Annotated in this window: 54 protein-coding genes and 1 pseudogene (2 of these 55 only partly in view); 18 read left to right on the top strand and 37 right to left on the bottom strand. The window is 71.2% G+C overall.

All coding sequences use genetic code 11. The features are described 5' to 3' along the window. Positions 1-351, top strand: the end of a protein-coding gene (locus tag IFU40_RS01410) for an MFS transporter (protein WP_191925138.1). 915 nt of this gene lie to the left of the window's left edge; the window shows 351 of its 1,266 coding nt (coding positions 916-1,266); its start codon lies off the left edge, out of view; it ends in the stop codon at positions 349-351. 76 nt (positions 352-427) lie between these two features. Continuing rightward, complete coding sequence (locus IFU40_RS01405; RefSeq protein WP_191925137.1) at positions 428-1,621, top strand: MFS transporter; 1,194 nt, start codon at positions 428-430, stop codon at positions 1,619-1,621. A gap of 48 nt (positions 1,622-1,669) precedes the next feature. Here the strand turns inward: IFU40_RS01405 and IFU40_RS01400 are convergent, their stop codons facing one another. After that, positions 1,670-2,560: a helix-turn-helix domain-containing protein gene (locus IFU40_RS01400; RefSeq protein WP_191925136.1), complete on the bottom strand. Its 891-nt coding sequence runs from the start codon at positions 2,558-2,560 to the stop codon at positions 1,670-1,672. Positions 2,561-2,673: 113 nt separating this feature from the next. Here IFU40_RS01400 and IFU40_RS01395 point away from each other — a divergent pair, with 113 nt between their 5' ends. Beyond that, positions 2,674-3,183, top strand: coding sequence for a hypothetical protein (locus IFU40_RS01395; protein ID WP_191925135.1), 510 nt, complete (start codon positions 2,674-2,676; stop codon positions 3,181-3,183). Between the two features lie 29 nt (positions 3,184-3,212). Here the strand turns inward: IFU40_RS01395 and IFU40_RS01390 are convergent, their stop codons facing one another. Beyond that, positions 3,213-3,584, bottom strand: a complete 372-nt coding sequence (locus IFU40_RS01390; protein ID WP_191925134.1) for a hypothetical protein — start codon at positions 3,582-3,584, stop codon at positions 3,213-3,215. Between the two features lie 101 nt (positions 3,585-3,685). On the opposite strand from IFU40_RS01390, the gene IFU40_RS01385 reads away from it, so the two are divergent. Genes IFU40_RS01385 through IFU40_RS01375 form a run of 3 tightly spaced genes read left to right on the top strand, consistent with a single transcriptional unit; the run spans position 3,686 to position 5,836 of the window. Further along, positions 3,686-4,447 (top strand): DUF429 domain-containing protein, encoded by a 762-nt coding sequence (locus IFU40_RS01385; RefSeq protein ID WP_191925133.1) that lies wholly within the window; start codon positions 3,686-3,688, stop codon positions 4,445-4,447. Between the two features lie 11 nt (positions 4,448-4,458). Next, positions 4,459-4,839: an ArsR/SmtB family transcription factor gene (locus tag IFU40_RS01380; protein WP_191925132.1), complete on the top strand. Its 381-nt coding sequence runs from the start codon at positions 4,459-4,461 to the stop codon at positions 4,837-4,839. A gap of 19 nt (positions 4,840-4,858) precedes the next feature. Beyond that, positions 4,859-5,836, top strand: coding sequence for an SRPBCC family protein (locus IFU40_RS01375; protein ID WP_191925131.1), 978 nt, complete (start codon positions 4,859-4,861; stop codon positions 5,834-5,836). A 268-nt stretch (positions 5,837-6,104) separates the two neighbouring features. On the opposite strand, the gene fdhA is transcribed toward IFU40_RS01375, so the two are convergent. From fdhA to IFU40_RS01355, 4 genes are all read right to left on the bottom strand, one after another. Further along, positions 6,105-7,322, bottom strand: coding sequence for a formaldehyde dehydrogenase, glutathione-independent (gene fdhA, locus IFU40_RS01370; protein ID WP_191925130.1), 1,218 nt, complete (start codon positions 7,320-7,322; stop codon positions 6,105-6,107). Positions 7,323-7,511: 189 nt separating this feature from the next. After that, positions 7,512-7,910, bottom strand: a complete 399-nt coding sequence (locus IFU40_RS01365; RefSeq protein ID WP_442922812.1) for a hypothetical protein — start codon at positions 7,908-7,910, stop codon at positions 7,512-7,514. A 408-nt stretch (positions 7,911-8,318) separates the two neighbouring features. Then, positions 8,319-8,780 carry a Fe-S cluster assembly sulfur transfer protein SufU gene (gene sufU, locus IFU40_RS01360; RefSeq protein ID WP_191925129.1) on the bottom strand — a complete coding sequence of 154 codons (462 nt, stop codon included), beginning with the start codon at positions 8,778-8,780 and terminating at the stop codon, positions 8,319-8,321. Continuing rightward, positions 8,777-10,039: a SufS family cysteine desulfurase gene (locus IFU40_RS01355; RefSeq protein ID WP_191925128.1), complete on the bottom strand. Its 1,263-nt coding sequence runs from the start codon at positions 10,037-10,039 to the stop codon at positions 8,777-8,779. Before IFU40_RS01355 ends, sufU begins: the two co-directional genes overlap by 4 nt. Before the next feature lie 262 nt (positions 10,040-10,301). Between IFU40_RS01355 and IFU40_RS01350 the strand changes: the two genes are divergently transcribed. Continuing rightward, entirely contained in the window at positions 10,302-10,778 is a 477-nt protein-coding gene (locus tag IFU40_RS01350; protein WP_191925127.1) for a hypothetical protein, read from the top strand. 99 nt (positions 10,779-10,877) lie between these two features. Here IFU40_RS01350 and IFU40_RS01345 read toward each other — a convergent pair whose 3' ends face one another. Genes IFU40_RS01345 through IFU40_RS01330 form a run of 4 tightly spaced genes read right to left on the bottom strand, consistent with a single transcriptional unit; the run spans position 10,878 to position 14,500 of the window. After that, a complete protein-coding gene (locus tag IFU40_RS01345) occupies positions 10,878-11,780 on the bottom strand; it encodes an N-acetylglucosamine-6-phosphate deacetylase (protein ID WP_191925126.1) in 903 nt (300 codons plus the stop codon). 41 nt (positions 11,781-11,821) lie between these two features. Beyond that, positions 11,822-12,232, bottom strand: a complete 411-nt coding sequence (locus tag IFU40_RS01340) for an RbsD/FucU family protein (RefSeq protein WP_191925125.1) — start codon at positions 12,230-12,232, stop codon at positions 11,822-11,824. A 26-nt stretch (positions 12,233-12,258) separates the two neighbouring features. Further along, positions 12,259-13,227 carry an aldo/keto reductase gene (locus IFU40_RS01335; RefSeq protein WP_191925124.1) on the bottom strand — a complete coding sequence of 323 codons (969 nt, stop codon included), beginning with the start codon at positions 13,225-13,227 and terminating at the stop codon, positions 12,259-12,261. Continuing rightward, the gene (locus IFU40_RS01330) at positions 13,214-14,500 is read right to left on the bottom strand and encodes an L-fuconate dehydratase (protein ID WP_191925123.1); all 1,287 of its coding nucleotides are present in this window, start codon (positions 14,498-14,500) and stop codon (positions 13,214-13,216) included. The genes IFU40_RS01335 and IFU40_RS01330 overlap by 14 nt, the downstream gene beginning before the upstream one ends. 103 nt (positions 14,501-14,603) lie before the next feature. Here IFU40_RS01330 and IFU40_RS01325 point away from each other — a divergent pair, with 103 nt between their 5' ends. Both IFU40_RS01325 and IFU40_RS01320 read left to right on the top strand, forming a co-directional pair. Further along, the gene (locus IFU40_RS01325) at positions 14,604-15,461 is read left to right on the top strand and encodes a fumarylacetoacetate hydrolase family protein (RefSeq protein WP_191925122.1); all 858 of its coding nucleotides are present in this window, start codon (positions 14,604-14,606) and stop codon (positions 15,459-15,461) included. Continuing rightward, entirely contained in the window at positions 15,458-16,243 is a 786-nt protein-coding gene (locus IFU40_RS01320; RefSeq protein ID WP_342343455.1) for an SDR family NAD(P)-dependent oxidoreductase, read from the top strand. Before IFU40_RS01325 ends, IFU40_RS01320 begins: the two co-directional genes overlap by 4 nt. Here IFU40_RS01320 and IFU40_RS01315 read toward each other — a convergent pair. Continuing rightward, the gene (locus IFU40_RS01315) at positions 16,144-17,079 is read right to left on the bottom strand and encodes an amidohydrolase family protein (protein ID WP_191925121.1); all 936 of its coding nucleotides are present in this window, start codon (positions 17,077-17,079) and stop codon (positions 16,144-16,146) included. The genes IFU40_RS01320 and IFU40_RS01315 overlap by 100 nt on opposite strands. Before the next feature lie 60 nt (positions 17,080-17,139). On the opposite strand from IFU40_RS01315, the gene IFU40_RS01310 reads away from it, so the two are divergent. After that, positions 17,140-17,835 (top strand): FadR/GntR family transcriptional regulator, encoded by a 696-nt coding sequence (locus IFU40_RS01310; RefSeq protein ID WP_191925120.1) that lies wholly within the window; start codon positions 17,140-17,142, stop codon positions 17,833-17,835. A 22-nt stretch (positions 17,836-17,857) separates the two neighbouring features. On the opposite strand, the gene IFU40_RS01305 is transcribed toward IFU40_RS01310, so the two are convergent. Then, positions 17,858-18,628, bottom strand: coding sequence for a glucosamine-6-phosphate deaminase (locus tag IFU40_RS01305; protein WP_191925119.1), 771 nt, complete (start codon positions 18,626-18,628; stop codon positions 17,858-17,860). Positions 18,629-18,743: 115 nt separating this feature from the next. Here IFU40_RS01305 and IFU40_RS01300 point away from each other — a divergent pair, with 115 nt between their 5' ends. Then, a complete protein-coding gene (locus tag IFU40_RS01300) occupies positions 18,744-20,558 on the top strand; it encodes a glycoside hydrolase family 35 protein (protein WP_342343454.1) in 1,815 nt (604 codons plus the stop codon). 33 nt (positions 20,559-20,591) lie between these two features. Here IFU40_RS01300 and IFU40_RS01295 read toward each other — a convergent pair whose 3' ends face one another. The 10 genes from IFU40_RS01295 to IFU40_RS01250 all read right to left on the bottom strand — a co-directional run bounded on the left by IFU40_RS01295 (position 20,592) and on the right by IFU40_RS01250 (position 32,771). Beyond that, positions 20,592-21,614, bottom strand: a complete 1,023-nt coding sequence (locus IFU40_RS01295; RefSeq protein WP_198424665.1) for a LacI family DNA-binding transcriptional regulator — start codon at positions 21,612-21,614, stop codon at positions 20,592-20,594. A 47-nt stretch (positions 21,615-21,661) separates the two neighbouring features. Further along, positions 21,662-23,107 carry an alpha-L-fucosidase gene (locus IFU40_RS01290; RefSeq protein ID WP_342343453.1) on the bottom strand — a complete coding sequence of 482 codons (1,446 nt, stop codon included), beginning with the start codon at positions 23,105-23,107 and terminating at the stop codon, positions 21,662-21,664. Then, positions 23,104-23,307 carry a DUF6903 family protein gene (locus IFU40_RS01285; protein ID WP_191925118.1) on the bottom strand — a complete coding sequence of 68 codons (204 nt, stop codon included), beginning with the start codon at positions 23,305-23,307 and terminating at the stop codon, positions 23,104-23,106. The genes IFU40_RS01290 and IFU40_RS01285 overlap by 4 nt, the downstream gene beginning before the upstream one ends. Next, complete coding sequence (locus IFU40_RS01280; protein WP_191925117.1) at positions 23,304-24,251, bottom strand: carbohydrate ABC transporter permease; 948 nt, start codon at positions 24,249-24,251, stop codon at positions 23,304-23,306. Before IFU40_RS01280 ends, IFU40_RS01285 begins: the two co-directional genes overlap by 4 nt. Further along, positions 24,251-25,156 (bottom strand): carbohydrate ABC transporter permease, encoded by a 906-nt coding sequence (locus IFU40_RS01275; RefSeq protein ID WP_191925116.1) that lies wholly within the window; start codon positions 25,154-25,156, stop codon positions 24,251-24,253. The genes IFU40_RS01280 and IFU40_RS01275 overlap by 1 nt, the downstream gene beginning before the upstream one ends. A 69-nt stretch (positions 25,157-25,225) precedes the next feature. Next, on the bottom strand, positions 25,226-26,560 hold the full coding sequence (locus tag IFU40_RS01270) for a carbohydrate ABC transporter substrate-binding protein (RefSeq protein ID WP_198424664.1): 1,335 nt from the start codon (positions 26,558-26,560) through the stop codon (positions 25,226-25,228). Between the two features lie 167 nt (positions 26,561-26,727). Beyond that, positions 26,728-27,996, bottom strand: coding sequence for a COG1470 family protein (locus IFU40_RS01265; RefSeq protein ID WP_191925115.1), 1,269 nt, complete (start codon positions 27,994-27,996; stop codon positions 26,728-26,730). 56 nt (positions 27,997-28,052) lie between these two features. Further along, positions 28,053-28,676, bottom strand: a complete 624-nt coding sequence (locus IFU40_RS01260) for a hypothetical protein (protein WP_191925114.1) — start codon at positions 28,674-28,676, stop codon at positions 28,053-28,055. An 89-nt stretch (positions 28,677-28,765) separates the two neighbouring features. Then, positions 28,766-31,861: a discoidin domain-containing protein gene (locus IFU40_RS17130; RefSeq protein WP_191925113.1), complete on the bottom strand. Its 3,096-nt coding sequence runs from the start codon at positions 31,859-31,861 to the stop codon at positions 28,766-28,768. Between the two features lie 43 nt (positions 31,862-31,904). Continuing rightward, positions 31,905-32,771, bottom strand: a complete 867-nt coding sequence (locus tag IFU40_RS01250) for a peptidyl-prolyl cis-trans isomerase (protein ID WP_191925112.1) — start codon at positions 32,769-32,771, stop codon at positions 31,905-31,907. Positions 32,772-32,926: 155 nt separating this feature from the next. On the opposite strand from IFU40_RS01250, the gene IFU40_RS01245 reads away from it, so the two are divergent. Further along, entirely contained in the window at positions 32,927-33,850 is a 924-nt protein-coding gene (locus tag IFU40_RS01245; protein WP_191925111.1) for an ROK family protein, read from the top strand. Positions 33,851-33,892: 42 nt separating this feature from the next. On the opposite strand, the gene IFU40_RS01240 is transcribed toward IFU40_RS01245, so the two are convergent. The 7 genes from IFU40_RS01240 to IFU40_RS01210 all read right to left on the bottom strand — a co-directional run bounded on the left by IFU40_RS01240 (position 33,893) and on the right by IFU40_RS01210 (position 42,039). Beyond that, a complete protein-coding gene (locus IFU40_RS01240) occupies positions 33,893-34,564 on the bottom strand; it encodes a response regulator (RefSeq protein WP_191925110.1) in 672 nt (223 codons plus the stop codon). After that, positions 34,561-37,110 carry a DUF4118 domain-containing protein gene (locus tag IFU40_RS01235; protein ID WP_191925109.1) on the bottom strand — a complete coding sequence of 850 codons (2,550 nt, stop codon included), beginning with the start codon at positions 37,108-37,110 and terminating at the stop codon, positions 34,561-34,563. The genes IFU40_RS01240 and IFU40_RS01235 overlap by 4 nt, the downstream gene beginning before the upstream one ends. Before the next feature lie 239 nt (positions 37,111-37,349). Next, a complete protein-coding gene (gene kdpC / locus IFU40_RS01230; protein WP_191925108.1) occupies positions 37,350-37,934 on the bottom strand; it encodes a potassium-transporting ATPase subunit KdpC in 585 nt (194 codons plus the stop codon). An 11-nt stretch (positions 37,935-37,945) separates the two neighbouring features. After that, positions 37,946-40,102 (bottom strand): potassium-transporting ATPase subunit KdpB, encoded by a 2,157-nt coding sequence (gene kdpB / locus IFU40_RS01225; protein ID WP_191925107.1) that lies wholly within the window; start codon positions 40,100-40,102, stop codon positions 37,946-37,948. Then, entirely contained in the window at positions 40,102-41,775 is a 1,674-nt protein-coding gene (kdpA, locus tag IFU40_RS01220) for a potassium-transporting ATPase subunit KdpA (protein ID WP_191925106.1), read from the bottom strand. The genes kdpB and kdpA overlap by 1 nt, the downstream gene beginning before the upstream one ends. 13 nt (positions 41,776-41,788) lie before the next feature. Further along, entirely contained in the window at positions 41,789-41,875 is an 87-nt protein-coding gene (gene kdpF, locus IFU40_RS01215) for a K(+)-transporting ATPase subunit F (protein ID WP_181016022.1), read from the bottom strand. Beyond that, entirely contained in the window at positions 41,875-42,039 is a 165-nt protein-coding gene (locus IFU40_RS01210; protein WP_156458676.1) for a hypothetical protein, read from the bottom strand. Before IFU40_RS01210 ends, kdpF begins: the two co-directional genes overlap by 1 nt. Positions 42,040-42,305: 266 nt before the next feature. On the opposite strand from IFU40_RS01210, the gene arfB reads away from it, so the two are divergent. Beyond that, positions 42,306-42,743: an alternative ribosome rescue aminoacyl-tRNA hydrolase ArfB gene (arfB, locus tag IFU40_RS01205; RefSeq protein ID WP_055935366.1), complete on the top strand. Its 438-nt coding sequence runs from the start codon at positions 42,306-42,308 to the stop codon at positions 42,741-42,743. A gap of 33 nt (positions 42,744-42,776) precedes the next feature. Here the strand turns inward: arfB and IFU40_RS01200 are convergent, their stop codons facing one another. From IFU40_RS01200 to IFU40_RS01190, 3 genes are all read right to left on the bottom strand, one after another. Next, positions 42,777-43,145, bottom strand: a complete 369-nt coding sequence (locus IFU40_RS01200; RefSeq protein ID WP_070408789.1) for a PLD nuclease N-terminal domain-containing protein — start codon at positions 43,143-43,145, stop codon at positions 42,777-42,779. Positions 43,146-43,343: 198 nt separating this feature from the next. Beyond that, on the bottom strand, positions 43,344-45,386 hold the full coding sequence (locus IFU40_RS01195) for an APC family permease (protein WP_191925534.1): 2,043 nt from the start codon (positions 45,384-45,386) through the stop codon (positions 43,344-43,346). 166 nt (positions 45,387-45,552) lie between these two features. Further along, entirely contained in the window at positions 45,553-46,407 is an 855-nt protein-coding gene (locus IFU40_RS01190) for a serine hydrolase domain-containing protein (RefSeq protein WP_191925105.1), read from the bottom strand. A 79-nt stretch (positions 46,408-46,486) separates the two neighbouring features. Here IFU40_RS01190 and IFU40_RS01185 point away from each other — a divergent pair, with 79 nt between their 5' ends. From IFU40_RS01185 to IFU40_RS17290, 5 genes and pseudogenes are all read left to right on the top strand, one after another. Continuing rightward, positions 46,487-47,575, top strand: a complete 1,089-nt coding sequence (locus tag IFU40_RS01185; protein ID WP_191925104.1) for a VanZ family protein — start codon at positions 46,487-46,489, stop codon at positions 47,573-47,575. A gap of 121 nt (positions 47,576-47,696) precedes the next feature. Then, the gene (locus IFU40_RS01180; protein ID WP_191925103.1) at positions 47,697-48,950 is read left to right on the top strand and encodes a wax ester/triacylglycerol synthase domain-containing protein; all 1,254 of its coding nucleotides are present in this window, start codon (positions 47,697-47,699) and stop codon (positions 48,948-48,950) included. Between the two features lie 108 nt (positions 48,951-49,058). Next, complete coding sequence (locus IFU40_RS01175; protein WP_055935380.1) at positions 49,059-49,661, top strand: hypothetical protein; 603 nt, start codon at positions 49,059-49,061, stop codon at positions 49,659-49,661. Positions 49,662-49,726: 65 nt separating this feature from the next. Further along, positions 49,727-50,476, top strand: a complete 750-nt coding sequence (locus IFU40_RS01170; RefSeq protein WP_191925102.1) for a YcnI family copper-binding membrane protein — start codon at positions 49,727-49,729, stop codon at positions 50,474-50,476. Between the two features lie 2 nt (positions 50,477-50,478). Beyond that, positions 50,479-51,039 (top strand): annotated as a pseudogene (locus IFU40_RS17290) (copper resistance CopC family protein); the annotation flags it as partial. A gap of 129 nt (positions 51,040-51,168) precedes the next feature. Here IFU40_RS17290 and ypfJ read toward each other — a convergent pair. The 5 genes from ypfJ to IFU40_RS01140 all read right to left on the bottom strand — a co-directional run. Then, positions 51,169-52,044 (bottom strand): KPN_02809 family neutral zinc metallopeptidase, encoded by an 876-nt coding sequence (ypfJ, locus tag IFU40_RS01160; RefSeq protein ID WP_191925101.1) that lies wholly within the window; start codon positions 52,042-52,044, stop codon positions 51,169-51,171. Between the two features lie 129 nt (positions 52,045-52,173). Continuing rightward, on the bottom strand, positions 52,174-53,208 hold the full coding sequence (locus tag IFU40_RS01155; protein WP_055935386.1) for a LacI family DNA-binding transcriptional regulator: 1,035 nt from the start codon (positions 53,206-53,208) through the stop codon (positions 52,174-52,176). Positions 53,209-53,237: 29 nt separating this feature from the next. Continuing rightward, positions 53,238-54,101 (bottom strand): carbohydrate ABC transporter permease, encoded by an 864-nt coding sequence (locus IFU40_RS01150; protein WP_191925100.1) that lies wholly within the window; start codon positions 54,099-54,101, stop codon positions 53,238-53,240. Positions 54,102-54,109: 8 nt separating this feature from the next. Beyond that, positions 54,110-55,048, bottom strand: a complete 939-nt coding sequence (locus IFU40_RS01145; protein WP_249404018.1) for a carbohydrate ABC transporter permease — start codon at positions 55,046-55,048, stop codon at positions 54,110-54,112. A gap of 65 nt (positions 55,049-55,113) precedes the next feature. Next, positions 55,114-56,091: the 3' portion of an ABC transporter substrate-binding protein gene (locus IFU40_RS01140; protein ID WP_191925099.1), read on the bottom strand. 342 nt of this gene lie beyond the right edge of the window; 978 of the gene's 1,320 nt are visible here — the last part of the coding sequence; its start codon lies off the right edge, out of view — the gene reads right to left on this strand; it ends in the stop codon at positions 55,114-55,116.

Raw genomic sequence — 56,091 nt, 5'->3', positions numbered from 1 at the left:
GCGGCGGTCCTGGCGTTCCCCGATCGGGCGCCGCTGCCGCTGCTCGTCGTGCTCGCCGCCGCCATGTGCGTCGGGGGACCCGCCTCGATGGTCGCGTTCGACATCGCGCGCGACCACAATCCGCGCGAACGGCTCAGCACCGCCACGGGCGTCGTCAACGGCGCGGGATTCCTCTCCAGCATCCTCGTCATCCTGCTGATCGGCGCCGTCCTCACCCTGCAGGCGGGGGGAGGCGAGTACTCGCCCGGGGCGTTCCGGCTGGCCGAGCTCGTGCAGGTCCCGTTCTGGGTGGCCGGAATCGTCCTCGTGCTGCGGGCCCACCGCACGGTACGGGCGTCGTCGCCCGAGTGAGCCCCCGCGGACGAACGGTCGGATGCCGCGGACGAACGGTCGGGCGCGCGACGCCGCCGCTCGCGAGCATCGATACATGACCACCACCGCCCCGGTTCCCGTCTCCGCGCCGTCCACCATGAGGTACGGCGGACTCATCGTCGTGATGCTGCTGAGCTTCCTGCTGGTCACGGCAGAGTTCCTTCCGAACGGCGTGCTGACCGAGATGGCCGCCTCGCTCGGCATCACGCCCGGGCAGGCGGGCCAGACCGTCACCGTCACGGCCCTGGCCGGGCTGCTCTTCGCCCCCACCGTGGGCCTGCTGCTGCCCCGCCTCGATCGCCGCACCCTGCTCACCGCCGCCGCGGCCGCGGCCACGGTGTCGAGCCTCGTCGTGGCCGCCGCCCCCAGCCTCATCGCCATCCTCGCCGCGCGCTTCCTGCTCGGCGCCGCGATCAGCGCGTTCTGGGCCATGTCGATCACGGTCGCGGCGCGCCTGTCGAGCCCCGACCGCATCGGCCGGGCCGTGATGTTCGGCTCGGCGGGACTGTCGCTCGCGACCGTGGCGGGTGTTCCGATCGGCGTCGCCCTGAGCGAGGTGCTCGACTGGCGGGTCGCCTTCCTGCTCATCGGTGTCATCACGGCCGTCGTCGGTGTCGCGGTGCGCGTCGTGCTCCCGCCCGTCCCGGCGGCCTCGGCGTCGAGTCTGCGCATCCTCGTCGACACGCTGCGGCGCCCGGGCGTGGGCGGCGGGATGATCGGTCACGTGCTCGTCGTGCTGGGTCACTTCCTCGCCTACACCTACGTGCGCCTCGCTCTGGAGCGCGTCCCGGGGGTCGACGGGGGCACCATCGTGCTGCTGCTCGCGTTGTTCGGAGTGGGCGGGTTCGTCGGCAACCTCGTCATCGGCATCGTCGTCGACCGCGCCTTCGTGCGGCTCTCGGTCATCGGACCGCTCGTCATCGCGGTCGCCGTCGCGGTCGTCGTCCTGCTTCCGGCGGCGATCATCGCGGTCGCGGCGGCCGTGCTCGTGTGGGGCTTCTTCTTCTCGTCGTGGCTGATCATCGTGAACACGTGGGTGGGGCACCGCATGCCCGACCGTCTCGAAGCGGGCGGCAGCCTCGTGGTCACGGGTTTCCAGCTCGCCATCACGATCGCGGCGGGCGTGGGCGGAGTGCTCGTCGATTCGGTCGGGGTGGTGACGGTGGATGCCATCGGCATCGCGCTGCTCGTGATCGGCGCCGTGCTGTTCGGGGTCTCGGTGCGCGAGCGCCGCGCCGTCGCGGGCTGAGGGTGGAGCCGGCCGGGCCGACCCGCCGCGGCGGCGCCGGCGAGGGCGTCAGATCGCGACGGTCGCCCGGCGTCCGCCCCGCCACGCCGACGGGGCGACACCCGTGTGCCGGCGGAACGCGCGGCTGAACCCCTCGTCCGACGCGTAGCCGAGCACCCGTGAGGTCTCGGACACCGGCGTTCCGGCCTCGAGCAGGTCTTTCGCCCTCTCCATGCGCACCGCGCTCACGTACGCGGCGGGAGAGAGTCCGATGTGCCGGCGGAACCGCTCGGCGAACACCGACCGCGACATCGCGCCGAGCGATGCCAGTTCGCCGATGCTCCAGTCGTGACCGGGATCGTGAGCGATCGCGGCGACGACCCGCGCGAGGAACGGGTCGTCGGCGCGGGGCGGCCAGGCCGCGTCGCGGTCGGTCGAGGCCCACGCCCGCAGCGCTGAGAGCAGCACGGTGGTCACCATGAGCTTGCAGATGGTCTCGTCGCCCTGGCGCTCGGCGGTCTCCGCGTTCGGGGTCGTGCCCAGGTGCGCCGCCAGCGCCGCCGCCGCGGGTTCCGCGTGCGCGAAGCCGCTGACGAAGACGAACGGCGGCAGGCTGCGCGCGTCGCCCGACGGGGCGACCTCGAGGGGGACGACCGTCACCTCGGCGCCGGACTGCGAGGCCAGGGCGAGCCCGTGGCATCCGAGGCTCACGAACGCGTCTCCGGCCAGCAGTGTCCGCCCGCCGACGGTCGTGGCGACCGACCCGCTCGCGGCGTCGACCGTGCAGGCCGTCCGCGCCGAGGCCGATCCGCTGATCTCACCGACGCGCACGTAGACGAGGGCCGCGCCGCCGCGCGGCAGGGCGAGGCGCTCTCGGGGGGCGAGCGTCAGCTGGTGCGCGCGACCGGGGCGCACGTCGAGCGTCGACAGGGCACGATCCAGCGCAGGCTCCGGCGTCATACCTGCGAAAACCTCCGCGGCCCGCCCGCTATTCCGGGCGACCCGCACGCCCGGGGCCCCGCCGTCCGCGAAACGGATGGCCTCCGTCGCCGATCTCGGTGACAATGGAGGGCATGCGATCCCCCCGCCCGCTGCTGTTCGTCGCGCTCGCCGTCGCCGGCGTCGCCCTCTCATCGTGCACGGGCCACGTGGCATCCGAGCCCTCCACCGCCGTCGCCGAGTCTCCGTCGCCGCATGGGAGTCCCTCTGCCACGGCCACGCCGGTGCCCGATTCCGGGCCGGTCGAGGCCTTCCGCGCGTGGTGGACCGCGGTGCGCTCCTCCGACACCGTCGCGGCCTGCGGGGCGCTCACCGCGGGCCTGCAGGAACGGATGCTGACGGAGTACACGGCGTCGACGGGACTCGAGGTCGAGGACTGCGCCGAGCTCGTGCGCCAGAGTTCGCTGTTGTACGCCGCGGCGGGGATGTCACCCGACGTCGACGTGGCCGTCGTGACGGAGCAGGGCGATGACGCCGTGCTCGACGTCACCTACGCGAGCGGCGACTGCGGGACGGTGCATCTCTCGCACACCACCGGGGTGTGGATGCTCACCGAACTCAGCCAGGAGTGCGCCGAGCGCTGACCGTCGCCGACCTCGGGGTCGACGGTTGGTCAGCCGAAGAACTCCGCGGCCGTCGCCACGCCGACCGAGATCGAGAGCAGGCCGGCGGCGACGCCCGCGATGAAGCCGGCGGCCGCGAGCTCCCGTGCCATCCGCGCGTTCAGGCTCAGCACGCCGCACACCGCCGACACCGCGGCGAGCACCCACATGCCGATCTGGATCCACATCAGCCCCTCGAGCTCGGCGATCGCGCTGACCGTGACGAGGAACAGGTACCAGGCGATCACGACGACGCCCGTGACCAGGGCGATGACCGACACGACCCGCAGATCGCCCTTGGGTCGCGGCGGCGCGGGCGGTTCGGGACGGGGTGGGATGCCGTGGGCAGGCTCGAGCGAGTCGGGAAGGTCGTCGTCTGCCATGAAGCGATCCTCGCACCTCGAACGCGATCACGCGCGGCGGTTGCGCGGGCAACCGGCCCCGTTCGGAGAGCCGCCGCCCTGTCGCGCCTAGGCTGCTGCCGGTGAGAACCATCGGCATCGACCTCGCCGCGAGCACCCCCGGCACCGCCCTGGCCGAGATCGTCTGGTCGGGCGGCGGCGCGCGACTGACGCGGCTCGAGCTGGGGGTCGACGACACCGACATCGTGGCGTCGGTCTCGGCCGGCGATGCGTGGCTCGGCATCGACTGCCCGCTCGGGTGGCCCGACGCGTTCGTCGACTTCGTCCAGGCCCACCATGCCGAGACGGCGCCCGCGCTCGGACCGGTCGACGGGGGAGCGGACTGGCGGCGCCCCCTCGTCTACCGGCACACCGACCACGTCGTCCGCGAGCGCATCGGTCGCTGGCCGCTGAGCGTGTCGACCGACCGGCTGGGCGTCACGGCGCTGCGGTGCGCCGGGGTGCTGCGGCGCCTGGCCGAGGCCGGCTTCGCGGTCGATCGTGCGGGGGAGGGACGCCTGTTCGAGGTGTACCCCGGCGGCTCGCTGCGCGTGTGGGGCTTCGACACGACGGGCTACCGAGTGGATGCCGCCCGCCGCAGCGCCCTGCTCGACACGGTGCGCGCGCGGGTGCCGTGGTTCGACGTCGGGCCGTTCGCCGCGCTCGCGATCGCCAAGGCCGACGCCTTCGACGCGGTCATCGCCGCCCTCGCGACCCGCGCGGGGGCGCTCGGCCTGTTCGAGCCCCCGGCGCCCGAGATGCTCGCCGTGGCGCGGCGGGAGGGGTGGGTCGTGTTGCCGAGTGGGGGGCTGGAGGGTCTTGTGCGGGACTCCCCTCCACGCTAACGTACAACCAAATGGTTGAACAACAACACCTCGACACCGCCGACATCGACCGCGTCTTCCACGCGCTCGCCGACGCGACGCGTCGCGACATCGTGCGGCGCACACTCGTCATCGAGCAGTCGGTGTCGGACCTCGCCGCGGGATACGCCATGTCGTTCGCCGCCGTGTCGAAGCACATCGCGGTGCTGGCCGAGGCCCGGCTCATCACCAAGCGTGCGGAGGGGAGGGTGCGACTCGTGCGTGCCGACCCCGCCGCCCTCGCCCGGGCGCAAGAACTGCTGCGCTCGTACGAGAACCTCTGGCGCGGCCGCATCGACCGGCTCGATGCGCTGCTCCTCGAGGAACCGGATGCCATGGCATCCACCCCTCCGCCCGAACCGACCGAGAACTGACCCGACGAAGGAGTCCGTCATGCCCGTCACATCCGTCGAGAGCGACACCGAAGCGCTCACCATGAGCCTGGTCGCCGACTTCCCCGTCGGTCCCGAGCGACTGTGGGCCGTGTTCACCGACCCGCGCCAGCTCGAGCGGTTCTGGGGTCCTCCCGGCTGGCCGGCGACCTTCGATGCGTTCGACTTCTCGGTGGGCGGGCACGCGAAGTACCACATGACCTCGCCCCAGGGTCAGCACGCCGGTGGGGCGTGGGAGTTCACGCGCATCGACGAACCGAGGGGATTCGAGGTCATCGACTCCTTCGCCGACGACAACGGCGACCCGATCGAGGGGATGCCGTCGATGCGCATGGTCTTCTCGTTCGAGGCCACGCCCGAGGGCTCACGGCTGACGAACGTGAGCCACTTCGCCTCGGCCGAGGCCCTCGAGCAGGTCGTGGCGATGGGTGCCGTCGAGGGCTCGACCCTCGCGATGAACCAGCTCGACGCCGTGCTGCTCGGACTCCGCGAGTTCGCCCAGGGCACGGGCACGCAGCTCGAGGTGCTCAGCGACCAGCACGTGCGCATCACGCGCCTCATCGACGGCCCGCGCGAGCTGGTGTGGCGCGCGCACGTCGACCCCGATCTCATGCGGCAGTGGATGCTCGGCCCTGACGGCTGGCGTATGACCGTCAGCGAGGTCGACGTCTCGGTGGGCGGTCGGTACCGCCTCGCGTGGGAACCCGAGGCCGGTACCGAGGGCGAGGGCTTCGGCTTCGACGGCGAGACCCTGCTCATCGACGAGCCGCGCCGCATCGTGCAGACCGAGCACATGACCGGCACCGAGTACCCCTCGACCACGAACGATCTGTCGTTCTACGAGGAAGACGGAGCCACCCTCGTGACGCTGCTCATCGAGTACCCGGATGCCGCGACCCGCGACGCCGTCCTCTCCACCGGCATGGTTGACGGCATGGAGCAGAGCTTCGAGAGGATGGAGCGCGTGGTCCTGGCGTAGCCGGTGCACAACTCCTGCAGATCGGCTGTCGCTCGGCGGAAGAGGCCGTGGCGCGTCGGATGTGCAGGAGTCGTGCTGATCGGGCGGGGGGACCCGCCCGGCTGACGACGTTCCGCGAACGGATGCCGCGGCCTCGGGGCTGCGGCATCCCGCCCGCAGACGGGCTCTCGCGGACCCGCGCGCCGAAGCTCGCAGAAGTACGCGAACCTCGCATATTCCGCGGGGAAGTCTGCGAGCAAGGCGCCGTTCTGCGAGCTCCGGCCTCGCCTCAGCTCTTGATGTACCCGTTCGGGTTCAGCACGTACTTGCGCGGGGCGCCCTTGTCGAAGTCGGCGTAGCCCTGGGGCGCGTCGTCGAGGCTGATGGGCGTGGCGTTGACGGCCTTCGCGATCTGCACCTTGTCGTGCAGGATCGCCATCATCAGCTGCCGGTTGTACTTCATCACCGGGCACTGGCCGGTCGTGAACGTCAGCGACTTGGCCCAGCCGAGGCCGAGTCGCAGCGAGAGCGAACCGACCTTCGCTGCGTCGTCGACCCCGCCCGGGTCGCCCGTCACGTACAAGCCCGGGATGCCGAGGGCGCCACCGGCTGCGGTGACCTCGAACAGTGAGTTGAGCACCGCCGCCGGGGCCTCGTGCGATGAGTCGGAGCCGTGCCCGCGCGCCTCGAAGCCGACCGCGTCGACCGCGGCATCCACTTCGGGGGTGCCGAGGATGTGGTCGATCTGGTCGCGCGGGTCACCCTTCGACACGTCGACGCTCTCGAATCCCAGCGACCGCACCTGCGCGAGGCGTTCGGCGTTGAGGTCGCCGACGAGCACCGCCGCCGCGCCCAGCAGCTGCGCGCCGACGGCCGCGGCGATGCCGACCGGACCCGCGCCCGCGACGTACACGGTCGATCCCGGGCGGACGCCGGCGGTGTAGGCGCCGTGGAAGCCGGTGGGGAAGATGTCGGACAGCATCGTCAGGTCGAGGATCTTCTCGAGCGCTTGCTCGCGGTCGGGGAAGACCAGCAGGTTCCAGTCGGCGTAGGGGACGAGCACGTACTCGGCCTGCCCGCCGACCCACCCGCCCATGTCGACGTATCCGTAGGCGCTGCCGGGGCGGTCGGGGTTCACGTTCAGACAGATCCCGGTCTTGCCCTCTTTGCAGTTGCGGCAGCGGCCGCACGCGATGTTGAAGGGCACCGAGACGATGTCGCCGACCTTGACGAACTCGACATCGGGACCGACCTCGATCACCTCCCCGGTGATCTCGTGGCCCAGCACGAGACCCGCGGGGGCGGTGGTGCGACCACGGACCATGTGCTGGTCGGAGCCGCAGATGTTGGTGGAGACGGTGCGCAGGATCGCGCCGTGGGGGACCTTCCGGCCGACGTTCGCCGGGTTCACGCCCGGGCCGTCCTTGAGCTCGAACTCGGGGTAGGGGGTGTCGATGACCTCCACCACTCCGGGTTCTTTGTACGCCACTGCCTTGTTACCGGACATCGTCGTCCTCTCCGGCCGGTCGACCCGACCTGGTCGCGTCGTGTGGGCGGACCCGCAGCGACACCCGACGCGACGTGCGACCGGATTCGGCCGTGAGCGATGCGGGGGTGCCCTCAGCCAAGACGCCGATGACCGGAACGTCAAGGGATGGCGCGAGACGCCACTCGATGCGTCATCCGCGCGACCCGTCTACTCCGAGGGTGAGGCCCGGCGGACGGCGTCGCGAACGGCCCTCTCGACCTCGGCCGTCACCTCGACCACCGCGAACGACACCGGCCACATCGGACCGTCGTCGAGGTGCGCGGTGTCGTCGAAGCTGACCGTGCCGTAGCGCGTCTTGAACTTCGACGCCGGTTGATAGAAGACGACGACCTTGCCGTCCTTCGCGTAGGCCGGGAAGCCGTAGAAGGTCTTCGGATTCAGGTGCGGCGCCTCCTCCAGCACGATGACGTGGAGGCGTTCGGCCATCGCCCGGTCGACGCCCTCGAGGTTGTCGATCGCCTCGAGGCAGGCCTCGTTCTCCTTCTCGAGCTTCGCCGCGCCCTTGAGCCCCTTCGTGGCCTTGAGCTCCTCGGCGCGCTGTTTCATCGCCGTACGTTCTTCGTCGCTGAATCCTGCTCCGCCTGCTGCCATGGCATCCACCTCTCGTCTGTCTGCGGGCAGGATAGCGCCGTTGTCGGCGCGGATACAGGGCCGTGCGCGACGGCGCGCGAGGCGCCGCGCGAGGCGCGCTCACTCACGGATCTGCGCAAAGTCAGTGGCGATGGGGTGGATGCCGCTGAGGTTGTGGGGATCGCTGAGGTTGTGTCGGGGTGGGCCGGCGGCGGCCGGGGGTGGTGGCGCGAGGCGCACTCGTTCAGGCACCTGCGCAAAGTCAGTGGCGATGGGATGGACGCCACTGAGGTTGGGCGGATCGCTGAGGTTGCGCCGCGCTGCGCCGGGCTGGGCGGGCCGGCCCCGGCGTGGAGCCGCGGGGGTGCGCGTCCACAACGCGACTCAGGCCAGCCGCAGCCCTTCCTCGAACGCGACCCACGCGAGCATCGCGCACTTCACGCGCGCGGTGTACTTCGACACCCCCGACAGCGCGGCGGCGTCGGCGAACGTCTCCTCGTCGAGGGGGATCTTGCCGCGCGAGCGCATCGCCTCGCGGAACTGCGCGATGAGAGCATCGGCGTCGGCGCGCGGCATCCCGTCGTCGCCGCCGTCTTCCTGCAGCAGCGCGACGAGCATCGACGCCGACGACTGCGAGATCGAGCAGCCCGCGCCCTCCCAGGTGACGGATGCCACGCGCTCACCGTCGTCGGACAGCTCGACGCGGAGCGTGATCTCATCGCCGCAGATGGGATTGCGCTGGTGCACCGTGGCGCTGTGCGCGCCCGGTTCGGCGAGTCCGAAGCCGCGACGGTTCTTCGCGTGGTCGAGGATCAGTTCCTGGTACAGCGACTCGAGCCCGCTCATGCGCGTGCTCCCGCCGTGGTCGCGCCGACGCCGAAGAAGCCGCGAACGCCCGAGACGGCATCGAGGAACGTGTCGATCTCAGCGGCGGTGGTGTGGATCGCCGCGCTCGCGCGCACCGACGCCGTCAGGCCGAATCGGCGGTGCAGCGGCTGCGCGCAGTGGTGACCGACGCGCACGGCCACACCGCGGGAATCGAGGAACTGGCCCACGTCGTGCGCGTGCACCCCGTCGACCGCGAAGGCCTGCAGGGCGATGCGCTCGGCGGCATCCGTGTCTCCGAGCAGGCGGATGCCGTCGATCGAGCGGAGTCCCTCGCGCATGCGTGCTTCGAGCGTCGCCTCGTGGGCGTGAGCGGCGGCGAGATCGTGCTCGCCGAGCCAGCGCACCGCGGCGGCCAGCGCCACCGCCTGCGACACCGGCTGCGTGCCCGCCTCGAAGCGCTGCGGCGGCGGGAGGTATTCGGCCTTGTCGAGTGTGACGGTGGTGATCATCGACCCGCCGGTGGTGAAGGGCGGCAGTGCTTCGAGCACCTCGTCGCGACCCCAGAGCGCACCGATGCCGTAGGGGCCGTAGACCTTGTGCCCCGAGAAGACGGCGAGATCGACTCCGGATGCCGGCAGGTCGAGGGCGAGGTGCGGAGCCGACTGGCACGCGTCGAGCACCGTCAGCGCGCCGACGCCGCGGGCGAGGGTGACGAGCTTCGCGACGGGGTTCACGATGCCTAGCACGTTCGAGACGTGGGGGAACGCGACGACCTTGGTGCGCTCGCCGATGAGGTCGGCCGCGGCATGCATGTCGAGCATGCCGTCGTCGAGGACGGGGATGTGGCGCAGTCGCGCGCCCGTGCGCGCGGCGAGCTCTTGCCACGGGATGAGGTTGGCGTGGTGTTCCGCCTCGGTCACGACGATCTCGTCGCCCTCGCCCAAACGCCCCGCGTAGCCGAGGGAACCGGCGATCAGATTCAGGCCGCCCGTGGCCCCCGAGGTCCACACCAGCTGTTCGGGCTCGGCGCCCACGAATTCGGCGACGGTGATCCGTGCGTCCTCGAACAGCTCGGTCGCGTCGGCCGCGAGCGTGTGCGCACCGCGGTGCACGGCGGAGTTCGCGCGCTCGAGGAAGGCGCGCTCGGCATCCAGCACGGCACGCGGCTTCTGGCTGGTCGCCCCCGAATCGAGGTACACGAGGGGCCGGCCGTCGATCTCGGTCTCGAGGATCGGGAAGTCGGTGCGCACGGCGGCGACGTCGAAGGGGAGTGTCACCCCTCCAGGCTACGCGGGGATGCGTCCGCCCCGGCCTGCCGGAGCTCCCGCAGTCCGGCCTTCCCCCTCGACCACCGATCGGGGCCCGGGCCGAACTCCTGAGAAACAGGACCTCGGGGGGAGTGTGACCGCCGATCGGGCGCTCCGCGCGCGGGATCTCCGGAGTTTCGCACGCTCCGGAGGCGTGAGGTTCGCGCGGCGTCTCGCATGGGAACCGTCAGCGCGACGGATCGCGGCGGGATCGGCGCGTAGACCGGATGCCATGACCCTCACGGCCCTGCTCCCCACCCTCCGATCCAGCATCCCGGCGCCCTTCGACTCCGCGGCGTGGCCCGCGGGTTCCGTGCCCACCCTCGACGACGTCACGGTACGGGCGATGTCGGTCGGCCGTTACGCCGACATCTGCGGCACGCCCTGCGTGTGCACGGGACCCGCCGTCATCCCGGCGTCGGGTGGGGTGGCATCCGCGACGCTGTCGACGACGGTGATCGTGGCGACGGTGGTGCAGGCCGCACCCGACGCGCTGCGCCTCGACGCGTGCGCCGCGGGACTCGACGTGGTGTGGCGCGAAGCGCGTCTGCTCGGCCGCGTGTCGCACGCGTACGACGAGCCCTTCGCGGTGATCGACGCGCACGGCAGCGAGGCGTGCGCCCGGGTCGTGCTCCCCGGTGACGTGCGGGTGGGCGACCGCATCGCCGTTCCCTGCCCCGGATGCCACACCCTCGGGGAAGTGCGTTGATGCTGCTGCACTCGATCGTCTACGCCTGCCGCTGCGCACGGGTGCAGGCGGAGTTCGAGGCCTGCGCCGACGACGAGGACACGCCGACGCGGTGACGGTTCAGTCTCGCGCGAGCAGTCGCGCCGGCACCGTCGAGGCCGCGGCGCGAGCAAGGTCGAGGGGGACGCCCGCCGCCGTCGTCACCTCGATCGCGCGCTCCATCGTCAGGGTGGAGCCGGCGAGGGTGTCGGTGCCCGCGAGGACGGGGCGCCCGTCTTCCACCTCGACCTCGAGACCGCCGAGGCGGTACGGGCCGTCGCCCAGTCCCGTCGCCGACATCGCGTCGGTCACGAGCGCGATGCGACTCGGGGCGGCGGCGAACATCGTGCGGATGACGACGGGGTGCACGTGGATGCCGTCGGCGATCACCTCCAGAACGACATGGTCCCGCTCCAGCGCGGCGCCGACCGGGCCGGGAGCGCGGTGGCCCAGACCCGGCATCGCGTTGAAGGCGTGCGTGAGCAACCGCGCGCCCCGGTCGAACGCCGCGGCGGCGGTGTCATGGTCGGCCTGCGTGTGTCCCACCGCGACGGTGACCCCCGCCGACACGAGGCGGTCGATGGCCTGCATCGCCCCCGGGAGCTCGGGCGCGATGGTGACCTGACGCAGGATGCCATCGGCGGCCGACAGTAGACGATCGACCGCCTCCGCTGTCGGGGCGACGAGGGCGCGCGGATCGTGCGCTCCCCGGCGCGAGTCGGCGAGGAACGGACCCTCCAGGTGCACGCCCGCGACTCCCGGGAGTGCGGGGAGCATCTCGCGGATCTCGCGCAGACGCTCCTCGAGGCGATCGATCGGTGCGCTCACCAGGCTGAGCAGCAGCGTCGACGTGCCGTGCGCGCGATGGAACGCGACCGCGGCCGCGAGGCCGTCGAGGTCTGCGTCGTCGAACGAGTGCCCGAGCGCGCCGTGGCAGTGCAGGTCGACGGCCTCGAACGCGGCGGGATGTGTCGGGGTGTTCATGGGTGTTCCTCCTCGTACGACTATCCCTGCGTGCGCCCGGGTCAGGCCGACACGACGCCCTTGCGCAGCAGCGCGTTGGCGTAGATCCGCGTCTCGCCCGTGCGCACGATGAGGTAGGCGCCGCGGGCGAGGTCGTAATAGTCGAAGCGCTCCACGAAGCGCGTCCCCTTGGCGCCCACCGCGGCCGCCTCGATGAGCTCCCGCTGCACGTCGAGGACGGCGCCATCGGCCGAGCGCATGAGATCGAGAGCCGGCGCGTCGTCGGCGGGGGTCACGCTGCGGATCGCCGCGAGCACCGCGGGCGATGCGGTGCCCGGCAGATCGATGACCCGCGCGCCGACGGCGAAGGCGGGGAAGTGGGCGTCGGCGACGACGACCGCGTCGGAGTGGCCCATCCGGTCGAGATGCAGCAGCATCTCGCCGGTCAGCAGGGGATGGATGCCGGACAGCATGGGTGGCCTTTCTGTTCGTCGAGCGATCAGGGGATCGGTCGTGCGCGGGCGAGGTCGTCCCAGAACTGCTCGGGGACGACCTGGCGCCACGACTCGGCGTTCTGCTGCAGCTGGGTGGGGCGGCTTCCGCCGATCACCACCGTCGTCACGAGCGGTTCGCGGGCGACGAAGGCCAGCGCCGCGACCGGGAGCGACACCTCGTGCGCGCGGCAGACGTCGAGGATCCGCTCGAGCCGCTCCCACACGGCATCCGGCACCCCGCCGTACTCGTACCGGGCGTCGCGCGACGGAGTGTCGCTCGCGAGCAGGCCGGAGTTGAAGACCGAGGCCGCCACGATCGTCGTGCCCCGCTCGCGGCACGCGGGGAGCACCTCGGCCGACGCGGGCTGCTCCAGCAGGGTGTAGCGGCCGGCGACCATGATCTCGTCGAGCGCGGCGCCCCGCACCGCGGCGGCGAGGGCGTCGGCATCCATCGAGCCCACGCCGATGCGGTCGACCCGGCCCTCGGCGCGCAATCCCTCAAGAGCGGGCAGGGCCTCGGTCAGCGCCTGGCCCAGATCGTGCTTCTCGGGGTCGTGCAGGTAGAGGGCGTCGACGCGGTCGAGCCCCAGCCGCTCCAGCGAGTCGTCGAGGCTGGCGACGATCCCGGTGGCCGAGAAGTCCCACACCCGCTGCACGTCGGTGGGGACGTGGAAGGAGTTATCGAGATCGAGCCCGCCGTCGCCGGCGGGGTTCGGCCGGAGCAGGCGCCCCACCTTCGTCGACACGGTGAACTGCTCGCGCGGCTTGTCTCGGAGGAATGCCCCGAGGCGCCGTTCGGACAGGCCGAGACCGTAGTGGGGTGCCGTGTCGAAGGATCGGATGCCGGCATCCCACGCCGCGGCGAGGACGGCCTGCGCCTCGGCGTCGCTGAGGGCGCGGTGCAGGTTGCCGACGTTCGCCGCGCCGTAGGCGAGGGTGGCGCCGTCGCGGAGGGGCAGGTCAGACAGCGACATGACTCCCCGTCCACGTGTAGGCCTCGCGGCTGGCCGACAGCATCTCCATGCCCGCGCCGGGAGCCGTCGGCGCGAGGTACGCGCCGTCGCGGATGACGACCGGAACGGTGAAGTGCTCGTGCAGGTGGTCCACGTACTCGATCATGCGCCCCTCGCGCTCGCCCGAGACGGCGACGTAGTCGAACATCGACAGGTGCTGCACGGCTTCGCACAGGCCCACGCCGCCCGCGTGCGGGCAGACGGGGACACCGAACTTGGCGGCCAGCAGCAGGTTCGCGATGTTCTCGTTGACCCCGCCGACGCGCACCGCGTCGATCTGCATGACCCCGATCGCGCCGGCCTGCAGGAGCTGTTTGAAGATCACGCGGTTCTGGGCGTGCTCGCCGGTGGCCACGCGGATGGGGGCGACCCCCCGGGCGATCTCGGCGTGGCCGAGGACGTCGTCGGGGCTCGTGGGCTCCTCGATCCACGCGGGGTCGAAGGGAGCGAGGGCGTTCACCCACTCGATCGCCTCGGAGACCTCCCATCGCTGGTTGGCGTCGATGGCGATCGGGAAGTGCGGCCCGCACGTCTCGCGGGCGAGGCGCAGGCGCCGGACGTCGTCGTCGAGGTCGGCCCCCACCTTGAGCTTGATCTGGCCGAAGCCGTCGGCGATCGCTTCGCGGCACAGGCGCTGGAGCTTCTCGTCGGAGTACCCCAACCAGCCCGGCGAGGTCGTGTACGCGGGGTAGCCGTCGGCCAGCAACCGCGCCTCGCGCTGCTGTCGCCCGGGCTCGGCACGACGGAGGATGCCGAGGGCCTCCTCGCGGGTGAGCGCATTGGTCAGGTAGCGGAAGTCGACGAGCGAGACGATCTGCTCGGGCGTCATGCGGGCGAGCAGCCGCCACAGCGGCAGGCCGGCCCTCTTCGCCTTGATGTCCCACAGGGCGTTCACGACGGCGCCGATCGCCATGTGCATGACGCCCTTCTCGGGGCCCAGCCACCGCAGCTGCGAGTCGCCGACGAGTTCGCGCCACACGGCACCCATGTCGTCGAGCAGCGGTTCGAGCTCGCGGCCCACGAGGAACGGCGCGAGCGCGTCGATGGCCGCGACCTGGACGTCGTTGCCCCGACCGATCGTGAAGACGAACGCGTGTCCCTCGTCGTCGTCCGACACCACGCGCACGTACGCCGCCGAATAATCGGGGTCGGGGTTCATGGCATCCGAGCCGTCGAGGCTCAGTGACGTGGGGAAGCGGACGTCGGTCGTCTCGAGCGCGACGATACGGCTCATGGGGCTCCTTCGGGCAGGTGGTGCGGCCGGAGCGGCAGCAAACATCCGATGTCTATACTGGCACACGCCGGTGATGTGTCGCCGGCCGAGACGAGGAGGACGCATGAGATTCGCACGCATCGGCGAGCGGGGGCACGAGGTGCCCGTGGTCGTGGTCGACGGTCGGTACCGGGACCTGCGTTCCCTGACGCTCGACATCGACGCCGCCTTCTGGGAGTCCGACCCCGTCGACCTCGTGTCGCGCGCGCTGGCCGAGGGGACTCTTCCCGAGCTCGCCGTCGCCGCCGACGCACGGATCGGCGCCCCCATCGCGCGACCGGGGGCGGTCGTCTGCGTCGGGATGAACTACGCCGCGCACGCCGCGGAGTCCGGCTCGCTGCCGCCCGAGCAGCCGGTCATCTTCCTCAAGCTCCCCAACACCGTCACCGGACCGAACGACGAGGTCGTGCTCCCCCGGGACGGCGTCAAGACCGACTGGGAGGTCGAACTCGGCATCGTGATCGGTGAGGAGACGTCCTACCTCGACTCGCCCGACGAGGCCGCCGCCCACATCGCGGGATTCGTGCTCGTCAACGACCTCTCCGAGCGCGCGTTCCAGTTGGAGGTGTCGGGCGGGCAGTGGTCGAAGGGCAAGTGCGCCCCCGGATTCACCCCGACGGGACCGTGGGTCGTCACCCCCGACGAGCTCGATGCGGGAAGCCTCCGGCTCCGCAGCTTCGTCAACGGCGCACCGCGGCAGGACTCGAACACGGCCGACATGATCTTCTCGGTGGCGCACATCGTGTGGCACCTCTCGCAGTTCATGACGCTGGAGCCGGGTGACCTCGTGCTCACGGGCACCCCCGAGGGCGTCGCCCTGTCGGGACGCTTCCCCTACCTGCAGCCCGGCGACGAGGTCGAGATCTCGATCGACGGCCTCGGCGTCCAGCGTCAGCGCTTCTCGGCGTGGAGCCGGTCGTGAGCGCCGTGGCCCGCGGGCAGCTCGACGGTCTGCGCGCCATCGTCACCGGAGGCGCCTCGGGGATCGGCGCCGCCATCGCCGAACTGCTCGCCGCCTCGGGGGCATCGGTGGCGATCATCGACCGTGACCTGCCCGCCGAGGGTGGAGACGCCGCGGCGGACATCGCCGCCTACCGAGCCGACGTGTCGGACCGCGCCAGCGTCGAGGCCGCCGTCGCCGCGATCGAAGCGCGGTGGGGAGGCATCGACATCGTCGTCAACAACGCCGCCATCGGCGCCCAGGGCGACGTCGCCGCCAACGACGACGAGGAATGGGCGCGGGTGCTGTCGATCAACGTCACGGGCGTCGCCCGGGTCACGGCCGCGGCCCTTCCGGCGCTCCGCCGTTCCCCGGCCGCGGCCGTGTGCAATGTCGCCTCGATCGCGGCGGGAGCCGGTCTTCCGCAGCGCGCGCTCTACAGCGCGTCGAAGGGCGCCGTCGCCGCCCTCACGCGGGCGATGGCGGCCGACCACATCCGCGAGGGGATCCGGGTGAACGCGGTGTCGCCCGGCACCGCCGACACCCCGTGGGTGCGCCGTCTGCTCGAGTCCGCCGCAGACCCGGTGCGCGAGCGCGCGGCCCTCGAGGCGCGGCAGCCGCACGGTCGCCTGGTCTCGGCCGACGAGGTCGCCGGCGCGGTGCTCTACCTGGTCAGTCCGCTGTCCGCCTCGACCACGGGCGTCGTCCTCGACGTCGACGGCGGTGTCTCGGGGCTCCGACTGCGTCCGGTCGACCCGAAGTAGAACCCCTCGCCGTTCGCCGCGAGGACGGCATCCCTCCCCGCGGGTCCGAGGCGGTCGAGCGCCCAGGCGTCGACCGCCTCGAGCCACCGGCGCGGCTGCTGTCGTTCGGACACGGGCCAATCGCCGCCGTAGAGCAGGCGTTCCGGGCCGAAGGCCTCGAGGGCCACGTCGAGGAACGGTTCGATCTGCGCGGAATTCCACGCACCGCGCGCCTCCGCCGGGAGTCCCGAGAGCTTGACGTGCACCGACGGTCTGCGCGCCAGGTCGACGAGGTCGCGGTGCCAGTCGGATCCCCGCGGGTCGACCGGTCGCGACGCGCTGCCCACGGCGGGCTTGCCGAGGTGATCGAGCACGATGGCCAGCCCCGGCACGGAGTCGGCGAGGGCGGCGACGTCGGCAAGCTGCGTGGGCCGGACGCAGGCGTCGAAGCGCAGGCCGCGCTCCGCGAGCAGGCGGGCGCCCGCGACGACGTCGGGACGCCGCGCGAAGCCCGGGGCCTCGTCCTGCAGCGAGCGCCGGACGCCCACGACGAGGGGGGTGGCGGCGAGGCGGTCGAGGTCGTCGGCCACCCGCTCGCCGTGCTCGAGCGTGGCGTACGCGACGATGCCCCGGATCCCGCACTCCTCGGCGAGGGCCGTGACCCACGCGACCTCGTCGAATGCCTGACGCGGATCGCATTCGGCCTGCACGAAGACGGATGCCGTGGGTGCGGGCGTGCCCGCCCAGGCCGCCCGGTACTCCTCGGGCCCGAACCGGCGATCGAGATCCCCGTCGAGCCAGTGGTACGAGAGGTGGGCGGGATCCCACAGGTGCAGGTGCGTGTCGAGGAGGGGCACGCAGCGATCGTACGCTCGCGTCGAGCCGGTCATCGGATGTCTGCGGCCTATCATGGCGACATGTCTTTGACCGACGACGCGATCGACCAGATCAAGGCCATGATCGTCAGCGGTGAGCTCCGACCGGGCGACCGCCTGCCGCCCGAGAAGGACCTGGCCGAGCGGCTCGGGCTGTCCCGCAACTCGCTCCGCGAGGCGGTGAAGGCGCTCGAGGTCATCCGGGTGGTCGATGTGCGGCGTGGCGACGGCACGTACGTCACGAGTCTCGAACCGGCGCTGCTGCTGGAGGCGATCTCGTTCGGACTGGACCTGCACAACGATCGCTCGGTGCTCGAGCTGTTCGCGGTGCGCCGCATCCTCGAGTCACACGCCGCCGGGCTGGCGGCCCAACGGGTGGATGCCGACCAGATCGCGGCCCTCGAGGCCGAGGTCGACGCGGTGGGAACCGCCACCTCGCTCGACGACCTCGTCGACCACGACGTGCGCCTGCACCGCCTCATCGCGGCGTGCTCGGGGAACCGGTACCTGGCAGGGCTCATCGAGTCGCTGTCGGCGCACACCGTCCGCGCGCGGGTCTGGCGCGGTCTGACGCAGGACGGGGCCGCGGAGCGGACGCTCGTGGAGCACCGGGCCCTCGTCGAGGCCCTCGCGGCCCATGACGTCGAGCGGGCGTCCGTGCTCGCGAGCGCCCACGTGTCGGGCGTGGAGGAGTGGCTGCGGCGTGCGGCGGTGGGGGACACCCCGCCCGAGGCCTGAGCCCCCGCGAGCGCTGTCGCCGTCACACCTGCCAATCGGGACGGTGGGCGAAGACGTCGTCGTAGTACGACCGCAGCCGCAGCCCGGCCGCCGCCGCCTCGTCGGCCACGACGGTCACGCGCGGGTGCAGCTGCAGCACCGACGCGGGGCACATCGCGGTGACGGGGCCCTCGACGGTCGCGGCGACCGCCGCGGCCTTGCCCGAGCCGAGCGCGATGAGCACGATCTCGCGGGCCTCGAGGATCGTGCCGAGACCCTGGGTGACGCAGTGGCGGGGCACGTCGTCGGGGGAGTCGAAGAAACGCGCGTTGTCCCACCGGGTCTGCGCCGTGAGGGTCTTGACGCGGGTGCGGGATGCCAGGGACGACGTCGGTTCGTTGAAGCCGATGTGACCCGTGGTGCCGATGCCGAGGATCTGCACGTCGACTCCGCCCGCCTGGGCGATGAGCGCCTCGTATCGCTCGCCCGCGGTGGACAGGGCGTCGGGCGAGCCGTCGGGGACCTCGACGCGCTCGGGGTCGAGCCCGAGGCGCTCGGTCACCTCGCGGGCGATGACCGAGCGATAGCTCTGCGGGTGCCCCGACGGCAGCCCCACGTACTCGTCGAGAGCGAAGGCGCGGGCGGCGCGGATCGCGGCGAGATCGCGACGCTGCAGGGCCTCGTAGACCGGAAGGGGTGACGATCCCGTCGCGACTCCGATCACGCGGAGCGCGCCCTCTTCGGCTCGTCGCTGAAAGATGTCGGCCGCGTACTCGCCCGCGGCTTCCGGGGTGGGGGTGATGACGACCTGCATGGGGTTCCTCCGGTGGGGATCGTCGTGAACAGGGGGCCGATACGTCGCATGGCAATCTATGGCATCGATGCCAACAATATGTCAGACTGAGGTCGCTCCGACAGGATTGGCCACAGTGACCGACACTCTTCCTCGCCCCCGCGCCGATGACGCCGCCCCCCTCGCGCCGACGCCCACGCTGACGTGGACCGGCAACCGCCTGATGCGCGACGGCGCCCCGACGCGACTGCTGTCGGGCTCGGTGCACTACTTCCGCATCCACCCCGACCAATGGCGCGATCGCCTGCAGCGGGTGAAGGATCTGGGCCTCAACACCGTCGACACCTACGTGCCGTGGAACTTCCACCAGCCCCTCCCCGATCAGGCCCCCGACTTCACCGGGTGGCGTGATCTCGAGCGCTTCCTGCGCATCGCCGGCGACCTGGGTCTGGATGCCACGGTGCGGCCGGGACCGTACATCTGCGCCGAGTGGTCCAACGGGGGCCTCCCCGTGTGGCTCACCGCCCGCGGCATCCCCCTGCGTTCCTCCGACGAACGCTTCCTCGGGCCGGTGCGCGAGTGGTTCGCTCACCTGCTGCCCCGGATCGCAGCCCTGCAGGCCAACGTCGGCGGACCCGTGGTGGCGGTGCAGGTCGAGAACGAGTTCGGCAGTTTCGGTGACGATCGCTCCTACCCGGCCACGATCGCGCGGGAGCTGCGCGACCGGGGCATCTCCGAGCTGCTGTTCACCGCCGACGGACCGACCGAGCTCATGCTCGACGCCGGGGCCGTCGACGGGGTCCTTCAGGGACTGACCCTCGGCTCGCGCGTCGGCGCCGCCCGCGACCTCGCGCGCAGCCGTCGTCCCGACGAGCCCCTCCTCGTCGCCGAGTACTGGAACGGCTGGTTCGACCACTGGGGGCACCCCCACCATGTGCGCGGTTCGGACAATGCGGCCGAGACCTTGGCCGCCATCGTCGAGGACGGGGGCAGCGTCGCGCTCTACATGGCCCACGGGGGCACCAACTTCGGACTGTGGGCCGGTGCCAACCGCGTCGACGGCGAACTGCGCGGCACGGTGACCAGCTACGACTCCGACGCCCCGATCGCCGAGGACGGGACGCTGACCGAGAAGTTCCACGCGATGCGCGAGGTGCTGGGGGCGACCGCCCCCATCGTCTCCCGCCCGCCGCGCATGGTCGCACCCCAGCAGGCCGACGTCACCGACGGAGCGGGCCTCGGGGAAGCTCTCGCGAGCCTCGCCGGAACGCCGCGGTCCGTGGCATCCACCGTCGCCTTCGAAGACCTCGGTCAGGACTCCGGGATGCTGATGCTCTCGGCCGAGGTCGTGCTCCCCACCGGTGAGGTCGAGCTCGTCTTCCCCCGTGTCGCCGACCGGGCGATGGTCCGCGTCGACGGTCGCCACGTCGGAACGGTCACCGAGTCGGGAGTCGTCACCGTCACGGGGGCGGGTGCCCCGGCGCGCGTCGACGTCGTGGTCGACAACATGGGTCGCGTGAACTACGGCTGGTCCCTGGGCGAGCGGAAAGGCCTGCTGGACCCGATGCTCGTGCAGCGGCGCATCGTGCAGCGGTGGGAGGCCTCGTCGATCGATGTCGCCGCCGCCGGCGAGGCCCAGCTCGCGCGTCTCGCCGCGCCGGGCACGGCCGACGTGGCCGGGGGAGCGACGGCGACGTTCTCCCTCCCGGAGCCCGCCGACGCCCACCTCGCGCTGCCGGGGTTCGCGCGCGGATTCGTCTGGATCAACGGCTTCCTGCTGGGCCGGTATTGGGAGATCGGACCCCAGCAGACCCTCTACGTGCCCGCGCCCCTGCTGCGCACCGGCGCGAACGTCGTGACCGTCCTCGAGTTGGAGCGCCGCGGTACTCGCATCGAGCTCCGCGATCGCCCCGAGCTCGGCCCCGAAGAGGAGTACATCGAGCACTTCTGAGCGCCCCGACGCCGTCGGGTCACGCGGCTCCGCTCAGCGGCGCGCGGTGCTGGAGCGGACGACGAGCTCGGGGGCGACGGTCACGCGCGTGCGTTCGATGCTGGGGTCGTCGATGGCGGCGAGCACGTGCTCGACGGCGATCCGCCCCATCTGCTCGAACGGCTGTCGGATCGTCGTCAACGGCGGGTGAGCGTACTGGGCGAGGGGGATGTCGTCCATCGACACCACCGAGACGTCTTCGGGGACGCGGCGCCCCTGTTCCGCGAGAGCGCGGAGCAGGCCGAAGGCCATCTCGTCCGACGAGGTGAAGACCGCCGTGGCGTCGGGCATCCGCGCGACGATGAGGCCGTTGCGGTACCCGGACTCGGCGGTCCAGTCGCCGTGCAGCACGGGGGGAACGGACCGACCGGCTTCGCGCAGGGCGGCCTCCCACCCCGTCGTGCGTCCCGAGGCGTCCCGCCACGATGAGGGGCCGGCGAGATGCCAGACGGTCTCGTGCCCGAGCTCGAGCAGGTGCTCGGTGGCCAAGCGCCCCGACTGCTCCTGGTCGAGGGCGACCACATCGTCTTCGGAAGAGCTCGAGCCGTCGATGACCGCCGTGGGCAGGCCGTTGGTGACGCGTCCGAGGGCGAGTTCGTCCCAGATCGGGACGGCGACGATGAGACCGTCGACGCCCTGGTCGCGCAGGTGCTCGACGCCGTCGGTGATGGCGGCGGGCGAGACGGAGGTCGTTCCCGCGGCGCTGACGAAGTAGCCGCGTTCGCGCGCGGCCCGGTTGACGCCCAGCATGATCGCGGCGGGGGCGTACTGGTCGGACTCGTGGGTGAGCACGCCCAGGGTCATGCTGCGTCCCGTGACGAGGGCGCGGGCGAGTCCCGTGCGCCGGTAGCCCGTCCGTTCGACGGCGTCCTCGACCTGCAGTCGCGTGACGTCCGAGACGTTCGGGTGTCCGCGGAGCACGCGCGACACGGTCTGCGGAGAGACCCCTGCCACCGAGGCCACGTCGGCCATCGTGGGCGCGCGCATGCGCCTGCCGACGCCCTGCTCCGTGGCCATGTCCCCGGTGATCCCCTCTCTGGCGCGCCCTGCGGCGACCAGAACTCTCATGCTAGCCGCGCGGCGCCTGCGCCCGCGAGAAGACGGGAGGGGGCGAGGAAGGAGAGACGGCTGAGGTGCATGGGCCCGCGCGCGGTGACGAGGCGGATGTGCGCGGCGCGGACCCGCCGGAGCGGGAGCTCGGCGATGCGTCGATACCCCACGGCGCCGATGGTCAGGACGGTACGGGTCGTGCCGTCCACGTCCTCGAGGTCGACCTGGAGACGGTCGATGAGCTGGCCGCGCGCGATGTCCTCGTCGAGGATCACCCCGTCGATCTCGACGGGCTCGTCCCAGCGCACCGAGACGGTGTCGCCCTCGCGCAGATCCAGCGTCGCGTCCGGCGTGGGCAGATCGACCCGGCGTCCCGCCACGGTCACCGTCGCTCGAGCGGCGCGGTCGCGATCCGCGAGTTCGGCGACGAGAGCGCCCAGCCCCCGGAGCGCCTCGACGTCGGGCGCGGAGATCAGCCCGCTCGCATCGGGCGGGACGTTCAGCAGGAAGCCGCTGTTCCCCCCGACGCTGCGCCGGTAGATGTCGAACAGCTCCGTCGCCGACCGCACCTGCTCATCCTCGGCGGGGTGGTGGAACCACCCGGGGCGGATCGAGGTGTTCACTTCGGCGGGGTACCAGACGAGGTCGTCGTCGGTGGCCTCGAGAGCGGCGCGCGAGCCGAGGTCGTCCTCGTCGGAGCGCACGAGGCGGGCGAACGCCGCATCGTCCTGCTGCTGGGAACGGGATGCCACCCGCTCGGCGTCACGGAGCGAGGCGGGCACCACGCTCCACTCGTCGGCACGGGTGTGCCCGGCCTCGTTGCCGCACCAGCGGACGTCGGGCCCGCAGACGCTGAGGACGGCATCGGGCTGGAGCCGGCGGACGACCTCGTAGTACCGATCCCAGTCGTACGTCTGCACCCGGCCGTCGGGGCCCTCGCCGTTGGCGCCGTCGAGCCAGACGGTCGAGATGGGGCCGTATCCCGTCAGCAGCTCGGTGAGCTGACCGACGAAGAAGTCGTCGTAGGGGGTGCCGCTGCCGTACCGCGCGTCGGTGCGGTCCCAGGGCGACAGGTAGATCCCGAACGCGAGCCCGTGGCGGGCGGCCGCCTCGGCGCTCTCCCGCACGAGATCGCCGCGACCGTCACGCCACGGACTGGTGGCGACGGAGTGGGCGGTGAGCGCGCTCGGCCACAGACAGAAGCCGTCGTGATGCTTGGCCGTGAGGATCACGCCGCGCGCGCCCGAGGCGGCGATGCTCCGCATCCACTGATCCGTGTCGACGCCCGACGGGTCGAACAGAGCGGGGTCCTCGTGGCCGAGGCCCCATTCCCGGTCGGTCACGGTGTTCATCCCGACGTGCAGGAAGGCGGTGAACTCCCGCCGCTGCCACGCCAGTTGGCGCGCGGAGGGGAAGACGCCGGCGGCGGTGCGGACACGGGGCGAGAGGGGTGCGGTCACCGATATCTCCGGTTGTACAGGGCGAGCAGCACGATCAGGCCGAGCAGTGCGGCCATCATCGCGAAGAAGTGGGGCCAGCCGACCGTCTGCTGGTTGACGATGACGATCAGAACGCAGGCGACGGCGACGACGAGGGCGAGGACGCCGGTGACGACCTCGCGGACGTCGATGCTCCGGCGGCGGGGCTCGGGAGCGGTCATTTGATTCCTCCTCCTCCCACCGACTGCAGCAGTCGGCGCTGGATGATCGCGTAGAAGACGATGACCGGCACCATCACGATGACCATTCCGGCGTAGAGCACGCCGTAGTCGGCCGCGGCGCGCTGCGCCTGGAACAGGTTCAGCAGACCCACCTGCAGCGTCTTGGAATCACCGGGCACGAGCGTCAGCGAGATGATGAAGTCGTTCCAGTACGCCAAGAAGTTGAACAGCAGCGCGGTGCTGATCGCCGGCAGCGCCAGGGGCAGCATCACCGACACCATCGTGCGAAAGCGTGAGCTGCCGTCCAGCATCGCGGCCTCTTCGTACTCGACCGGGATGGTGCGGAAGAAGGTCGACAGCAGATAGATCGTGAACGGCAGCGACGTGGCCGCGTAGACCAGCGCCAGCACGGCCAGGTTGTCGATGAAGACACCCTCGGGGAAGAGTCCGCGCAGGGCGCGGTCCCATCCCAACAGCTGCAGGAAGATCGGAACGACGATGTAGTTCACGTTGATGAACAGCCCGGCGAGGATGGCGACCTCGAGCACGGACTTGCCGCGGAACTCGAATCGCGCGAGCACGTAGGCCGCCGGCACCGCCACGACGAGCGAGATGGCCAGGGCCAGCACGGTGACGAAGATCGAGTTGACGAAGTAGTCGCCCATGCGCGCGTTGACGAAGGCGTCGACGAAGTTCTGCACGTGCACGCCCAGGGGGAGGGCCCACGGGTCGCCGTAGAACTCCGGTCGGGTCTTGACGGATGCCATGAACACCCACGCGGTGGGCACGATGATCGCCGCGCACAGGGCGATCATCACCACGTTGACGATCGTCCGGTTCAGGCGACCGCCGGCCCGGGCGGAGCCGGGGCGGACGGGGACGAGTCGTCGTCGCGGTGTCGACGCCGCAGCGTCGGGGCGGACGGGGGTGAGGTTCAGAGCCATCAGAACTGGTAGACCTCTCGCTTGGTGGCGCGGTTGATGATCAGCGCGAGCACGAACGAGAACACGAAGATCACCACGCCGATCGCCATGCCGTAGCCGTAGCTGGAGTTGGTGTACGCCTGCCGGTACATGTAGTTGAGCAGCACGTCGGACGAGCCGTTCGGTCCGCCGTCGGTCAGGGCCCGCACGAGGACGAAGGCCAGGTTGATCGACGAGATGATGAAGAACGTCAGCGTCGTACGCAGCGTGCTCCACACCAACGGCAGGGTGATCGTGAAGAAGGTGCGCACGGGACCGGAACCGTCGATCGCCGCGGCCTCGTAGACCTCGGCCGGGATCGAGCTCATCCCCGCGAGGTAGAGCAGGACGTAGTAGCCGATGGACTGCCACAGCATCGCGATGGCGATGCTGTACATGATGATGCCCTCGTTCCCCAGCCACACCTGCGTGAGGTGGCCGAGACCGATCGCGGACAGGAAGTTGTTCAGCAGGCCGCTCTGCTGGTCGTAGACCGCCGAGAAGATGGCCGCGACCACGACGATCGAGAGCACGCTCGGCAGGTACAGCACGAAGCGGTAGAAGTTGCGCGCCTTCAGACGCGGGTTCATGAGCAGCGCGGCGAGGGTGAGCGCGCCGGCCATGGTGACGATCGTCACGACGACCAGCAGCAGCAGGGTGTTCTGCAGCGACCGGAGGAACTGGGTGTCACCGGCCAGCGCGACGAAGTTGTCGAAGCCGATGAATCGGGCGGTGCCGGTGAAGCCGGTCCATTGGAAGAGCGACATGCGGAAGACGTCGACGGTGGGGATCACCATGAACACGACATAGAGGAGGAACGCCGGGGTCAGGCACAGGAAGACGAAGCGACCTCGACCGCGCGTGAGTGCGGAGGAACGACGGGACATGGGGGCCTCTCGGGGAGCGAACACCGGTCGCCCGCCGGCGGAGTGCGGCGGGCGACCGGTGGGGGGAGACTACTTCGCGGCGGCGCCGAGGCGGTTGCTCGCCTCGTTCACCTGGTCCTGCCACTGGTCGAGAGTGACTGTTCCGTTGATGATGCTGTTCGCGGTGTCGAAGAGCGTGGCCTTCAGGTCGACGCCGGGCACCGGCTCGGTGGCGGCGAAACCGCCGACGAGTGCCGTCACATCCGGTTCGCTGTAGGCCGCGTAGAACTCGGCCGAGTCGCCCGACAGGGTGTCGGCCAGGCCGGTGATCGGCTGGACGGCGCCGGTCTCGGCGAAGATCGCGGCCGCCTTGTCGGAGTACAGGAACGCGATGAAGTCCTTCGCCGCGTCCTTGTTGCTCGCGCCGCTGGGAACCCAGGCGTTCTCGACGAACGTCGTCAGGTAACGGTCGCCGCCGGTCGTCACGGCCGGCACGGGTGCCAGGCCCCAGGCGAAGCCGTCGGCGCGGGGCGCGTCCTTCATCTCGTTCGCGATCCAGGTGCCGTTGGGCATGAACAGCGCGGTGTCGTCGAGGATCGTCTGCTGGTTCTTCGTGAAGTCCTGGCCATTGGCGTAGCCGACGGTCGACGGGGCGGTGTAGTCGGTGAGCAGCTTCGTGGTCAGCTCGAGGGCTTCTCGAGCCTCGGGCTGCTCCCACACGTTCTCTTTGTAGGTGACGACGTCGCGGTAGAAGTCGTCGCCGCCGATCGAGGACAGCAGGGCGAAGAAGTAGGAGTCCAGGTAACCCGCGGTCGGGTACGTGAACAGCGAGATCCCCTCGGCCTTGGCCGTGTCGCCCAGCGCGAACAGGTCGTCCCACGTGGTCGGCACCTCCCAGCCCTTCTGCTCGAACAGGCCCTTGTTGTAGACCAGGCCGGTCGGCGAGGCGTACATCGGCATCAGGTAGACCTGGTCGTCGCCGTAGGGGTTGGTGTTGAGGTTTCCGACGATGCCCTCGGTGAGCTTCGAGCCGACGGTCACGTCTTCGCCCGGGACGGTCTCGTCGAGGACGCTCGTGAGGTCCTCGAGACCGCGGTCGCGGATGAAGCCCTCGGTGAAGCCCTCCTTGGCGCCCTGGCCGAGGATGACCACGTCGGGGAAGTCGCCGGCGGCGACCTGGGGCGTGAGCTCCTGGGCGAGGGTCTTGCTCGTCGTCAGTTCGATGGTCACGTCGGGAGCGACCTCTTTGTAGGCGTCGACGACCTGCTGGTACATCTCGGAGCCGTAGCCGCCCTCGAACGCCGCAACCTTCAGCGTGCCCGCGGAGCCGCTGCCGGACGCGTCGGTCTGTCCGCCGGCGCAGCCGGCGAGGAGGCCGATCGTGGTGAGCATCGCCACCGCTCCGGCGAGTGTGGTCTTCTTCACGAGATTCCTTTCGGGTGGTGCGCCGACCGGTTCGGGTTCGAGCCGGCGCAGATGCTGCGTCGCAGCGATGAACTTCTTCGTTTCATGCCCAGTGGTGCTCGGGTGTGACCATGATGGCAGCAATTGGCATCGATGACAACTGCCATCAATCCGTTGTGTTCCGACCGTTACGAAACGGAAATGACGGCCGAAGTTCTCGTCATGACCCACGTTGCGCGGGCGGGTGCCGGGGTCGGCGGCGGGGTGCCCGGCGACATCGACGGCGCAAGGGAAAGCGGCGTCACGTCGACATCGACGAAGACGGCGCTGCGGCCCGTGGACGCCAGGGGGGGTGAGGCACCGCTCACGACGATGCCACCGGCTACCGCGGCGATGACGAGCACCGCGAGCCCCGCGTTCGTCATCGAGCCCTGACGCCGACCTTCTTCACGCGCCTCGTCGACCATCCGGGCAACGGTCTTCCTCCGTGTGGTGCCTCGCCATCTCAGCAGCACGACCGCCAGAGCGAGCGTCGCGAGCAGCAGCAGATGGCTCCACGGGATCGTTGCGACGGTCGTCTGCGCGCTGCCGGTGGCCTCGCGAAGCGGTTCGGTGCCGCCGACGGCGAGGGATGCCGCCGTCGTGCGCACCTGCGTCGAGAAAGCGGGCCACACCTCGGGCATGACGGTGGTGATCGTGCGCGACTCGCCCGGGGCGAACTCCGCGATCTGCGCGGGCGTCGTGTCGGTGGCGAAAAGTCCGAGGGGGCCGGATGAGGTGACGCGGGGGAGCGCCCCGATCCGGGTGTTGCCGGAGTTCACGATCGTGGCCGTGACGGTGAGCGAGCCCGGAAGGAACGGGTTCCACGACGGGCTGTACACCGCCTGCTGGTCGGCCACCGACAGTGCCGGCGCGAGGTCGCCGCGCACCCGTGTCATCACACGGAAGCCGACCCGCGATTCCACGCCGATCGTGCTGTCACCCGTGAGGATTCCTGCGGCGACGCCGGCGGGGTGGTCGCCGGGAGTCGCGTTCGCCGGCACGTCCACCGTGAAGGGCACGATGACGCTGTCCCCGGCTCCGACCTCGACGGACTCGGCGATCGTGATCCAGGTCCCGGCGTCGACGGACGCCTCGTCGGCGGGGAGCATGGTGAATCGACCCGAGTCGGTGAAGTAGCCGTCCGCGGCGCTCAGGCGGAAGACGACATCGCTCCCGCCTCGGTTGGTGATCATCATGTGCTCGGTGACGGACTGACCGGCATCCAGGGTCAGCTCCGTCCACGCCTCTCCCGTGGCCGAGCTCGCGTCGGCCGGCTCCACCGACCAGGTGACGGTGTCGGAGGCGTCCGCCGGAGCCTGAGCGCGGGCGGGGCCCGCGGCGCCGACCGGCGAGACGGCGAGCAGAGTCGCGCCGAGCACGATCGCGGCCGCGCGGGACAAGAGGGGGGAGATCATGACGGTTCCAGAGCGTCCGACCCGGTCCCTTCGTCGACCGGGCCGGACACGAGAGGTCACTCGAAGAGCGACAGGGTGATGGTGGACGAGTACTGACCGGCGGCGACGGTCGCGGGCACACGAAGGGTCAGATCCGCCGTGGCCGTCGAGCTGACGCCGCCCTCGGGAAGGGCGTCGGCGTCGCTGAGGTAGAGCAGCTCCTGGTCCTTCAGGCCGCGGCTCTGCTCGCTACCGACGTCGCCCTGCAGCGCTCCGTCGACGTCGCCGCCGACCGAGATCGCATCTTCGTCTCCGCTGACCAGGCGCGGGCTCCACCCGAGGTACTTCGCGTCGATGACGCCGCCGTCGGCGGTGGTGAACTCGCTGGCCGACCCGAGCACCGACCACTGCGCGCCGTCTGCCGTCTGCTCCGCGTCGCGGGTGTCGGTCACCGTCACCTGCGGCAGGACGCCGGTGAACTGGCGGACGTCTCCCGTCGACCCCTGTTCGGTGAGCGTCGCGCGACCGGGCGTGACGGTCAGCACGAGGTCGCCGGGGCCTTCCTGCGGCGTGATCTCGACGTCGATGCCGACCTGACCGTCGTCCACCGGATCCGCGGCGACCGCCGCGATCGCGGCGCCACCGGTCGTCATGAGCGTGGCCGCCAGCACGGCGAGTCCCACGCGTGTGGTGTTCTTCATGTTCTCTCCTGGGATGTTCGGGTGCCGGACGCGCACGGGCGAGCCGTCCGGAAGGTCGGGCGGGGGCGTCGCCGCCCCCGCCCGACCCGTCAGTTCTGTGCGCCGTAGGAGGCCTGGACGCTCGTGGTGACCTTCTTGCCGTCCACGGTCGCGGTGGCCGTCACCGTGGCCGCGCCCGCCGGGATCGACGACTTCGCCGAGTTGACCGACACGCTCACCTTCTGGCCCGGCTGCACCGTCGCGAACGACTTCTTGCCGTACGTCGTGACGACGTCGATGCGCACGGGCACCGTCGAACGGTTCACCGCGGCGACCGTGACGTACGCCTTGCCGCCCAGTTTCCGGGTGGATGCCGTCGCCTCGACCGAAAGCGGGTTCACTGCCGCGATGGCCGCCTTCAGGGTGGTCGTCGCGTTCGTGATGGCCGTTTGGGTGACGGTGTCGTTGCCCGAACCGGCGCGCGTGCGGTTCGCGGCGTCGAGGACGCTCTGAGCCGCCTGCTTCTCCTTCTGAAGGGCGACGTGCGCGGCGGAGGTGCCCGGCGCGATGGAGGACGCCGTCGCCAATGCCTTCTCGAGTTCGGTGGTGTCGCCGATCTCGATCGACACTCGCGACGTCTTGTTCGAGGCGAAGTCGAACACGATGCCGGAGCTGCCCAGGGCCTTGTCGGCGAAGAACGCGGGGGTGAGGGTGTAGACCTTCACGCCGGCGTCATCGGTGACGGTGTAGTCCGCGGCATCCAGGCTGCCCACCAAGGCACCGGAGGTCGTGACGTATCCGAGCGATCGCACCGTGTCTCCGCCGAGCTCGACTCGGTACGACACGGTGTTGCGCGCGGACGATGCCTGCGAGGCGTTGCGATCGTAGAAGCCCGCCGCGGGGGTCACCACGGGGTTGGTCTGCACGGTGCCGTTGTCGTAGACCGCGATCTCGCGCAGGGTCGGTGCGTAGATCTGGCCGGTCTTGATGCCCGCGATCGACAGGCGCAGCTTGCTGCTGGTCTGCGGATCGAAGCGCACGACCTTGTCGGAGCCGACACCGTCGCCCGACGCGAACGTGACCCACGAACCGGTCGATGTGTCCCAGCGCTGGAGCGAGAAGGCGGCGATGCGCGCGTCGGTGCCCGAGTCGGTGAACTCCGACAGGTCGACCTCGTCGAAGCGTGTGGCTGCGCCGAAGTCGATGTCGATCGTGAGGGGGTAGGTGGCGTCGTCCGCCGCCGCCCACCGCGTGCTCGGGTCGCCGTCGACGAGGTTCGCGGCCTTGAGCGCGAAGTTGTTGTGCGGGTGGGTGGAGCTGGCGACCGCCGGCTTTCCGAGCGCGAGGTTCGTGCGCGTGTCGACGCCCTCGTTCTCGATCGGGTCGGTGTCGACCGGCGCCGTGACGACGGTGCCGCGCGCAGCTTCGAAGAGGCCGATGTCGGGTGCCGAGCCGCGGTAGTTGGGGCTTCCGAAGAAGTCCGTCGTGCCGATGCGCTCGTTGTAGCGGCCCGTGTCGATGAGGGGCGAGGTGTCTCTCAGCGCGAACAGGCCGGCCGACTGGCGGATGTTCTCCACTCCCGCGTTGCGCGCGTAGTCGGCGACGTTCCCCGTGAACTGCGGGTCGGCGGTGATGGCCGCGTCGTCCTTCGGCTGCTTCGGCGAGGGGGTGCCGCCGGTCTCGAAGTAGGCGTTGTTCGAGAACACGCCGAGGTCGAGCGCACCGTCCTTGCGGTACCAGTTCGTCGGTGTCGTGGAGGTGTTGTAGAAGACGTTGTTGAAGAAGTACACCCGGCTCTTCAAGACCTCGTCGTGGAACGACTGCAGTTTGCTGCCGTCGTAGACGAAGACGTTGTTCGACACGTACGTCGGCGAGTAGTTCGTCGACAGCATGTTCTTCCAGATCACGCCGTTGTCGTTGACCGAAAGGTTGTAGCGCGCGATGGCGTTGCTGCTGTTGCCCATGTAGGCCATCCAGCCGCCCTCGTTGTCGTGCGAGTAGTTGTACTCGTACGTGACGTTGAAGTTGGTGAACTCGAGGTCCCACGGGGTGGCGTCGTACTCGTTCGCCGGGCCGCCGTAGATCTCGTTGAAGCGCATGACCGAGTCGGCACCGGCCCAGAGGTACAGGCCGGCCGACACCTGGTTGTACCGCTCCAGCCAACCGTTGGCCTCGTTGTACTCCGCCAGCAGCCGCTGCGTGTTCGCGAACTGGAAGGGGCCCTGGCCGATGCTCTCGGCGTAGTTGTGCCCGATGTAGACGTCACGGCTGTAGAGGTCCTGGTCGCGGACCCACAGCTGCTCCCACCCCTCGTGGAACTTGCCGGTCGCGTCGGTGGTGCCCTGGGCGTCGCCGAACCAGTTGAAGGCGAACTGCACCGCGTGCAGCTCCACGTCGGTGAAGGTGTTGTTCTCGATCCGAATGTCCTGGAAGTGGTAGCCGCCCTTGCCGTACGCGGTCCACTGCTGTGATCCGAAGACCTGGAAGTTGACGCCGCCGTAGTGGATGCGCTGCCAGCTGCTGGGGCCGTCGATGTTGTGCACGTCGAGGTTCGAGATGCGGATGCCGTCCATCACGGTGTCGGCGCCGGGAGCCAGTTTGTCGGCGTTGATCGACACCGAGACGCCGTCGCGCACGAAACTGCCGCTCGTGATGTCGGTGGCGAAGTCATCGTCATTGGACAACTCGAGGTTGGCGATGTGCACGTACTCCTGGTTGCGCAGGTTCACCGCGCCGGTCAGGCCCACCGTGTCGGGGTTCTTCAGGCCGTTCGATGAGAAGGGGGACGTGACCTTGCCGTTCGTGCGGATGTACGGCAGTCCCGCCGCTTGGTCGCCGTACGCGTCAATGACGATCGGCTTCCCCGCGGTGCCCGACCCCTTGGGCCAGAGCTGCTGGTCGGCCCACGTCTCGCCGCCCTTGAGCAGGATGCGGTCTCCGGGCTGGAAGGTGGTCGAGTTGACCCGGGCGAGGCTCTTCCACGCTCGATCGCGGGCGGTGCCCGAGGCGGTGTCGACGCCGGTGGTGGCGTCGACGAAATAGTCGGTGCCGCCGTAGGGGTTGGCGGCGTTGCCGGCCCATGCGGCGGCGTCGTCTCGCCCGACGGCGCTGGCCGCGGGGACGACAGCCCCCCAGACCAGGGCCGAGGCGGCGGCGGTGGCGACGGCGTAACGGAACCAGTGGCTCCGTCGTCGTGCGTGTGTCACGGGACTTCTCCTTCGGTAGGGGTGGTGCAGATGGGGGAGCGGGTCAGGGGCCGGCGACGACCTGGGCGGACCGGGCGTCGGCGATGAGGGCGTCGAGGTGTTCGCCCACGAGCACCGTGCGGATGCGCGTGGCGTAGTGCGCGTACGCGGCTTCGGTGTCGAACGTCCGCCCGTCGAGCCGGTAGGCGACCCAGGTGCCGCGTTCGGAGAACGGGCCGAGGAGGGCTCCGTCGGGGGCGGCGACGATGGCGGCGGTGGCCTCGGGGCTGAGCGTCGCAGCCGCCAGCTCCTCGGGGGTCACGGTCACTGCCTCGCCCGGGGATGCGCCGAACACCCGCGCCGCGTCGCCGATGCGGATCGCTTCGGAGGCGGCGGCGTCGGGGCCGCCGTCGGCGGCCGGGGGCACCTCGACGCGGGTCAGAGAATAGCTCGTGGCGGCGTCGGCCCACTGCCCGGGGTCGGCGTCGAACCGGGCGCGGACTTCGGCGTCGCTCACGGCGACGGCGGCCGCGCCCGATTCGAGCCGCGAGAGCGTCGCCTGGCGGATGTCGCTGAGGGACTTGCCGTAGAACGATGCGGCCTCGTACGTCACCGGTCCGTACAGCACGCCGCCCGCGGTCGCCGTCGATTCACGCTGTCCGTTGACGTCGTCGAGAAGGCCGAGGATGTCGTCGGGTCGAGTCACGTCGCTCGCGCCGACCGAGCGCGCGACGGTGAAGAGCGCGAAGTCGTCTCGGAGCTCGTCGAGACCTGCGTCGGGGTCGGTGCCGTCGGCGCCGGCGCGCTCGGCGCGCACGGCACCGAGTGCGAGCTCTGCGTCGGACACCTGTACGTCGTCGATCCGAGGCGCAGCGACGGACGCCGCGCTGCCGACGCCGACGCCGACGACGACGGCGACGACGGCTGCCACGACGAGAGCGACTCCCAGACCTGTGCGGGACGGGCGGCGAACGCGGAGAGGGCGCGAGGTGAGGTGGGGCATCTTCGTCCTTCCAACGGTGGCATGATGATGACACAGAATGATATGGATAACAATGACTGAACAAAGAGCGTGAGGGGGAGCTCGTGACAGACCGAGGATCCGGGCGGGGCGTGTACGCCGGCGTCGACGTCGGGGGGACCAAGACCGCCGCGGTCGTCATGAACGAGGAGGGAGAGGTGCTCGGTCGCGCACGGCGCCCCACCCGACCCGGGGACTCGGGGGTCGTGGAGTCGGTGGTCGCGGCGATCGCCGATGCGCGACGGCTCGCCGGCATCACGGCCCCGCTGCGCGCGGCGGGAGTGGGCGTACCGGGGGCGGTGGACCCCGTTCGCGGCTTCGTCGGTCGCGCCGTCAACATCGGCCTCGACGGCTTCGCGCTCGCCGATGCCGCGGCAGCTGCGCTCGGTGTTCCCGTGCGCGTCGACAACGACGTCACCCTGGCCGCACAGGGCCTCGCGCACCGTCTGGGAGAGACGTCGTTGGCACTGATCAACCTCGGAACGGGCTTCGGAGTGGGCGTCGTGCTCGACGGCGCCGCCTTGCGCGGGCATCGGGGTGCAGCCGGGGAGATCGGTCACCTCCCCTTCGACCCGCGGGGGAGCCGGTGCGGGTGCGGCCTCGTCGGGTGCCTGGAGCTCTCGGCGTCCGGAGGTGCGCTCGCCCGCGCCGCGGGAGGTCGCAGCGTCCCCCGGCTCTTCTCCGACGCCGCGGCGGGGGAGGCGTCCAGCGCGACCGCCGTCGAGGCGTTCTGCGCGGCGCTCGCGCTGGGTCTTCGCATCGTCGTGCAGGCGTACGACGTCGACACGGTGGCTCTGGGCGGCGGCGTCTTCGCCTCGCAGGCGATGTTCATGCCGCGGGTGCGCGCCATCATCGACGACCAGGCCGCGTCGTCATCCTTCCTCCGCGACCTTCGCATCACGGAGCGCCTTCGCGTCGTGGACGACACGTCGTCGTCCGCCGCCGAGGGCGCCGCGAACTGGGTGCGAGAGTCGTCGACGATCACCTGAGCGTCGGTCGGCGACCGCGCGCGACGCCACCGGGACGTCGGGTCACACCACCAGCCGGTACCCCATCCCCTGCTCCGTCAGCAGGTGCACGGGCGCCGAGGGATCGGCCTCGAGCTTCTTGCGCAGCTGCGACATGTACAGCCGCAGGTAGCCGCTGTCGGCGACCTGCTCGCTGGCCCAGATCTCTTTCAGCAGCGTCTGCCGGGTGACGAGCGAGCCGGGGTTGCGGGCGAGGAACTCCAGCATGCGCCACTCGGTCGGGGTCAGGTGCACGCGGGTGCCGTTACGCAGCACGGCCTTCGCGGCCAGGTCGACCTCGACCGCGCCGAAGCGCACGATCGCCTCGCCCGAGGCCGGCGTGACCCGCCGGGCGTGCACCCGCAGTCGGGCGAGCAGCTCGTCGATCTGGAACGGTTTGGTCACGTAGTCGTCGGCGCCGGCGTCGAGCGCATCGACCTTGTCGGCCGAACCGGTGCGGCCCGACACGACGATGATCGGCACGCTCGTCCAGCCGCGCAGCGCCTGGATCACCTGCACGCCGTCGAGGTGCGGCATCCCGAGGTCGAGCAGCACGATGTCGGGATGCGATTGAGCGGCGAGCGTGATGGCCGCGGCACCGTCGGCCGCGGCGACGACGTCGTACCCGTGGGCGGCGAGGGTGATGCGCAGGGCGCGCACCAACTGCGGGTCGTCGTCGGCGATGAGCACCTTCACGGCGTCCTCCTTCGGATGGCGGATGCCACCGACACCGCGCTCTGGTCGGCACCGGCCGCGTCGCCGCCCTCGACGGGGAGGGCGATCACCATCGTGAGTCCGCCGCCGGGGGTGTCTTCGGGGGTGAGGGTGCCGCCCATGCCTTCGGCGAAGCCGCGCGAGAGGGCGAGACCGAGGCCCAGCCCCGCGGTGTTGTCGGTGTCACCGAGGCGCTGGAAGGGCGCGAACATGTCGTCGCGCCGTTCGGCCGCGATGCCCGGTCCGTGATCGATCACGCGGATCTCGGCCGTACCGCTGAGGCGGCTGGTGGCGATGCGCACCCGGGTACCCGCGGGCGAGTAGCGATCGGCGTTGGCGAGCACGTTCACGAGCACGCGCTGCAGCAGCACGCCGTCGGCGCGCAGGGCCGGCAGGTCGGGGTCGAGCGCGAGCTCCACCTCGTCGGGACCGAGGCCGAGCTCGTCGAGGGCGGCGATCACGACGTCGGCGGCGTCGACGGGGGCGAGCGACACGGCGAGCACCCCGGCCTGCACGCGGCTGACGTCGAGCAGGTCGGTCACCAGCAGCGACAGCGTCGCCAGGCTCTCGTCGGCGGTCTCGATCAACTCGCGGCGGTCGCTGTCGGAGAGCTGGTCGCCGGCGGCGCGAAGCCCCCCGAGCGCCGCGACGGCCGACGCCAGGGGTCGGCGGAGGTCGTGGCTGACGGCCGACAGCAGGGCCGTGCGCACCTGGTCGGTCTCGGCGAGGGCTCCGGCTTCGGCGGCGGTCTCGGCCAGGTCGGTGCGTTCGAGGGCGGCGGCCAGCTGCGCGACGACCACGTCGAGCAGTCGGCGCTCGCTCGCGTCGAGATCGCGGCCGTGCAGCTCGAGCATCGCCCGGTCGGCACCCACCGGCACGGTGGTCGACCGATCGTCGCGCACCGGCTCGCCGTCGGTGGCGATGACCTGACCGTCGGCGGTGATCAGGCGCACGCCCGCGAGACCGAACGCCTCGCGCGCGCGGCTGATCAGGGCGGGGACCGCGCTCTCGCCCCGCAGCACGCTGCCGGCGACCGTGGCGAGAAGCTCTGCCTCGGCCGAGGCGCGGCGGGCGGCGCGGGCGCGACGGGCGGCCTGGTCGACGACGATGCTCACCAGCATCGCGATGATCACGTAGAGCACGAGGGCGATCGCGTGCACGGGATCGCTGATGGTGACGGTGTAGAGCGGGGCGATGAAGAGGAAGTCGAGGGTCACGCCCGACAGCACCGCGGCGAACACCGCCGGCCAGATGCCGCCGATCAGCGCCACGATCACCACGAGCAGCTGGTACGCCAGCACGTCGGTGGTGATCGAGTCGTCGGAACCGGTCGACAGCAGCAGGAGCGAGATGAGGGGGCCGCCGACGAGCGCGGTGACGAACCCCAGGATGCGACGCTTCGCGCTGAGCGCGGGCCCGGTCAGGCGGGGGAGGGCGAACCGCCCGCCGGCGCGCGCGTGGTTGACGATGTGCACATCGATGTCGCCGGAGGCGCGGATGACGGTGGCGCCGATGCCGGGACCGGTGAGGGCCGCGCCCAGCCGTCCGCGGCGGCTGACGCCGATCACGAGCTGCGAGGCATTGACCGACCGCGCGAAGTCGACGAGGGCGGTGGCGACGTCGTCGCCGACGACCTGGTGGTACGAGCCGCCGAGCTGCTCGACGAGGGCCCGCTGTGCGTCGAGGGCGCCGGGCGTGCTCGCCCGCAGGCCGTCCTGCGTCGACACGTGCACGGCGAGCAGCTCGCCTCCGGCCGAGCGGGCGGCGATCCGCGCGCCGCGCCGCAGCAGGGTCTCGCCCTCGGGGCCGCCGGTGAGGGCCACGACCACGCGCTCGCGCGCCTGCCACGACCCCTCGATGCCCTGCTCGACGCGGTAGCGCTGCAGGGCCGAGTCGACCTCGTCGGCGAGCCACAGCAGGGCCAGTTCGCGGAGCGCCGTGAGATTGCCCAGACGGAAGTAGTTCGACAGGGCGGCGTCGATGCGCTCGGCGGGGTACACCGACCCCGCCGACAGGCGGTCGCGCAGGGACTGCGGCGCCAGGTCGACGACCTCGATCTGGTCGGCGGCGCGCACCACGGCATCCGGGACCGTCTCGCGCTGCACGACCCCGGTGATCTTCTCGACCACGCCGTTGAGCGAAGCGATGTGCTGCACGTTCAGCGTGGTGATGACGTCGATCCCGGCCGACAGCAGCGCGTCGACGTCGAGCCAGCGCTTGTCGTGGCGCGAGCCCGGGGCGTTGGTGTGCGCGAGCTCGTCGACCAAGGCCAGCGCGGGGCGCCGGTCGAGGACGGCATCCAGGTCCATCTCGTCGAGCGCCACCCCGCGGTGCTCGACGGCGCGGCGGGGCAGCATCTCGAGGCCCTCGGCCTGCGCGGCGGTGGCGGCGCGGCCGTGCGTCTCGACGATCGCGATGACGACGTCGCGGCCCTCGGCGGCGAGCCGACGCCCCTCTTCGAGCATCTCGTAGGTCTTGCCGACGCCGGGCGCGGCCCCGAGCAGCACGCGCAGATGCCCGCGCCTCACGAGGCGCTCCCGTGGCGTCGGTCGCTCGAGATGCCCGACCCCGTGGTCGGGACCGCCCGGTCGCGCGGCGCCGATACCCCGTCGAGTGTCCACGGCACGCCGCGTCCGCGCGCGGCCAGCGGCGTGTTCCGGACACTCGACCGGGGTTGCCCCGACGGGCGACGCACGCGAACCCGCCGTCGCGCACGGAGCGCGACGGCGGGGACCACGACGAGAGCCATGTCAGCGATTCTCGTCGCTCATCGGGCGTCGAGCGCGCGATTGAGCTCGACGACGTTGACGCGCGGGTCGCCGAGGTATCCGAGATCGCGGGGCAGGGTGTGCTCCGCGACGAGGGTCGACACCTCCGACGCCGGGATGCCACGGGCTTCGGCGACCCGCGCGACCTGGCGCTCGGCGTTGGCGACCGAGATGTCGGGGTCCAGTCCCGAGCCCGAGGCGGTCACCGCGTCGGCGGGGATCGTGCCGGCACCGTTCAGGTCGTCGAACGCCGCCTGGTGATCCTGGATCGAGGCGATGAGGTCGCTGTTCTCCGGCCCGAGGTTCGACCCCGTCGAGGCCGAGGAGTCGTACCCCGCGGCCGAGGGACGCGACTGGAAGTACTGCGGCAGGGCGGTGCCGTCGGCATCCTGGAACGACTGGCCGACCAGCTGCGAGCCCTGAACGCTCCCGTCGGCCGAGCGGATGAGCGACCCGTTCGCCGCGAACGGCAGGGCGACCTGGCCGATCGCGGTGATGAGCAGCATGTAGCCGACGCCGAGGACGACGGTGAAGACGAGCATCGCGCGGACGGCGACGCCGGTGGTTCGCAGGGTGGTGCGCATGACGGGGCCTTTCAGAAACCGGGGAGCAGGCTCACGACGAGGTCGATGAGCTTGATGCCGACGAAGGGGACGAGGACGCCGCCGAGCCCGTACACGAGCAGGTTGCGGCTGAGGATGCTCGAGGCGCTGGCCGCGCGGTATTTCACTCCGCGCAGCGCCAGGGGGATGAGCACGATGATGACCACGGCGTTGAAGATGATCGCGCTGAGCACGGCCGAGGCCGGCGACGACAGCTGCATGACGTTCAGCACCGCGAGGCCCGGGAACACGCCCATGAACATCGCCGGGATGATCGCGAAGTACTTCGCGATGTCGTTGGCGAGCGAGAACGTCGTCAGCGCGCCGCGCGTGATGAGCAGCTGCTTGCCGATGCGCACGATGTCGATGAGCTTGGTCGGGTCGCTGTCGAGGTCGACCATGTTGCCGGCCTCCTTCGCGGCCGACGTGCCCGTGTTCATCGCGACGCCCACGTCGGCCTGAGCCAGCGCCGGGGCGTCGTTCGTGCCGTCGCCGGTCATCGCGACGAGGTTGCCGCCCTGCTGCTCGCGCTGGATGAGCGCGAGCTTGTCTTCGGGCGTGGCCTCGGCGAGGAAGTCGTCGACCCCGGCCTCGGCGGCGATCGCCTTGGCGGTGAGGGGGTTGTCGCCCGTGATCATCACGGTGCGGATGCCCATGGCCCGCAGCTCGCCGAACCGCTCGCGCAGCCCGTCCTTGACGACGTCCTTGAGGTGGATGACGCCGAGCAGCCGGGCCGAGCCGTGCGAAACTCCTGAGGATTCGGGGGCCAGCGTGGCGACCACCAGCGGAGTTCCGCCGGACTCGGCGATGGCGTTCGCGGATCTCAGGAGTTCGGCACGGGTGGTGTCGGGCACCGCGGCTCCCGAGCCGTCCAGCCAGGCGAGCACGGCGGACGCGGCGCCCTTGCGCACGAGCGTCCCGTCGGCGAGGTCGAGGCCGCTCATGCGGGTCTGCGCCGTGAAGGGCACGGGCTCGGCGCCCCGGGGCACCTCTGCCACGACGCCCTGGGACGCCGCCAACTCGACGACCGACACGCCCTCGGGCGTGGGGTCGGCCTGAGACGACAGCGAGGCGTACTCCGCGAGCTCCGGCCCGCCGACGCCCGTCAGGGCGACGAACGCCGACGCGCGACGGTTGCCGTAGGTGATGGTGCCGGTCTTGTCGAGCAGCAGGGTCGTGACGTCTCCCGCGGCCTCGACGGCGCGGCCCGACATGGCGAGCACGTTGCGCTGCACCAGGCGGTCCATGCCCGCGATGCCGATGGCGCTCAGCAGGGCGCCGATGGTCGTGGGGATGAGGCAGACGAGCAGCGCGACGAGCACGGGGATCGAGACGGGGGATGCCGCGTACGAGGCGATGGGGTTCAGCACCAGCACGACGATCACGAACACGATCGACAGGCTCGCGAGCAGGATGTTCAGCGCGATCTCGTTGGGGGTGCGCTGACGCGAAGCGCCCTCGACGAGCGCGATCATGCGGTCGACGAACGTCTCACCGGGCTTCGAGGTGATCTTCACGACGATGCGGTCGCTGAGCACGCGGGTGCCGCCGGTGACGGCGCTGCGGTCGCCGCCCGACTCGCGCACGACCGGGGCGGATTCGCCGGTGATCGCCGACTCGTCGACCGTGGCGATGCCGTGCACGATGTCGCCGTCGCCGGGGATGAGCTCGCCCGTCTCGACGAGCACGATGTCGCCGAGGCGCAGGTCGCCCGAGGGGACGTCTTCGGTCGCGGCGGCGGATGCCGAGGGGTCTTCGGCGGAGTACGCGACGACGCGGCGGGCCGAGGTGGTCGTGCGGGTCTTGCGCAGCGTCGCCGCCTGCGCCTTGCCGCGGCCCTCGGCGACCGACTCGGCGATGTTCGCGAAGAACACGGTGAGCCAGAGCCAGACGGCGATGCCCCAGGTGAAACCGGCGGGGAGCGTGGTGTCGCCGCCTCCGAGGAACGGCTCGGCGAGAGCGATGAGCGTGGTCAGGGCCGCGCCCACCCAGACGAGGAACATCACGGGGTTGCGCCACTGCGCCGCGGGGTTGAGCTTCTTGGCCGCCCCCGGAAGGGCGGCGACGACCTGGGCGGCGCTGAACGCGCGCCGCGGGGTGGTCTGCGCGGGATCGGCGGCGGGGGCCGGAGCGTGGGTGAGGGTGGACATCAGCGGGCAAGTCCTTCGGCGAGGGGTCCGAGAGTGAGGACCGGGAAGTAGGTGAGCGCCGTGACGATCACGGCGACGCCGGCGAGCAGACCCGCGAACTGCGGGCGATGCGTCGGCAGGGTTCCGGCGGTGGCGGGCACGGCATCCTGTGCCGCGAGGGCACCGGCCAGCGCCAGCACGAACACGATCGGCAGGAAGCGTCCGAGCAGCATCGCCACACCGAGCGCGGTGTTGAACCACGGGGTGTTGGCGGTGAGGCCGGCGAAGGCCGAGCCGTTGTTGTTCGCCGCCGAGGTGAAGGCGTAGAGCACTTCGCTCAGACCGTGCACGCCCGGGTTGAGGATCGAGGTCGACTCCACGTCGTCCCGGATGCCGGGAACCCCGAAGCTCAGCGCGGTCCCGGCCAGCACCAGGGTGGGCGTGACGAGGATGTACAGGCTCGCGAGCTTGATCTCGCGCGGCCCGATCTTCTTGCCCAGGTACTCGGGGGTGCGGCCGATCAGCAGCCCGCCGACGAACACCGCGATCACGGCGAGGATCAGCATTCCGTAGAGCCCCGAGCCGACGCCGCCGGGGGCGACCTCGCCGAGCATCATGTTGATCATCGGCATCATGCCGCCGAGGGCGGTGTTGCTGTCGTGCATCGAGTTGACCGCGCCGGTCGAGGTCAGCGTGCTCGTCGACGAGAAGAGCGTCGAACCGAAGATGCCGAAGCGCACCTCCTTGCCCTCGAGCGAGCCGCCCGCGAGCTGGGGAGCGGTGCCGGCGCCGGCGAGCTCGGCCCACGTCATCAGGGCGGTGGAGGCCACGAAGATCGCCCCCATCACGCCCAGGATCGTGTATCCCTGACGGTTGTCGCCGACGATGCGCCCGAAGGCGCGGGGCAGCGAGAACGGGATCACCAGCATGAGGAAGATCTCGAACAGGTTCGTCCACGGCGTCGGGTTCTCGAACGGGTGGGCGGAGTTGGTGTTGAAGAACCCGCCGCCGTTGGTGCCGAGGAGCTTGATCGCCTCCTGCGAGGCCACCGGCCCACCCGGGATCGACTGGGCGGCTCCCGTGAGGGTCGTGGCATCGGTGAAGCCGTTGAGGTTCTGGATGACGCCGCCCGCGAGCAGCACGACGGCCGCGACGATCGAGAACGGCAGCAGCAGGCGGTACGTGCCGCGCACCAGGTCGACCCAGAAGTTGCCGATCACGCCGCTGCGGCGATACGCGAACCCGCGCACCAGGGCGACGGCGACGGCGATGCCCACGGCGGCGCTCACGAAGTTCTGCACGGTCAACGCCGCGAACTGCACGGTGTAGCCGAGCGTCGTCTCGCCCGAGTAGGACTGCCAGTTGGTGTTCGCGACGAACGACGCCGCGGTGTTGAACGACAGTGCCTCGCCCGGTGCCTCGAGACCCAGCGAGAAGGGCAGCACGGTCTGCAACCGCATGATCGCGTAGACGAGGACGACGCCCACGAACGAGAACAGCAGCACCGAGCGCAGGTAGGCCTGCCAGGTCTGCGCGCTGCGGGGGTCGACGCCGATCAGGCGGTAGGTGCCCCGCTCGACGGCGAGGTCGCGCGCGCCGGTGTAGATGCGGGCGATGTGGTCGCCGAGGGGGCGGTACGCCAGTCCCAGGGCGACGATGAGGGTGAGGCTGGTCAACACGACGGACCAGATCATTCCGGCGTCCACGTCAGAACTTCTCGGGGCGGACGAGGGCGACCACGAGGTACACCACGGCGGCGACCGCGAGCACGGCGGCGAGGATCGTGAAGAACATCACGGCCGGTCCCCGCTGTTCTCGCGGGCTGCTGGGGCAGACGGCGGGGTGGGGCGAGGAGACGAGGCGCGGACCTCGGGGCCCAGCTTCTCGACCCCCTTCGCGACGAGGGCGACCAGCGCGAAGATCGCGACGGTCGCGGCGAGGAAGACGGCATCGAGCACGACGACTCCAGGATCGAGAACAGAACCGCGGGCGGACCGCGGGCGCCGCGGGGCGGCACGTGTTCCGATACAACCGGCGGGAGGTTCGGCATCCGGGCGTCCTCACGGTTTCCCTACGGGTGCGCGGCGGACGCATACGGCGCGCTTACGCGGGGGGCTGCACGACTCCGGCAGAACGGGGTGTCGGGGCTCGCGGCCGCGCGGTGGGGTGGGTAGCGCAGGAGTCGTGCGCGCGCAGCGCAGCAGCCCGGGCGCATGATGGAGTCATGCTCGCGTCCGACGGTCCCGGTGTCGCGGTCACGGCGACGCTCGTGATCCCCGCGTCCGAGCTGTCGTGGCGGTTCTCGCGCTCGTCGGGCCCCGGCGGGCAGGGAGTGAACACCGCCGACTCGCGGGTGGAGGTGATGTGGGATGCCGCGGCCTCGACCGCTCTTTCGCGCGCGCAGCGCGAGCGGGTCCTGGACCGCCTGGGGAACCGCCTCGTCGACGGCGTACTGACCATCGCGGCGTCGGAGCACCGCGCGCAGGCACGCAACCGCGACGCCGCGCGCGACCGGCTCGCCGCGATCCTCGCCGAGGCGGTGCGACCGCCCGCCCCTCCCCGCCGCGCGACGAAGCCGACGCGAGGCTCGAAGGAACGCCGCCTGCAGGCCAAGCAGCGCCGCACCGACGTGAAGCGGATGCGTCGGCGGCCGACCGACTGAGGTCGGAGGGCCGGCCCGGCCCGCTCCGCCGCGTCAGCCGGCGGCGCCCGCGGAGCCGCCCTCGGCGCGGCGGCGGCGCACCTGCTCCTCGAGGTCGGCGAGGTGCATCTCGCGCTCGAGGTCGGCGATCTGCTGCTCCGTGGTGCGAGAGGCGCTCGGCGCCGCCGGGGCGGGCGTGTCCTTCTGCCAGCGGCGCGGGTCGCCGAACGACATCGGTGCGGAGCGCGCCTCGTACTCGCGACCGAGCGCGAACCACAGGATCGAGCCGATCAGCGGCAGCAGCACGATGAAGAAGATCCACGCGAACTTCGGCAGGTGTTTCACCTGGTCGTCGCGCCGGGTGATGACGTCGATCAGGGCGATCACCAGGACGGCGACGGTCAGCAGGGCGAGTACTGGCATGGCATCCACCCTGTCGCAGAGCCGCGGCCGCGTCCACTGACGGGTCGCGCGGGCCGAACTCCTGACTTTTCGGCTGCGCGCGCGGTGCCGAGCGGTCGGAGACGGCCCAACCCCGCATTTCTCAGGAGTTTGGCCCGCGCCCGCGCCCGCCCGAAACGCCGACGCCCCCACCACGAGGGCGGGGGCGTCGGACGGGACTCAGGATGCCGAGGGGGGCGGCGCCTTGCGCGAACGCGGCGTCGGGGTGTTGTCCACCGGCTGGCCGCCGCGCTGCTGGCCCGGCAGGGGGCGGGAGCGGCGACCGTAGATGACCTCCGACGAGTCGAGCAGCCACGGCACGAGGGTGATCGAGACGCCGTGCACGAGCATGAGCTGGTGCGCCAGGCGGCGCGAGCGCCGGTTGTGCAGGATCGACTCCCACCAGTGCCCCACGATGTACTGCGGCAGGTAGACGGTGACGATGGCCGAGCCGTTCTTCTCGCGGTACTTCTTGATGAACGTCGACACCGGCGAGGTGTACGTGCGGTACGGCGAGTCGATGATCACGAGGGGGATGGGCACCTCGTGCTCGGCCCAGTCGCGCTGCAGCCTCGCCGACTCTTCTTCGGTGATCGCGACGTGCACGGCGAGGGTCTTGTCGTGGTTGGCGGCCAGGGCGTAGTCGATCGCCTTCGACGTGGGCTTCTGCAGGCGGTTCACCAGCACGATCGCCACGTCGCCCGACGAGCCGAAGTGCACGGTGTCGTCCATCTGGATCTCGTGCTCGACGTCGCGGTAGTACCGGTTCACGCCGATCATCAGCACGGCGAGGATCGGGATGGCGATGAACACCAGCCAGGCGCCGTGGGTGAACTTCGTGACCGTGACGATCAGCAGCACGAGCACCGTCATCGCGGCGCCGATGGAGTTGATCCACAGGCCCGAGATCGCGGAGCGGCGCTCGATGGCCGCGGACTGCTGCTTCGCCGCCTCGGCGGGCAGGAGCTTGAACTCGCGCAGAGCGCGACGCCAGTGCCGCACCATGCCGATCTGCCCGAGCGAGAACGACACGAACACACCGATGATGTAGAGCTGGATCAGCGTGGTGAGGTTGGCCTGGTACACGATCAGCACGCCGATGGCGACGATGCCGAGGATGATCATGCCGTTCGAGTACACGAGGCGGTCGCCGCGGGTGTTGAGCGCCTTCGGGGCGTAGCCGTCGCGGGCCAGGACTGCGCCGAGCAGCGGGAAGCCGTTGAAGGCCGTGTTGGCGGCCAGCAGCAGCACGCACGCGGTGGCGGCCTGGATGATGAAGAACGGGATGCTGCCCATGCCGAAGGTCGCCGCGGCCACCTGTGCCATGAGGCTCGGCTGCGGGTTGTTGGCGCAGTCGAAGCCGATGAGGTGGCAGGGGTTCTCGGCGTAGTGCACGCCCGAGATCAGCGCCAGAGCGGTGAGACCCGCGAAGAGCACGATGGCGATGCCGCCCATGAGGCTCAACGTCGTCTGCGCGTTGCGGATCTTGGGCTTGCGGAACGCGGGGACGCCGTTCGACACCGCCTCCACCCCGGTCAGCGCCGAGCAGCCGCTCGAGAAGGCGCGCAGCACGAGCAGGATGAGCGCCGCCTGGGTGAGCGACTCGGCCTGCACGGCGTAGTTGGCGCTCGAGGCCTCGGGAGCGTCGCCGAGGAACGTGCGGGCGAGGCCCACGACGATCATCACGCCGACCGACCCGATGAACAGGTAGGTGGGGATGGCGAAGACGCTCGACGCCTCGCGCACGCCGCGGAGGTTCACGATCACGATGAGGATCACGAAGCCGACGGCGATCTCGACGCGGAACGGGTTGAGTTCCGGCAGCGCCGAGATGATGTTGTCGACCCCGGATGCCACCGACACGGCCACCGTGAGCACGTAGTCCACGAGCAGGGCCGCGGCCACGACCACGCCGGGCACTTCGCCCAGGTTCTTGCTGGCGACCTCGTAGTCGCCGCCGCCCGAGGGGTAGGCCTTGATGAGCTGCCGGTAGCTCAGCACCACCACGATGAGGAGCACCACGACGGCGACCGCGACCCACGGGCTGAGGGTCAGCAGGGCCGTTCCGCCGATGAGCAGGATCATCAGGAGCTCCTGCGGGGCGTACGCCACCGAGGAGAGCGCGTCGGAGGCGAAGATAGGCAGCGCCATCTTCTTGGGCAGGAGCTGGTCGTCGAGTTTTTCCGACGTCAAAGGCTCGCCGATAAGGATGCGCTTGGCCATCGGCGTCTCGACGCCGGGCTCGCGACTTTCTTCAGTCACGGCGCGTGACACTACGCGCACTGGACGGGCGGCGCAATCCGACGCGCACGTCGTTCATCGCATGGCAGTCAGACCGTGATCAACGCGACAACCCGATGCCGGGTCTGCTCGGCGCGCGGACAGCGGGTCAGGCCGGGACCGCCGCCTCGGCGATGAATGCCGCGACCGCGTCGGCGCCGGCGTGGTCGTCGGCGCTGATCGTCACGACGGCGTCGCCGGCGAAGACGATCATCTGCCCGTACGCCCCGTGCAGCCGCCACGCGGCGCCGGGTCCGTCCCACCCGGCCAGGGCGTACCGGCGGTACCCGTCGCCCTGGCTGCCGGTGTCGATCCAGGCCGAGTGAAGGGCATCCACCGTCTCGGCCGGGACGAGTCGTTCGCCCTGCCAGACGCCGCGGTCGCGCAGCAGCAGGCCGAGGCGCGCCATCTCGTCGGTGCGCAGGGCGAGGCCCTCGCCGGCGAGGATGCGCCCGTTGGGACAGCGCTTCCAGGCGAGGTCGGCGAGGCCGAGCGGGGCGAACAGCCGGGGGCGCAGGTACTCCTCGACGTCGCCCGTGCGGTGGGCCAGCACGTGCATCGCGGTGTACGTGCTGGCGTTCGAGTACTGGAACACGCGGCCGCGCGACGGGCGCGAGAGGAACTCGGCGGCGAGGTCGGGCCAGTCGGTCATCATCGTCGGCGACCACGGCAGGTCGATGCCGCTCGACATCGACAGCAGGTGGCGCACGGTCACGTCCGGCGCGGCGGTGGGGACGATGCCCGCGACGGGCTCGTCGAGATCGAGCAGCCCGTCGGCGGCGGCGATCCCCGCCGCGAGCACGCACACGGCCTTCGCGACCGAGTGGATCTCTTCGCGCCCGTCGGGCGTCCAGCGGTGCTCGGCGACGTCGTCGCCCACGCGCACGTGCAGCCCGTGGGCGACGAAGCCGGTGTCGTCGATGTGGCGCACGAGCGCCGCGCGCAGGTCGTGGGCCGGGGTCATCCCTCCAGGCTACGGGCGGGCCGTGTCAACCCGCGGGGTCGTCGGGCGGCGACGCCGCACTGGTCTCTAGGATCGCGGGGTGAACGACATCGTGGGCTCGGGGCTGCTCGCCGTCATCGCGGGCGGGGTGGTCGCCGTGCTCGCCCTCGTGCCGTTCGTCGCCGTGAGCTACCGGCGCCGCGGGGGTCTGACGCTCTGGCGCACGCTGCTCTGGGCGGGGGCGGCGGTGTACTTCTGGGCGATCTGGACGTACACGCTCATTCCTCTGCCCGACGACGACCTCTACCGCTGCGCGGGAGTCAACCTGCGGCCGTTCGAGTTCGTCGACGACATCCGCGCCGCCGTCGCCGTGTCGGGGCGCTACCTGACCGATCCGACGGTGCTGCAGGTGGCGTTGAACGTGCTGCTCTTCCTTCCGCTGGGCTTCTTCCTGCGGGTGCTCGGGGGTCGCGGCATCCTGGTCGCCGGTCTCGTGGGACTCGCGACCTCGGCACTCATCGAGACGACGCAGCTGACGGGCGTGTGGGGCCTCTTCCCCTGCGCGTATCGCGTGTTCGACGTCGACGACCTGATCGTGAACACCTCGGGGGCCCTGCTCGGCTCGCTGGTCGCCTTCGCGGTGCCCGCGGCGCATCGAGGGGTGGCGAAGAGCCCGGATGCCGAGGTGCCCCGCCCCGTGACCCGCCGCCGCCGTCTGCTGGGACTGGTCTGCGACGTCGTGGGCATCTCGCTCGTCGGCGTCGCGGTGTCGGTGCTCGTGCAGGCGGTCACGGTGCTGCTGCTCGGCGAGTCGGCCACCCTCGCGACCGACGAGGCGGCCTCGTGGGCCGGGACGGTGGCGGGCGCGGCGCTCTGGCTGGGGGTCGTGCTGGTGACCGGCCGGTCGATCGGCGACCTCGCGACGCGCGTGCGGTTCACGAACGGCATCCTGCCGGTCTGGGTCGCCCGCCCGCTGCGATTCCTCACCGGGGCGGGCGCCTACGCGGTGCTGGCGGCACTGCCGGCGCCGTGGTCGATCGCGGCGTTCCTGCTGGCGCTGGTGACCGGCGCACTGCTCGTGGTCTGGCGCGACGGCCGCGGTCTCACCGGCTGGATCGGTCGCCGGCGCCTGGTCGACGATCGGGCGGGCGTGGTGAGTCCCTCGGTCGACACGAGCGCATCCGGGTGACCCGGCTCGGTCTGCGCGGCGTCGACGACGGCGTGCGCGTGCACCGGGTTCCGCTCCCTCGGCGGGACACGGGCGAGACCGCGCCGACCGCCGCCGCGAACCGCCCGCTACCGTAGGCCGCATGGGGGAGCCGCTGTCGGCCGCGGATGCACGCATCCTGGCGCTGGAGTCCGAGGTCGTGCGCGGGCATGCGCTGAAGCTGCTCGTGCTCGAACCCGGTGAGGCCCTCGATCTCGAGGCGGTGCGTGAAAGCGTCGCCGCCCGACTGTCGGCGTTCCCGCGCGGGCTCCAGGTGGTCGTCGACGACGGCGACGGACCGGCGTGGATCGAGGCGACCGACGTCGATGTCGCGCAGCACGTGCGCCGTCACGCGGCCGATGACCCCGCAGCGCTGCGCGCGGTCGTGGGCCGGCTCATGTCGGAGCCCCTCGACCGCTCCCGCCCGCTGTGGACCATCGACCTCGTCGGCCCCCTCGCCGATGGTCGAGAGGCGGTGGCGGTGCGCCTGCACCACGCCCTCGCCGACGGGCTCACGGCCGTGCGCTTCCTCGAGGCGGTGATCTTCGAGCCGCACGACGCCCCGGCGCACGAGGTCGGCCTGCGTGATCCCGACGCCCGCCCGACGCGGTGGAGCGAATGGGAACGGATGCCGATGACCCTCGCCCGCGAGCTCGCTCACCCCGGCTCGCACTCCCCGTTCGACCGCCCGATCAGCGCGCGCCGCGCCCTCGCCTTCGTCGACGTGCCGCTCGCCGAGGCACGCGCCGTCGGCGCTTCGCGCGCCGACCACGCCACGATCAACGACGTGCTGCTCACGGTCATCGCGGGGGCCCTGCGACGCCGCCTCGTGCACCACGGGCACGTGCCGCGGCTCAACGCCCAGGTTCCCGTGAGCCTGCACGAACGCGGCGAGGACGCCGCGGCATCCGGCAATCGCGACTCGTTCGTCGACGTCGGCCTGCATCTCGACGAGCCCGACGACCTGCGCCGGCTCGACCTGCTCAGCGCCCAGACCCGCGCCCGCAAGCACGCCCACGATGCGCGCGCCCTCGACGAGCTGTTCCACGCGCTCGCCGCGGCCGGGTCGGCCGGCGCGCTGCTGCGCGGTCTCGCCGACGACCCGCGTGAGTTCGCTCTCGCCATCTCGAACGTGCCCGGGCCGCGCGTGGCGGTGTCGGTCGCCGGCCGCCGGGTGGGCCACGTGTACACGTCGTCGGAACCGGGGCCGAGGCACGCCCTGCGCGTCGCCGCGATCTCGAACGACCGCTGGCTCGGGGTGGGGTTCTGCGTCGACCCCGAGGCCGTGCCCGACGTCGAGCTGCTGGCCGAGGCCGCGCACGACACGTGGGACGCCCTGCGCGCGGGCACGCGGTGAGCGGCGCGCGCTGAGACGGTCGCGTATCGCTCGGCGTCGGCGCCGCTGAGCGCGCGGGGCGGCACCCGCCCGGTCGCGGGGCACTTAGGCTTTTCGAGAAGGAGGCGCATGTCGTCGAGAGCGGGGCGGGCCCAGCGCGCAGGACGCGGAGTCGCTGCGGCGACCCTGGCGACCTTCGTCGCGACCGTCTCGCACGCCTCCGTCGCCGCTGAACTGCCGTCGCTGATGAACATCGCGGTGGCGCTGTGCCTGGCCGCGCCCGTGTGCGTGCTCCTGGCCGGCCGCTCCCTGTCGTGGCGGCGGCTCTCGCTCGCCGTCGTGCTCAGCCAGGCGGTGTTCCATGGGCTGCTCGCCCTCGACCTGCGCGGGGGCGGCTCCGCCGCACCGGTGGGGCACCACGGCGCGGTGACCTCTTTCCTCGATGCCGCGGCCTCCGGTTCGCTTCCCCCCGATCACAGCGGGCATTCGCCGTGGATGTGGGTCGCTCACGCGTGCGCCGCGGCGCTCACGATCTTCGCTCTGGGAACGGGCGAGCGCGCGCTGCGCGCCATCGCCGGCTTCCTGCTCGCGACCTTCCGCGCCCTGCGGCCGGTCGCGTCGCCTCCGGTGGCGGTGAGCGTTCCCGCCCCGGCGGCCGAGCCGCCGCTTCGCGCGACGGGTATCGCCGTGCTGTCGGTGATGAGGCATCGGGGTCCGCCGCTCGCGGCGTGATCTCGACCCCTCATCCTTTCGCGCGACGCGACACCGTCGCGCGCGCACCGTCAGAAAGCAGCACCATGTCCCGTACCCCCTTCCTTCGTCGTGCCCTCGTCGGCCTCGCCGCCGGCGCGGCCCTCGCGATCGCGGTCCCCCTCGCGGCATCCGCGCACGTCACCGTCAACCCCGACACCGCCACCCCGGGCAGCTACGCCACGGTCAACTTCCGCGTTCCCACCGAGTCCGAGACGGCGTCCACCGTCAAGCTCGAGGTCACCCTGCCCACCGACACACCGCTGAGCGCCGTGCTCGTGCAGCCCGTCCCGGGCTGGACGGCCACGGTCGAGAGGGGCGCCCTGCCCGCGCCCGTCGAGGTCGACGGCAACACCCTCACCGACGCCGCGCTGAAGATCGTGTGGCAGGCCGACCCCGGCGTCGGCATCGCTCAGGACCAGTTCCAGGTCTTCTCGGCCGTGCTGGGACCCGTGCCCGACACCGGTCACGTGGTGCTGCCCGCCGCGCAGACCTACTCCGACGGATCGGTCGTCGACTGGGCTGCGACGCCCGACGAGGTCGCCGCCGACGACACGCTCGAGCCGGCTCCGGTGCTCTACATCAACGACACCCCTCCCACGGGCGCGCACAGCCACGGCACGGCGTCCGCCGCGCCGTCGCACGAGCACGACGCCGGTGAGGCCTCGTCGGCCTCGGGCCCGGCATTCGACTCGTCGGGTGTCGCGCTGGGACTCAGCATCGCCGCGCTGATCGTCGCCGCCGCCGGAGCGGTGCTCGGCGCCCTCGCCCTGTCGCGTCGCCCGAAGCGCAGCTGACCGTGCGGGCACCGCGCGCCCTCGGGCGCTCCCTGGCGGTCGCGGCGATCGCGCTGGGCGCCGTGCTCGGCGGGGCTCAGGCCGCGTCGGCGCACGACAGCCTGGTCTCGACCTCGCCCGCCTCCGGCGACACGGTGTCGACGGTGTCGGAGGTCACCCTCGACTTCAGCGCCAATCTGCTGGGGTACGACGGCGGCAACATCGTCGTCGTGCTGGGACCCGACGGTCGGCACTACGAGGCCGACTGCGTCGCGCTCGCCGGGCCCACGCTGAGCGTGCCCGTCGAGCTGGGGGCACCCGGCGACTACACGGTCGAGTGGCGCGCGGTGTCGTCCGACGGGCACCCGGTCTCGGGGACCTTCCCGTTCACCTCCACCGCCGCGGGCACGTCCGTGGGGTCGGACGACTCGCCCTGTGCGAGCGCCGTCGGCTCCGCGGCTGCGCCGGCCGAGTCCGCGTCATCCGAGACCGGCGGACCGTCGGGCCTCACGGTGGGGCTCCTGGTCGGCGGCGGCGTCGTGGTGCTCGTCGGGGTGCTGGTCGTCGTCATCGTGCGCACACGTNGGGATGCCGCACCCGGGCGCCGGGGGACGAGAAAGACGCCCAGCTCGGGGCCGTCGGCCGCCATGGTGCCGCGCGCTCCGGTCGCCGCAGGTTCGCACGCACAGCCCACCGGCCGCAGAGGCTGCGACCTACAGGCTCTGCCCCGGCACCGAGAACGTGTCGCAGGCGTTCACGCCGCCCTCTCGCCCGGTGTCGAACCATCGCTGACGTTGCTCGCTCGAGCCGTGCGTCCAGCTCTCGGGGTTGATCGCCCCGCCCGATTCCGCCTGGATGTGGTCGTCGCCGACGGCCGAGGCCGCAGCCAGCGCGTCCGTGATCTGCTGCTGCGTGGGCGGCTCGAGGTACGGGGTGCCGTCCTCGTCGACCTGCTCGCCCGCCGCGGCCACCCAGGCCCCCGCGTAGCAGTCGGCCTGCAGCTCGGTGCGCACGCCGTTGCTGTCGGGACCCGTGCCGTCGTTCGGGTACTGCTCCATCACGCCGGTGAGGTTCTGCACGTGGTGGCCGTATTCGTGGGCGAGCACGTACAGCTGGGCCAGCGGGCCCGCCGTGGTGTCGTACTGCTCGCGCAGAAGGGCGAAGAACGTGGGGTCGACGTAGACCGTCTGCTCCGGCGGGCAGTAGAAGGGCCCGGTGGCGTTCGAGGCCGTGCCGCACTGCGTCGAGGTGGCGCCGTCGACGATGATCAGCTGCGGCGGGGTGTACCCGTCGAGGCGCTCCTGCCAGAACTGGTCGACGCTCAGCGAGGCGGCCGCCAGTCGACAGGAGTCGTCGGTGTTGGCATCCTGGCCCGTCTCACAGCTCGCCAGGGCCTCGCCCCCACCCGCGGGGGCCGCGGGCGCCTGACCGCCGCCGATGAGCCCGGTCAGGTCGGTGCCGGTGAACAGCGAGAAGAGCAGCACCACGATCGCCCCGAGGCCGACCGTTCCGCCGCCCACCGCGGCGATCGTGCCGCCGCGGCGCTTGGCGGTGTTGTTGCCGACGCGGGCGTTGTCGTTGAAGGTCACGTCCGTCACCGTAACCGGGGTGGGGTCCGCGCCGGCAGGGGCTGGACTTCTCGGCCGCCCCTGCTTCCGCGTGCGGGCGTGGCGCGCCGAGGACGTCGAGCCCACGGGAGCCGTCAGAACCCGGGGGCCTCAGACGATGCGTCGCACCGCCGCGTCGGCGGGCGGGGGCGCGGTGCTCTCGCGCACGACGAGCTGGGGCCGCTCCGACGAGAAGCGACGCCCGGTCTCGCCGGCGATCTCGTTGAGCAGCAGTTGCAGGCCGCGGCGGCCGAGGCCGGCGAAGTCCTGATCCACCGTCGTGAGCGGCGGCGTCCACAGCGCGGAGAGCGGGTGGTCGTCGAAACCCGCCACAGAGATGTCGTCGGGAACCCGGCGGCCCGAGGCCACGATCCCGCGGATGACGCCCATGGCGATCTCGTCGTTGCCGCAGAACACGGCGGTGACCGAGGGATCCTCGGCGAGCCGCCGACCGATCTCGATCCCGGACCGCGGGTCCCAGGTCGCGTCGCTGAGCGCGGGGATGACCGCACCGCGACGTTTGAGGGCTCGTCGCCAGCCGGTCGTGCGCCCGTCTTCGCGGCGCGACGGCGGCACGCGCACGTGGTGCACGGTGGCGTGCCCCAGATCGAGCAGGTGGTCGGTGAGCTCTTCGGCCGCGCGCGACTCGTCGAGCACCGCCTGCCGCAGACCCGACTCGCGCACCCCCGACAGCGCGACCAGCGGCAACGACACCGGGATGCGGTGCAGGGCGGCGACACCGGGCGGGTCGAACTTCAGCACGCAGACGCCCGCGAGCGGCTGCGCCAGGGTCGCGGCGATCGCCCGGTCGATCTCGCCCTCGTCGGTGCTCTCGACGACGGTGATCATGACCGTGTAGTCCTCGGCGCGGGCGGCCTCTTCGATACCGCGGATGGTCTCGGCGTAGCCGTACTGCGACGTGTCTCCGGCGATGACCGCGATGACCTGGGCCTTGCGCGACGCCAGCACCCGGGCGGCGGCACTGGGGCGGAAGTCGAGGGCCGCGATGGCCGCCTCGACGGCCTCGCGCTTCGACGTGCTCACCTTCGCCGCGCCCGTGAGCACCCGCGAGACCGTGGGAACGGACACCCCCGCGCGCGCCGCCACGTCGGCGATCGTCGCCGCTTTCGTGCGGGGGGTGTCCATCGTGCTCCGTCGGTGTGGAGCGGCGAAGGTCATTTGACGGCGCCGCTGGTGATGCCCGAGATGATCTTGCGCTGGGCCACCATGAAGGTGATCAGCAGAGGCAGGCTCATCAGAATGATGTAGGCGAAGATCAGATGCCAATTCTGAAGGTACAGACCGGCGCTCGCCACCTGGTACAGATTCAGCGGCAGCGTGTCGAGCCGACCGCCCACCACGAACAGCGCGTAGAAGACGTCGTTCCAGATGTACAGGCAGATCAGGATCGTCGCGGTGGCGAGCACCGGCATGAGCAGCGGCAGGATGATCTTCATGAAGACGCGCACCGGCGAGGCGCCGTCGACGCGGGCCGCCTCTTCGAGCTCGAGCGGGATGGTGCGCACGAATCCGGTGACGAAGAAGATCACCGTCGACATGTACATGCCCATGTACACCCCGATCATTCCGACGGCGGTGCCGGCGAGACCGAGCTGGCGCAGCAGCAGCACGATGGTCACGACCGCCGGGGGCAGCACGATGCCGCTGATGGCGAGGGCGTAGACGAAGGCCAGGCCGCGCGAGCGTCGGCGACCGAGGATCCACGCGGCCATCGACCCGAGGATCAGCACGCCCAGCACCGCGGGCACCATCACCAGGACGCTGCCCCCGAACGCGGCCAGCATGCGGCCGTCGCCGATGACGGTGGCGAAGTTGTCGAACAGCCGCCACTGCGAGGGGAGGGCGAGGGTCGGCACGAACGCCTCTGCCTGCGTCTTGGATGCCGTGACGATGGCCAGGTAGAAGGGCACGCCCAGCAGCGCCACCGCGGCGACGATCGCCGCGACCGGCTGGAGCCAGCGCGCGAGCGGCGTGCGGCGCCGGGGCGGGCGGCCGGCGCGACCGGTGGTGAGGGTCATGGTCTGAGTCACAGCACGTCCTCCCGCTTGCGCAGAATCCGGATGACGGGGAAGGCCAGCACGGCCACGACGAGGAAGAGCACGAGGCTCATGGTCGTGGCTTGGGCGAAGAGCCCCTGGCCGAAGGTGCGGAAGATGAAGATGTTGAGGAGCTCGGTGGTGCCGCCGGGGCCTCCGGCGGTGGTCGCCTGCACGATGTCGAAGCCGTTCATCGAGCCCAGCAGCGCGGTGGCGACGTTGAAGGTGACCGCGGGAGCGATCAGGGGGAAGCGGATGCGGCGGAAGGTGGTCCACCAGCCCGCCCCGTCGAGGCGAGCGGCTTCGAGCACGTCGTCGCTGATCGTCTTGAGGCCGGCGAGGTAGATCAGCATCGACAGTCCCATCCACTTCCACGCGTGGATGAGGGCGACCACGACGATGGTCCAGGTCGTGCTGCCCAGCCACGCGACGTCGATGTTCTGGCCCGAGATCGCACTCAGGATGCCGTTGAGCGCGCCATCGGGCTTGAGCATCGCCTGGAAGATGTAGCCGACCGCGAGGGCCGACATGATCACCGGCACGAAGAAGGCGACCCGCAGAGCGCGGTTGGTCCGTGTGTCCCGTTCGAGCAGCAGCGCGAGGGCCAGGCCGAAGAGGTTCTGGAACACCGCGACGAGCACGGCGTAGACGAGGGTGACCGTCAGGGCGTTCACGAGCGCCCCGTTGGAGAACAGCGAGACGAAGTTGCCCGTGCCGATGAAGTCGATCGAGCTCTTGAAGCTCGACCAGTTGGTGAAGGCGTAGACGAAGTTGAACACCGTCGGCACGGCGAAGAACACCACGAGGACGGCGAGGGCGGGCAGAAGGAACCACAGGGGGTGATCCTTCTTGTGTCGTCCTCGCGAGGGGACGTGCGCCGAACGCGGCGGCGGCGTCACCGCGCGGGGACGCTCGAGGGTCGAAGTCATTCTGTGCTCCTCGCCGAGAAGAAGGGGTGGGGCGCCGGGTCGGGTCCCGGCGCCCCGGGTGGGTGTCAGAAGCCGGGTGTGCCGATGGCCTTGGCGAGCTCTTCGAACTGCGCCTGAGTGGCCTCCGCGACCTCCGTGGGCGTCTTCGTGCCCTGGATCATGTCACCGAGGTTGAGGTAGAGGTCGGGGTTCGCCACGGCCTGGGCCTGCATCGAGGGCACCGCGGAGCCGAGCGAGTCGCTGACCGACAGCAGCGCGTCGGGCACCTCCGACGACGACGACACGCCCGTCTGAAGCGACACCGTCTTCTGCGCGTTCACGAAGTCCTGGTACCCGTCGCCGAGCCAGTACGACAGCAGCTGACGAGCGGCGGCCTCGCGGGTGGCATCCCCGGTCTTGAACGCGACGAGGGCGTTCGCCTGGTCGGGGATGAAGGTGCCGACGTTGCCCGAGGGCGAGATGGGGAAGAAGCCGATCTTCTCGTTCAGCTCGGCGGTGTCGGCGAGCGACTGCAGCTGGCCGAAGTACGAGTTGACCTGCACCGCCATGGCCGCGTCGCCCGAGAGCAGCGCCGGACCCTGGTCCTCGAAGGTCGCGGTCTTGAGGTCGGCGTTGAACAGCCCCTCCTTGATGAGGCCGTCGTACGTGTCGATCGCCCCCTGGATGGTGGGGCCGGTGAACTTCTCCTCGTTCGCGTTCACGCGATCCCACAGGCCGTCCTTGGCGGCGTCGGCCAACTGCACCTGAACCCACCACTGCGTGGCCCAGGGGGTGCCGCCACCGAAGTCGAAGAAGGGCGTGACGCCCGCGGCCTTCAGCTGGCGCGCGGTGGCGAGGAACTCGTCCCAGTTGCCCGGCGTCGTGGTGATGCCCGCCTTCGCGAACACCTCTTTGTTGTAGTAGACGCCTTCGACGGCGGGGGTGCTGATGAGCGCCGCGTAGCGGGTGCCGTCGAGGATGCCGGTGATGTCCTTGAGCGCCGGGGTGTAGGCGTCGACGAACGGTGCCCCCTCGAGCGACTGCAGGTTGGTCGAGGCGTTCAG

This window comes from Microbacterium sp. CFBP 13617 (genome assembly GCF_014839445.1).
Lineage (GTDB): Bacteria > Actinomycetota > Actinomycetes > Actinomycetales > Microbacteriaceae > Microbacterium.
This window is presented reverse-complemented; position numbering and strand designations above follow the sequence as displayed.

Excerpts from the sequence above, each read along its gene's own strand:
- IFU40_RS01405 (WP_191925137.1), top strand. The coding sequence starts at position 428 with ATGACCACCACCGCCCCGGTTCCCGTCTCCGCGCCGTCCACCATGAGG.
- IFU40_RS01400 (WP_191925136.1), bottom strand. The coding sequence starts at position 2,560 with ATGACGCCGGAGCCTGCGCTGGATCGTGCCCTGTCGACGCTCGACGTG.
- IFU40_RS01395 (WP_191925135.1), top strand. The coding sequence starts at position 2,674 with ATGCGATCCCCCCGCCCGCTGCTGTTCGTCGCGCTCGCCGTCGCCGGC.
- IFU40_RS01390 (WP_191925134.1), bottom strand. The coding sequence starts at position 3,584 with ATGGCAGACGACGACCTTCCCGACTCGCTCGAGCCTGCCCACGGCATC.
- IFU40_RS01380 (WP_191925132.1), top strand. The coding sequence starts at position 4,459 with ATGGTTGAACAACAACACCTCGACACCGCCGACATCGACCGCGTCTTC.
- IFU40_RS01375 (WP_191925131.1), top strand. The coding sequence starts at position 4,859 with ATGCCCGTCACATCCGTCGAGAGCGACACCGAAGCGCTCACCATGAGC.
- fdhA (WP_191925130.1), bottom strand. The coding sequence starts at position 7,322 with ATGTCCGGTAACAAGGCAGTGGCGTACAAAGAACCCGGAGTGGTGGAG.
- IFU40_RS01365 (WP_442922812.1), bottom strand. The coding sequence starts at position 7,910 with ATGAAACAGCGCGCCGAGGAGCTCAAGGCCACGAAGGGGCTCAAGGGC.
- sufU (WP_191925129.1), bottom strand. The coding sequence starts at position 8,780 with ATGAGCGGGCTCGAGTCGCTGTACCAGGAACTGATCCTCGACCACGCG.
- IFU40_RS01350 (WP_191925127.1), top strand. The coding sequence starts at position 10,302 with ATGACCCTCACGGCCCTGCTCCCCACCCTCCGATCCAGCATCCCGGCG.
- IFU40_RS01345 (WP_191925126.1), bottom strand. The coding sequence starts at position 11,780 with ATGAACACCCCGACACATCCCGCCGCGTTCGAGGCCGTCGACCTGCAC.
- IFU40_RS01340 (WP_191925125.1), bottom strand. The coding sequence starts at position 12,232 with ATGCTGTCCGGCATCCATCCCCTGCTGACCGGCGAGATGCTGCTGCAT.
- IFU40_RS01335 (WP_191925124.1), bottom strand. The coding sequence starts at position 13,227 with ATGTCGCTGTCTGACCTGCCCCTCCGCGACGGCGCCACCCTCGCCTAC.
- IFU40_RS01330 (WP_191925123.1), bottom strand. The coding sequence starts at position 14,500 with ATGAGCCGTATCGTCGCGCTCGAGACGACCGACGTCCGCTTCCCCACG.
- IFU40_RS01325 (WP_191925122.1), top strand. The coding sequence starts at position 14,604 with ATGAGATTCGCACGCATCGGCGAGCGGGGGCACGAGGTGCCCGTGGTC.
- IFU40_RS01310 (WP_191925120.1), top strand. The coding sequence starts at position 17,140 with ATGTCTTTGACCGACGACGCGATCGACCAGATCAAGGCCATGATCGTC.
- IFU40_RS01305 (WP_191925119.1), bottom strand. The coding sequence starts at position 18,628 with ATGCAGGTCGTCATCACCCCCACCCCGGAAGCCGCGGGCGAGTACGCG.
- IFU40_RS01295 (WP_198424665.1), bottom strand. The coding sequence starts at position 21,614 with ATGGCCACGGAGCAGGGCGTCGGCAGGCGCATGCGCGCGCCCACGATG.
- IFU40_RS01285 (WP_191925118.1), bottom strand. The coding sequence starts at position 23,307 with ATGACCGCTCCCGAGCCCCGCCGCCGGAGCATCGACGTCCGCGAGGTC.
- IFU40_RS01280 (WP_191925117.1), bottom strand. The coding sequence starts at position 24,251 with ATGGCTCTGAACCTCACCCCCGTCCGCCCCGACGCTGCGGCGTCGACA.
- IFU40_RS01275 (WP_191925116.1), bottom strand. The coding sequence starts at position 25,156 with ATGTCCCGTCGTTCCTCCGCACTCACGCGCGGTCGAGGTCGCTTCGTC.
- IFU40_RS01265 (WP_191925115.1), bottom strand. The coding sequence starts at position 27,996 with ATGATCTCCCCCCTCTTGTCCCGCGCGGCCGCGATCGTGCTCGGCGCG.
- IFU40_RS01260 (WP_191925114.1), bottom strand. The coding sequence starts at position 28,676 with ATGAAGAACACCACACGCGTGGGACTCGCCGTGCTGGCGGCCACGCTC.
- kdpC (WP_191925108.1), bottom strand. The coding sequence starts at position 37,934 with ATGCGCACCACCCTGCGAACCACCGGCGTCGCCGTCCGCGCGATGCTC.
- kdpB (WP_191925107.1), bottom strand. The coding sequence starts at position 40,102 with ATGTCCACCCTCACCCACGCTCCGGCCCCCGCCGCCGATCCCGCGCAG.
- kdpA (WP_191925106.1), bottom strand. The coding sequence starts at position 41,775 with ATGATCTGGTCCGTCGTGTTGACCAGCCTCACCCTCATCGTCGCCCTG.
- kdpF (WP_181016022.1), bottom strand. The coding sequence starts at position 41,875 with ATGTTCTTCACGATCCTCGCCGCCGTGCTCGCGGTCGCCGCCGTGGTG.
- arfB (WP_055935366.1), top strand. The coding sequence starts at position 42,306 with ATGCTCGCGTCCGACGGTCCCGGTGTCGCGGTCACGGCGACGCTCGTG.
- IFU40_RS01200 (WP_070408789.1), bottom strand. The coding sequence starts at position 43,145 with ATGCCAGTACTCGCCCTGCTGACCGTCGCCGTCCTGGTGATCGCCCTG.
- IFU40_RS01195 (WP_191925534.1), bottom strand. The coding sequence starts at position 45,386 with ATGGCCAAGCGCATCCTTATCGGCGAGCCTTTGACGTCGGAAAAACTC.
- IFU40_RS01190 (WP_191925105.1), bottom strand. The coding sequence starts at position 46,407 with ATGACCCCGGCCCACGACCTGCGCGCGGCGCTCGTGCGCCACATCGAC.
- IFU40_RS01180 (WP_191925103.1), top strand. The coding sequence starts at position 47,697 with ATGGGGGAGCCGCTGTCGGCCGCGGATGCACGCATCCTGGCGCTGGAG.
- IFU40_RS01175 (WP_055935380.1), top strand. The coding sequence starts at position 49,059 with ATGTCGTCGAGAGCGGGGCGGGCCCAGCGCGCAGGACGCGGAGTCGCT.
- IFU40_RS01170 (WP_191925102.1), top strand. The coding sequence starts at position 49,727 with ATGTCCCGTACCCCCTTCCTTCGTCGTGCCCTCGTCGGCCTCGCCGCC.
- IFU40_RS01155 (WP_055935386.1), bottom strand. The coding sequence starts at position 53,208 with ATGGACACCCCCCGCACGAAAGCGGCGACGATCGCCGACGTGGCGGCG.
- IFU40_RS01150 (WP_191925100.1), bottom strand. The coding sequence starts at position 54,101 with ATGACCCTCACCACCGGTCGCGCCGGCCGCCCGCCCCGGCGCCGCACG.
- IFU40_RS01145 (WP_249404018.1), bottom strand. The coding sequence starts at position 55,048 with ATGACTTCGACCCTCGAGCGTCCCCGCGCGGTGACGCCGCCGCCGCGT.